At 47.4% G+C, this 57,671-nt stretch carries 50 protein-coding genes and 1 pseudogene (1 of these 51 running past the window's edge); 18 read left to right on the plus strand and 33 right to left on the minus strand.

Annotated elements, in window-relative coordinates:
* Positions 1–233, plus strand: a 233-nt coding sequence (locus B0181_RS02775; RefSeq protein ID WP_143821565.1) for a transposase, incomplete at its 5' end; no start/stop codon positions are given.
* Between the two features lie 189 nt (positions 234–422).
* On the opposite strand, the gene B0181_RS02780 is transcribed toward B0181_RS02775, so the two are convergent.
* Entirely contained in the window at positions 423–638 is a 216-nt protein-coding gene (locus B0181_RS02780) for a SlyX family protein (RefSeq protein ID WP_078275968.1), read from the minus strand.
* 444 nt (positions 639–1,082) lie between these two features.
* On the opposite strand from B0181_RS02780, the gene B0181_RS02785 reads away from it, so the two are divergent.
* Together B0181_RS02785 and B0181_RS02790 are read left to right on the plus strand one after the other, a co-directional pair.
* A complete protein-coding gene (locus B0181_RS02785) occupies positions 1,083–3,038 on the plus strand; it encodes an ATP-binding cassette domain-containing protein (RefSeq protein ID WP_078275969.1) in 1,956 nt (651 codons plus the stop codon).
* A 26-nt stretch (positions 3,039–3,064) separates the two neighbouring features.
* Positions 3,065–4,147 carry an LpxL/LpxP family acyltransferase gene (locus B0181_RS02790; protein WP_078276023.1) on the plus strand — a complete coding sequence of 361 codons (1,083 nt, stop codon included), beginning with the start codon at positions 3,065–3,067 and terminating at the stop codon, positions 4,145–4,147.
* Positions 4,148–4,289: 142 nt separating this feature from the next.
* Here the strand turns inward: B0181_RS02790 and leuB are convergent, their stop codons facing one another.
* The 6 genes from leuB to leuA form a co-directional block, all read right to left on the minus strand.
* The gene (gene leuB / locus B0181_RS02795; protein WP_078275970.1) at positions 4,290–5,360 is read right to left on the minus strand and encodes a 3-isopropylmalate dehydrogenase; all 1,071 of its coding nucleotides are present in this window, start codon (positions 5,358–5,360) and stop codon (positions 4,290–4,292) included.
* A gap of 42 nt (positions 5,361–5,402) precedes the next feature.
* On the minus strand, positions 5,403–6,053 hold the full coding sequence (leuD, locus tag B0181_RS02800) for a 3-isopropylmalate dehydratase small subunit (RefSeq protein ID WP_078275971.1): 651 nt from the start codon (positions 6,051–6,053) through the stop codon (positions 5,403–5,405).
* Positions 6,054–6,067: 14 nt separating this feature from the next.
* Positions 6,068–6,496, minus strand: coding sequence for a PIN domain-containing protein (locus B0181_RS02805; protein ID WP_211276064.1), 429 nt, complete (start codon positions 6,494–6,496; stop codon positions 6,068–6,070).
* A complete protein-coding gene (locus B0181_RS02810) occupies positions 6,477–6,851 on the minus strand; it encodes a hypothetical protein (protein WP_078275973.1) in 375 nt (124 codons plus the stop codon). The genes B0181_RS02805 and B0181_RS02810 overlap by 20 nt, the downstream gene beginning before the upstream one ends.
* A gap of 82 nt (positions 6,852–6,933) precedes the next feature.
* Entirely contained in the window at positions 6,934–8,352 is a 1,419-nt protein-coding gene (leuC, locus tag B0181_RS02815; protein WP_078275974.1) for a 3-isopropylmalate dehydratase large subunit, read from the minus strand.
* A 343-nt stretch (positions 8,353–8,695) separates the two neighbouring features.
* Complete coding sequence (leuA, locus tag B0181_RS02820; RefSeq protein WP_078275975.1) at positions 8,696–10,426, minus strand: 2-isopropylmalate synthase; 1,731 nt, start codon at positions 10,424–10,426, stop codon at positions 8,696–8,698.
* A 327-nt stretch (positions 10,427–10,753) separates the two neighbouring features.
* On the opposite strand from leuA, the gene B0181_RS02825 reads away from it, so the two are divergent.
* Positions 10,754–11,308 carry an Lrp/AsnC family transcriptional regulator gene (locus tag B0181_RS02825; protein WP_078275976.1) on the plus strand — a complete coding sequence of 185 codons (555 nt, stop codon included), beginning with the start codon at positions 10,754–10,756 and terminating at the stop codon, positions 11,306–11,308.
* 42 nt (positions 11,309–11,350) lie between these two features.
* On the opposite strand, the gene glnE is transcribed toward B0181_RS02825, so the two are convergent.
* The gene (gene glnE / locus B0181_RS02830) at positions 11,351–14,326 is read right to left on the minus strand and encodes a bifunctional [glutamate--ammonia ligase]-adenylyl-L-tyrosine phosphorylase/[glutamate--ammonia-ligase] adenylyltransferase (RefSeq protein ID WP_242620089.1); all 2,976 of its coding nucleotides are present in this window, start codon (positions 14,324–14,326) and stop codon (positions 11,351–11,353) included.
* A gap of 290 nt (positions 14,327–14,616) precedes the next feature.
* On the opposite strand from glnE, the gene tusD reads away from it, so the two are divergent.
* The 3 genes from tusD to B0181_RS02850 all read left to right on the plus strand — a co-directional run bounded on the left by tusD (position 14,617) and on the right by B0181_RS02850 (position 15,878).
* Positions 14,617–14,997 carry a sulfurtransferase complex subunit TusD gene (gene tusD, locus B0181_RS02840; protein WP_078275978.1) on the plus strand — a complete coding sequence of 127 codons (381 nt, stop codon included), beginning with the start codon at positions 14,617–14,619 and terminating at the stop codon, positions 14,995–14,997.
* A 48-nt stretch (positions 14,998–15,045) separates the two neighbouring features.
* A complete protein-coding gene (locus tag B0181_RS02845; RefSeq protein ID WP_242620090.1) occupies positions 15,046–15,375 on the plus strand; it encodes a hypothetical protein in 330 nt (109 codons plus the stop codon).
* A 176-nt stretch (positions 15,376–15,551) separates the two neighbouring features.
* Positions 15,552–15,878, plus strand: a complete 327-nt coding sequence (locus tag B0181_RS02850) for a TusE/DsrC/DsvC family sulfur relay protein (protein ID WP_078275979.1) — start codon at positions 15,552–15,554, stop codon at positions 15,876–15,878.
* A 50-nt stretch (positions 15,879–15,928) separates the two neighbouring features.
* Here the strand turns inward: B0181_RS02850 and B0181_RS02855 are convergent, their stop codons facing one another.
* The 5 genes and pseudogenes from B0181_RS02855 to B0181_RS02875 all read right to left on the minus strand — a co-directional run bounded on the left by B0181_RS02855 (position 15,929) and on the right by B0181_RS02875 (position 20,141).
* Positions 15,929–16,462: a tRNA (cytidine(34)-2'-O)-methyltransferase gene (locus B0181_RS02855; protein WP_078276025.1), complete on the minus strand. Its 534-nt coding sequence runs from the start codon at positions 16,460–16,462 to the stop codon at positions 15,929–15,931.
* A 126-nt stretch (positions 16,463–16,588) separates the two neighbouring features.
* The gene (hemW, locus tag B0181_RS02860) at positions 16,589–17,839 is read right to left on the minus strand and encodes a radical SAM family heme chaperone HemW (protein WP_078275980.1); all 1,251 of its coding nucleotides are present in this window, start codon (positions 17,837–17,839) and stop codon (positions 16,589–16,591) included.
* 89 nt (positions 17,840–17,928) lie between these two features.
* Positions 17,929–19,089, minus strand: a pseudogene (locus B0181_RS02865) (DEAD/DEAH box helicase); the annotation flags it as partial.
* Positions 19,090–19,224: 135 nt separating this feature from the next.
* Positions 19,225–19,647 carry a hypothetical protein gene (locus tag B0181_RS02870; RefSeq protein ID WP_078275982.1) on the minus strand — a complete coding sequence of 141 codons (423 nt, stop codon included), beginning with the start codon at positions 19,645–19,647 and terminating at the stop codon, positions 19,225–19,227.
* A gap of 284 nt (positions 19,648–19,931) precedes the next feature.
* Positions 19,932–20,141: a cold-shock protein gene (locus B0181_RS02875; RefSeq protein ID WP_078275983.1), complete on the minus strand. Its 210-nt coding sequence runs from the start codon at positions 20,139–20,141 to the stop codon at positions 19,932–19,934.
* 827 nt (positions 20,142–20,968) lie between these two features.
* Here B0181_RS02875 and aroQ point away from each other — a divergent pair.
* Entirely contained in the window at positions 20,969–21,451 is a 483-nt protein-coding gene (gene aroQ / locus B0181_RS02885; protein ID WP_078275985.1) for a type II 3-dehydroquinate dehydratase, read from the plus strand.
* Between the two features lie 102 nt (positions 21,452–21,553).
* Here the strand turns inward: aroQ and ttcA are convergent, their stop codons facing one another.
* From ttcA to B0181_RS02905, 4 genes are all read right to left on the minus strand, one after another.
* Positions 21,554–22,660 (minus strand): tRNA 2-thiocytidine(32) synthetase TtcA, encoded by a 1,107-nt coding sequence (gene ttcA / locus B0181_RS02890; RefSeq protein WP_078275986.1) that lies wholly within the window; start codon positions 22,658–22,660, stop codon positions 21,554–21,556.
* A 61-nt stretch (positions 22,661–22,721) separates the two neighbouring features.
* Positions 22,722–25,751 (minus strand): bifunctional 23S rRNA (guanine(2069)-N(7))-methyltransferase RlmK/23S rRNA (guanine(2445)-N(2))-methyltransferase RlmL, encoded by a 3,030-nt coding sequence (gene rlmKL / locus B0181_RS02895; protein WP_078276026.1) that lies wholly within the window; start codon positions 25,749–25,751, stop codon positions 22,722–22,724.
* A gap of 328 nt (positions 25,752–26,079) precedes the next feature.
* The gene (locus B0181_RS02900) at positions 26,080–26,265 is read right to left on the minus strand and encodes a hypothetical protein (protein ID WP_078275987.1); all 186 of its coding nucleotides are present in this window, start codon (positions 26,263–26,265) and stop codon (positions 26,080–26,082) included.
* 10 nt (positions 26,266–26,275) lie between these two features.
* Positions 26,276–26,950, minus strand: a complete 675-nt coding sequence (locus tag B0181_RS02905; RefSeq protein ID WP_078275988.1) for a glutathione S-transferase family protein — start codon at positions 26,948–26,950, stop codon at positions 26,276–26,278.
* Between the two features lie 557 nt (positions 26,951–27,507).
* Here B0181_RS02905 and B0181_RS02915 point away from each other — a divergent pair.
* The 4 genes from B0181_RS02915 to B0181_RS02930 all read left to right on the plus strand — a co-directional run bounded on the left by B0181_RS02915 (position 27,508) and on the right by B0181_RS02930 (position 32,190).
* The gene (locus B0181_RS02915; RefSeq protein WP_078275990.1) at positions 27,508–28,590 is read left to right on the plus strand and encodes an outer membrane protein assembly factor BamD; all 1,083 of its coding nucleotides are present in this window, start codon (positions 27,508–27,510) and stop codon (positions 28,588–28,590) included.
* 199 nt (positions 28,591–28,789) lie between these two features.
* Complete coding sequence (locus tag B0181_RS02920) at positions 28,790–30,949, plus strand: DNA primase (RefSeq protein ID WP_078275991.1); 2,160 nt, start codon at positions 28,790–28,792, stop codon at positions 30,947–30,949.
* Positions 30,939–31,589 carry a 5-formyltetrahydrofolate cyclo-ligase gene (locus B0181_RS02925; protein ID WP_242620091.1) on the plus strand — a complete coding sequence of 217 codons (651 nt, stop codon included), beginning with the start codon at positions 30,939–30,941 and terminating at the stop codon, positions 31,587–31,589. The genes B0181_RS02920 and B0181_RS02925 overlap by 11 nt, the downstream gene beginning before the upstream one ends.
* A 214-nt stretch (positions 31,590–31,803) precedes the next feature.
* Positions 31,804–32,190 carry a DUF488 domain-containing protein gene (locus B0181_RS02930; RefSeq protein ID WP_207384335.1) on the plus strand — a complete coding sequence of 129 codons (387 nt, stop codon included), beginning with the start codon at positions 31,804–31,806 and terminating at the stop codon, positions 32,188–32,190.
* 164 nt (positions 32,191–32,354) lie between these two features.
* Here B0181_RS02930 and queC read toward each other — a convergent pair whose 3' ends face one another.
* A complete protein-coding gene (queC, locus tag B0181_RS02935) occupies positions 32,355–33,077 on the minus strand; it encodes a 7-cyano-7-deazaguanine synthase QueC (RefSeq protein WP_078275992.1) in 723 nt (240 codons plus the stop codon).
* A gap of 412 nt (positions 33,078–33,489) precedes the next feature.
* On the opposite strand from queC, the gene B0181_RS02945 reads away from it, so the two are divergent.
* Both B0181_RS02945 and B0181_RS02950 read left to right on the plus strand, forming a co-directional pair.
* Positions 33,490–34,119: a MarC family protein gene (locus B0181_RS02945; protein WP_078275994.1), complete on the plus strand. Its 630-nt coding sequence runs from the start codon at positions 33,490–33,492 to the stop codon at positions 34,117–34,119.
* A gap of 261 nt (positions 34,120–34,380) precedes the next feature.
* Positions 34,381–35,148, plus strand: a complete 768-nt coding sequence (locus B0181_RS02950; protein WP_078275995.1) for a TerD family protein — start codon at positions 34,381–34,383, stop codon at positions 35,146–35,148.
* A 148-nt stretch (positions 35,149–35,296) separates the two neighbouring features.
* On the opposite strand, the gene purF is transcribed toward B0181_RS02950, so the two are convergent.
* The 11 genes from purF to B0181_RS03015 form a co-directional block, all read right to left on the minus strand.
* Complete coding sequence (gene purF / locus B0181_RS02955) at positions 35,297–36,817, minus strand: amidophosphoribosyltransferase (protein WP_078275996.1); 1,521 nt, start codon at positions 36,815–36,817, stop codon at positions 35,297–35,299.
* Between the two features lie 93 nt (positions 36,818–36,910).
* The gene (locus B0181_RS02960) at positions 36,911–37,414 is read right to left on the minus strand and encodes a CvpA family protein (protein WP_133141430.1); all 504 of its coding nucleotides are present in this window, start codon (positions 37,412–37,414) and stop codon (positions 36,911–36,913) included.
* Positions 37,415–37,509: 95 nt separating this feature from the next.
* Positions 37,510–38,547: a quinone-dependent dihydroorotate dehydrogenase gene (locus B0181_RS02965; RefSeq protein ID WP_078275998.1), complete on the minus strand. Its 1,038-nt coding sequence runs from the start codon at positions 38,545–38,547 to the stop codon at positions 37,510–37,512.
* Positions 38,548–38,868: 321 nt separating this feature from the next.
* On the minus strand, positions 38,869–39,474 hold the full coding sequence (locus B0181_RS02975; protein ID WP_078276000.1) for a methylated-DNA--[protein]-cysteine S-methyltransferase: 606 nt from the start codon (positions 39,472–39,474) through the stop codon (positions 38,869–38,871).
* Positions 39,475–39,479: 5 nt separating this feature from the next.
* Positions 39,480–40,424, minus strand: a complete 945-nt coding sequence (ftsY, locus tag B0181_RS02980; RefSeq protein WP_078276001.1) for a signal recognition particle-docking protein FtsY — start codon at positions 40,422–40,424, stop codon at positions 39,480–39,482.
* A gap of 116 nt (positions 40,425–40,540) precedes the next feature.
* Positions 40,541–40,780: a hypothetical protein gene (locus B0181_RS02985; protein ID WP_078276002.1), complete on the minus strand. Its 240-nt coding sequence runs from the start codon at positions 40,778–40,780 to the stop codon at positions 40,541–40,543.
* A gap of 419 nt (positions 40,781–41,199) precedes the next feature.
* The gene (locus B0181_RS02990) at positions 41,200–41,664 is read right to left on the minus strand and encodes a hypothetical protein (RefSeq protein WP_143821566.1); all 465 of its coding nucleotides are present in this window, start codon (positions 41,662–41,664) and stop codon (positions 41,200–41,202) included.
* A gap of 435 nt (positions 41,665–42,099) precedes the next feature.
* Positions 42,100–42,489 (minus strand): hypothetical protein, encoded by a 390-nt coding sequence (locus tag B0181_RS03000; RefSeq protein ID WP_078276005.1) that lies wholly within the window; start codon positions 42,487–42,489, stop codon positions 42,100–42,102.
* 63 nt (positions 42,490–42,552) lie between these two features.
* Positions 42,553–43,023, minus strand: a complete 471-nt coding sequence (gene ybaK / locus B0181_RS03005; protein ID WP_078276006.1) for a Cys-tRNA(Pro) deacylase — start codon at positions 43,021–43,023, stop codon at positions 42,553–42,555.
* Positions 43,024–43,029: 6 nt separating this feature from the next.
* Complete coding sequence (gene aroC, locus B0181_RS03010; RefSeq protein WP_078276007.1) at positions 43,030–44,118, minus strand: chorismate synthase; 1,089 nt, start codon at positions 44,116–44,118, stop codon at positions 43,030–43,032.
* 25 nt (positions 44,119–44,143) lie between these two features.
* Positions 44,144–45,010, minus strand: coding sequence for a hypothetical protein (locus B0181_RS03015; protein ID WP_078276008.1), 867 nt, complete (start codon positions 45,008–45,010; stop codon positions 44,144–44,146).
* Between the two features lie 501 nt (positions 45,011–45,511).
* Here B0181_RS03015 and rpoD point away from each other — a divergent pair.
* The 4 genes from rpoD (at position 45,512) to B0181_RS03040 (ending at position 53,661) form a co-directional block, all read left to right on the plus strand.
* Positions 45,512–47,377, plus strand: coding sequence for an RNA polymerase sigma factor RpoD (gene rpoD, locus B0181_RS03025; RefSeq protein ID WP_078276010.1), 1,866 nt, complete (start codon positions 45,512–45,514; stop codon positions 47,375–47,377).
* A 266-nt stretch (positions 47,378–47,643) separates the two neighbouring features.
* Positions 47,644–47,967: a YbeD family protein gene (locus B0181_RS03030; protein WP_078276011.1), complete on the plus strand. Its 324-nt coding sequence runs from the start codon at positions 47,644–47,646 to the stop codon at positions 47,965–47,967.
* A gap of 174 nt (positions 47,968–48,141) precedes the next feature.
* Positions 48,142–49,488, plus strand: coding sequence for an exonuclease SbcCD subunit D C-terminal domain-containing protein (locus B0181_RS03035; protein ID WP_078276012.1), 1,347 nt, complete (start codon positions 48,142–48,144; stop codon positions 49,486–49,488).
* A 72-nt stretch (positions 49,489–49,560) separates the two neighbouring features.
* The gene (locus B0181_RS03040) at positions 49,561–53,661 is read left to right on the plus strand and encodes an AAA family ATPase (protein WP_078276013.1); all 4,101 of its coding nucleotides are present in this window, start codon (positions 49,561–49,563) and stop codon (positions 53,659–53,661) included.
* A gap of 250 nt (positions 53,662–53,911) precedes the next feature.
* Here B0181_RS03040 and B0181_RS03045 read toward each other — a convergent pair whose 3' ends face one another.
* The 4 genes from B0181_RS03045 to B0181_RS03060 form a co-directional block, all read right to left on the minus strand.
* Positions 53,912–54,730 (minus strand): tetratricopeptide repeat protein, encoded by an 819-nt coding sequence (locus B0181_RS03045; RefSeq protein ID WP_078276014.1) that lies wholly within the window; start codon positions 54,728–54,730, stop codon positions 53,912–53,914.
* 88 nt (positions 54,731–54,818) lie between these two features.
* On the minus strand, positions 54,819–55,583 hold the full coding sequence (locus tag B0181_RS03050) for a hypothetical protein (protein ID WP_078276015.1): 765 nt from the start codon (positions 55,581–55,583) through the stop codon (positions 54,819–54,821).
* Positions 55,584–55,592: 9 nt separating this feature from the next.
* On the minus strand, positions 55,593–57,116 hold the full coding sequence (locus tag B0181_RS03055; RefSeq protein ID WP_078276016.1) for a helicase HerA-like domain-containing protein: 1,524 nt from the start codon (positions 57,114–57,116) through the stop codon (positions 55,593–55,595).
* A gap of 303 nt (positions 57,117–57,419) precedes the next feature.
* A protein-coding gene (locus B0181_RS03060) for a gamma-glutamylcyclotransferase family protein (protein WP_242620141.1) crosses the window boundary here: on the minus strand, positions 57,420–57,671 show its 3' portion. 138 nt of this gene lie beyond the right edge of the window; the window shows 252 of its 390 coding nt (coding positions 139–390); its start codon lies off the right edge, out of view; its stop codon occupies positions 57,420–57,422.

The raw sequence follows: 57,671 nt of genomic DNA on the forward strand, positions 1-57,671 counted from the left end.
ATTTTAAGCATTTTAGAATAAATCACTCAAAAGAATTTGTTCACAAAAATGATGTTAAAAACCACATCAACGGAATTGAAAACTTTTGGAACCAGTCCAAACGCATTCTTAGAAAATATAATGGCATTGACAAGAAAAACTTCCATCTTTTTATCAAAGAATGCGAGTTTAGATTTAACTATGGTACACCATCACAAAAGCTAAAAACTTTAAGAAAATGGTGTGGGATTTAGGGCTAATCTAGTACAGCCCCATAAATTTTGCAAAAAATGGCGTAAATTTTCGTAAGAATCACGACACATTCACCGCCAAACGCAAAAATTCGCCTTTTGTTTTATCATAAACGTCTTTATTTACGCCTTTATTATGGGTGTTTTTAGCGTTGGTTTTTGACAATTTTAAGCCAACGTAAAAATCCGTCTTTAATAATGCGGCGGCTTATCGGCAAGCAAGTCAAACGGTGCAATGTCACTGCCGTCTTTGTTTTTTAAAAATCCGTACATCAGTTTGAGCTGGTCTTGCAAATCACCAATGGTGCGGTCTTGGCGCGCGACAATGTCATTGAGCGTGTCCACCGTATGCTCAAGGTAGGAAATTTTGGTTTGTAAATCAATGAGTTGCTCGGTAATGTCGGTCATGGTGTCAGCTTTTAATTTTGATATTGATAATTATTTGAAAAATTTGCTCGATTGAAAAACGTTTGTGGCAGCTTGTCAAATCATGATGGTTTTTTGGCAAAATCCAGTCGTCATTCAAACGCAGTTTTACAGACAAATACAAAAAGTTTGGGCAAAAGTTGCGATAAACCTTGTGATATTTGTTATAATTGGCGGAGTTGCAAGCGTATAATTTGTGTTATTGTAGCAAATTTTTGGGCAGCTTGGCGTGTTTTTGCGTGCGTTTGGCGTGTTTTTCACGGCTTAAAAAATAGTTCACTACACCGCCAAGCAAACATTTTGCCCAAAACCTTACAAAACAAAAACAGTACACCCATTGCAAGTTATTTTCACCTTTATTTATTATTCAAATTTTAGCCATTGGTCTTTGGCGCATTCGCCACAAACACTCAACACGGAACCATTATGTCGCTTATCACCTTAAAAAACATTCATTTAGCCTTTGGCGTTGCGCCGATTTTGGACGGTGTGGATTTTAGCTTGGCGGCTGGCGAACGTGTGTGCTTGATTGGGCGCAATGGCGAAGGCAAATCCACGCTGATGAAGCTGATTGCTGGCACAGCGGTGGCGGATTCTGGCGAAGTGCTGATTGCTGGCAGCACCAAAGTTGCCATGCTCGCCCAAGACGTACCCAGCGATGACGGCACGCTGCTTGATGTGGTGATGGCAGGCGGCGGCGATACTGCCGAACTTTTGCGCCAGTATTACACCCTGTCTGAGCGCTGCGGTGCTGGCGATATGGCGGCGTGCGATGACATGGCGGCGCTGCAGCATGAGATTGACGCGCGGCACGGCTGGGGCTTAGAGCGTAAAGCGCGCGCCTTGCTTGATAACATGGGCTTAGACCCTGAAGCGAAACTTGCCGAGCTGTCTGGCGGCCGTAAGCGTCGTGCGCTCTTGGCTCGTGCGCTGGTGGCCGACCCTGACGTGCTGCTTTTGGACGAACCGACCAACCATTTAGACGTAGAAAGCATTGACTGGCTGGAAAATTACCTTTTAAATCAAAATCTTAGCTTGCTATTCATCACCCACGACAGACAATTTGTGGATAATTTGGCAACGCGCATTGTGGAGCTTGACCGTGGCAAACTCTCAAGCTACGATGTCTCACAAGGCACTGGCGGCTATGCACGCTACCAAGAATTAAAAGCGCAAGAGCTTGCCGCTGAAGCCAAGGCGTTTGCCGATTTTGATAAAAAACTCGCCCAAGAAGAAGTGTGGATTCGCCAAGGCATCAAGGCACGCCGCACTCGCAACGAAGGGCGTGTGCGTGCGCTTAAGGCACTGCGTGAAGAGCGCAAGGCGCGCCGTGATGTGGTGGGCAATGTGTCGCTCACCCAGCAAGCGGCTGAAAAATCTGGGAAAATTGTCTGTGAAGTCAATCACTTGACACTAAAATACGCAGGCAAAACGCTGGTGAAAGATTTTTCTACGCTGCTGCTGCGTGGCGATAAAGTTGGCATCATTGGGCAAAATGGCGTGGGCAAGACCACCTTGATTCGCACCATTTTGGGGCTGGACGATGGCGCAAAAACGGACGGTACGGTGCGCCTTGGCACGTCCATCAATGTGGCGTTTTTTGATCAGCTCAAAGATCAGCTGGACGGTGAAAAATCGGTGGCGGATAACGTCTCTGAAGGCTCGGACTATGTGGAAGTCAATGGCCGCAAAACGCACATTTTGGGCTATTTACAAGATTTTTTATTCACGCCAAACCGCGCTCGCACGCCCATCAAGGCGCTTTCTGGCGGTGAAAAGGCGCGCGTACTTTTGGCAAGATTGCTGCTGCAGCCTGCCAACGTGCTGGTGCTGGACGAACCGACCAACGACCTTGATATGGCAACGCTTGAGCTGTTAGAAGAATATGTGGTGAATTTTGATGGCACGGTGCTACTCATCAGCCACGACCGCACCTTTATGGATAACGTGGTTACGCAAACGTGGGTGTTTGACACCGATAAAAACGGCGATGGCGTGGTGCAAGAATATGTGGGCGGCTATCAAGATTACTTGGTGCAAAAATCTCGCCAAACGCCTGCGCCCAAGCCCAAAGCTGAAAAAACCGAAAAAGCGGACAAAGCGCAAAAAGCGGACGACACCAAAAATGCCACAAACGATAAACCAAAACCTGAAAAACGCAAACTTTCTTATAAAGAACAACGTGAACTAGAAGCCTTGCCTGACGAAATCAGCGCCCTAGAAACCGAGCAAGCCGAGCTGAGTGAAGCCTTGGCGGACGGTTCGCTGTTTGTCAGTGATTTGGCGCTTGCCACCCAGCACAGCGAACGCCTAGCGCAGATTGACGAGCTGCTGCTTGAAAAGCTGGAGCGTTGGGATTGGCTAGAAAGCCAAGGGAAGTGATTTTAATTTTTACAACAAACCATCTTATGACAAAAAATTCCTGCTGCGGTGGTGATTGCGCCACCCAAAATACCCAAAATCCACACCCTGCCAATGCGCAAAAAGTGGACATCAAAGCCATGCCAGACTTGAGTGCCACGCACAAGCAAACCGAGCTTGCGGATAAAAAGCCTTTTGAATGGCGGTTTTTGCACCCACGCTTTTGGGGGATTTGGCTGGGCATGGCGCTGATTTTGCCGTTGATGTTTTTGCCGCTGCGTGCGCAATTTGCCATCGGACGACAAATCGGCAAACTTGCCTATCGCCTTGCCAAAACTCGTGTGTCGGACACGCTCACCAACTTACGCCTTGCCTTTCCTGACAAAAGCGATGATGAGCGTGTGCTGATTGCCAAGCAAGTTTTCGTCAATCAAGGCGTGGGTATTTTTGAGACGCTGTGCGCATGGTTTCGCCCCAATGTGTATAAGCGCACCTTCAGCATTTCAGGACTGCAACACCTGATTAACGCCCAAAAAGACGGTAAAGCGGTGATTTTGCTGGGCGGTCATTACACCACGCTGGACTTGGGCGGCAGACTGTGTACGCAATTTTTCGCCGCTGACTGCGTGTACCGTGTGCAAAATAATCCGCTTTTGGAGTGGTTCATTTATAACGGCAGACGGCATATTTTTGATGCGCAAATCCCCAATCGTGATATGAAAAAACTCATCACACGCATTAAAGGCGGCAAAGTGGTGTGGTACAGCCCAGATCAAGATTTTGGGCTGGAGCATGGCGTGATGGCGCCGTTTTTTGGCGTGCCTGCTGCTACCATCACCGCTCAGCGCCGCCTTGCCAAATTGGGCGATAAAACCAATCCGCCTGCCATCATCGTCATGCACCTAGAACGCCAAACGCCTGACCACATCTTAAAAGGCAAGCGTCCGCATTATCACATTCATTTATCGCCTGCGCTGGATAATTACCCCAGCGATGACGAAGTGGCGGACGCAACTCGCATCAACGCCATGTTTGAAGCGAATATTCGCCAAAACATTGCGCAGTGGATGTGGTTTCACCGCCGTTTTAAAACGCAAGCGGACGGCACACAATATTATTCTAAACGATAAGTTGGTTGAGTTTGCTTGATTATCAATGAGTGATTTAATTATCAATGAACAATAAACCACAACTTACAAACCCAATCAGCAAACCACAAAAAACCACCCGAAATTAAAATCTTGGGTGGTTTTGTTTTGGCTTATCAATAAATCAAAGCGCAGCCACGACCGCCTTGCCCATTTCGCTGCATGACACCAAAGTCGCACCATCTTGGTAAATGTCTGCCGTGCGATAACCGTCCGACAGCACTTTTTGTACCGCACGCTCAATCTGTACTGCACGCGCTTCATCGCCTAGGCTGTAGCGCACCAGCATCGCCAAAGACAAAATGGTCGCCAAAGGATTCGCCTTATTTTGCCCTGCAATGTCAGGCGCTGAACCGTGGCTTGGCTCGTACAAGCCCTTGCCCGTCTCGTTCAGGCTTGCTGATGGCAACATACCGATAGAGCCCGTCAGCATACTTGCTTGGTCGGACAAAATATCGCCAAAAATATTACCTGTGGCAATCACGTCAAACTGCTTGGGCGCACGCACCAGCTGCATGGCAGCATTATCCACATACATGTGGCTAAGCTCAACATCTGGATAATCTTTGGCAACTTCACTAAAAATCTCTTTCCAAAGCTCAGTGGCTTCCAGCACGTTTGCCTTATCCACGCTGCACAGTTTTTTACCACGTTTTTGCGCCGCTTCAAACGACACCTTGGCAATGCGGCGAATCTCACTTTCGCTATAACGCATGGTGTTAAAGCCTTCACGCTCGCCATTGTCAAGCGTGCGAATACCGCGCGGCTCACCAAAATAAATATCGCCCGTCAGCTCACGCACAATCAAAATATCAAGCCCTGCCACCACGTCTGCTTTGAGCGTAGACGCATGGGCAAGCTCATCGTACAAAATCGCAGGGCGTAAATTGGCGAACAAATTCAAATCCTTACGAATTGCCAAAAGCCCACGCTCAGGGCGCAAATGACGCTCCAAAGTATCGTACTGCGGCGAACCCACCGCCCCAAGCAATACTGCGTCTGCCTTTTGGCAAACAGCTTGGGTCTCGGCAGGATACGGCTCACCGTATTTATCATAAGCCGAGCCACCCAAATAGGCGTATTCATACGATGCGTCCAAGCCCTGCTCGATGAGCTTATCTAAAACTTTAACGGCTTCGGCAATAATCTCAGGGCCGATACCGTCCCCTTCTAGGATTGCGATGTGTTTGGTCATGTCAAATTTCCTTTTTAAAATCAAATGATTATAAATTCACCATTAAGCGTTTAACTCTTGAAATACCCAAGGTCTCGCCGCTTTTGCTTTTTCTTCAAACGCACGGATGTCGTCAGCGTTTTGTAAAGTCAAACCAATGTCGTCCAAGCCATTTAGCAGGCAGTGCTTGCGAAATGCGTCAATTTCAAAGGCGTATTCTTTACCAGTTGGTGAGATGACTTTTTGGTTTGCCAAATCAATGGTCAGCTGATAGCCTTCGTTGGCAAAGCATTCTTGGAACAATTCATCAACATCGCCTTCGGATAAAACCACAGGCAGCATGCCGTTTTTAAAGCAGTTGTTATAAAAAATATCAGCAAAACTGGGCGCAATCACCGTTCTTAGCCCAAATTCATTCAACGCCCACGGCGCGTGTTCACGGCTAGACCCACAGCCAAAATTAGCACGCGCCAGCAAAATGCTCGCCCCAGCATAGCGCTCTTGGTTTAGCACAAAATCAGGGTTTTTTGGGCGTTTACTGATGTCTTGCCCCAAATAACCTTCGTCCAAATAGCGCAATTCGTCAAACAAATTATCGCCAAAGCCTGTGCGTTTAATGGATTTTAAAAACTGCTTAGGGATAATCAAATCGGTGTCTACGTTAGCACGGTCAAGCGGCGCAACGATGCCAGTTTCGGTGGTGTAGGTTTTCATGAGAGTTCCTTGGTTTAATTTTCTTTAAAAGGGTTTAAAATACGAATGCCTTGAATGATTTGTCCGTGTGTCAAATCTTCAGAATACATGATTTTGCAATCAGCTCTAACTCCTGCGACAATCATCAAAGCATCCCACAATCTTAATTTATGATGAATGCTAACTCGGATGCCTTGTTCAATCAGCGAAACATCAGTTAATACTGTTGGTAGCTGACTAAATTTAGCAACCATGCCTTGCATATCAACAGGGTCCAGTTTTAGCTTATGAGTTGTAACGTTATAAAACTCTTGCAAAACTTGCGTAGAAATCACCAATTGATGGTTGGCTTGCAAACCTGCAATTAAGTCCAAGGCGATTTGGCGCTTTTGTGCAAAACGCCCATCAACTGTATAAACCAAAATATTAGTATCAATAAACGCCTTATCGCTCATAAAGCTCATCTCTTGTCCAGCCACGCTCATCTAATGGCAAATCAGCCGCAATTGATTTTGATGCCTTATCGCTCATTTTCATGATGGCGTTTAGCCAATCTTCATCGGTCCTATCTTCGCTGACAGACAAATAATCCAGTGAATTATATACATCAATGTCTTTTTGTAGCAACAAATCACTAGGAGAATCTTGGGTGCTTTGTGACAGTTCGTCAGAATTTTCACCATTTGTCCAGCGGGCAAATGACGGCATGACATTTAATGAATTCTCCAAAACTTTAACATCATTTTTAGGCAAACTTACCAAAAAATTGATAAGTTTTGCCAAGTGATTTTCATGGATAGATAATGTGATGGTTTGCATAATTTATCCTTTGTGTCAAAAAACGACCATAAGCCGCAAAATTCACCAGTCAGTCAAGCAGCCAACAATCTAAGACTGCAAATCAAAACGTCCGTACGTCCACAAATCGCCCTGCAATCGCTGCCGCTGCTGCCATCGCTGGCGACACAAGGTGTGTGCGTCCGCCATTGCCTTGGCGACCTTCAAAGTTGCGGTTTGACGTACTGGCACAATGCTCGCCTGCTTGCAGTTTATCGGCATTCATCGCAAGACACATTGAGCAGCCCGGCTCACGCCATTCAAAGCCTGCGTCCGTGAAAATTTTATCAAGCCCTTCATCTTCGGCTTGCTTTTTCACCAGTCCAGAGCCTGCCACTACCATCGCTTGCTTGATGCTATTCGCCACTTTTTTACCCTTGACCACGTCTGCCGCCGCACGAATGTCTTCAATGCGTGAGTTGGTGCAAGAGCCGATAAACACACGGTCAAGCACGATGTCAGAAAGCGCCTGCCCTGCTGTCAGCCCCATGTATTCATAAGCGCGCGTCCAGTCATTTTTTTGTACGTCGTCTTTTGCCATGTCAAGCGTTGGTACATTTTGGCTGATACCCACCACCATTTCAGGCGACGTTCCCCACGACACTTGCGGCTCAATCTCTTCGCCTTGCAAGACCACCACGGTGTCAAACTTAGCATCGTCATCAGAGCGCAAAGTGTTCCAATACGCCACTGCACGCTCCCAGTTCTCGCCAGTTGGTGCATAAGGGCGACCCTTGACATATTCAATGGTCTTATCGTCTACCGCCACAAGACCAACGCGCGCACCGCCTTCAATCGCCATGTTGCACACCGTCATGCGCCCTTCAATAGACATATCACGGAATACTTGCCCGCCAAATTCAATGGCATAACCCGTGCCACCTGCCGTGCCAATTTTACCGATGATGGCAAGCACCACATCTTTTGGTGTTACGCCTTTGCCAAGTTTACCGTCCACACGCACCAGCATATTTTTCATTTTCTTGGCAACCAAACACTGCGTGGCAAGCACATGCTCCACTTCAGACGTGCCAATGCCATGCGCCAGACAGCCAAGCGCACCATGCGTTGCCGTATGACTGTCGCCGCACACCACCGTCATACCCGGCAAAGTCAAGCCTTGCTCAGGGCCAACGACGTGAACAATGCCTTGGCGAATATCGTTAATGCCAAACTTGGCGATATTAAAGGTGTTGCAGTTGTCATCAAGCGTCTGCACCTGAATGCGAGACGTGTTATCACTGATACCGCTGATGCCTTGCGAGCGTTCGGCTGTCGATGTAGGAACGTTATGGTCAGGCGTGGCGATGTTTGCCGACAAACGCCAAGGCTTGCGGTTCGCCAGCGTCAAGCCTTCAAACGCCTGCGGACTGGTTACTTCGTGCAAAAGCTGACGGTCAATATAAATCAGCGCCGAACCGTCATCACGCTGCTTAACCAAATGATCGTCCCAAAGTTTGTCATAAAGGGTTTTGCCTGCCATTTTATGCTCCAAAGTTAAATTTTTAGTCAAATTTTAATGCTTTTCATCTCAAACGCTGCTTGATGTGCGCCAATCAATCATCGCACCACTGGCTTAGTGTTGAGTTTATATTTCAATATTGATGATTGCCAGTATACCACAGCTTGCCCAAAAAACTGATGGAAATCTTTTTATACAAAACATTCCAAAATGTTTTATAAAATTTATTAAGACAAACTATTTATTATAAAATCAACTGCGATTTTTGTCTTTATTTTGGCTACTCACCGCACAATCTCATCGCAACTTCAAACCCTAAAGAAAACACCCCAATCGGGGCATTTTCTTATTTGGTTTATGACAATCACCACGCCTGCGACAATGCCGACAGCGCGCCTTTTAGCATGGCGGACACCGTACTGCTGCAAGTGCCAATGCCTGAGTAAATCTGCCCGTCCACCGCAAGCTGCACATACGCCGCTGCCGCCGTGTGCGTCTGATCGCCCAACGAATCGTCCAGCGTGGATTCAGTGGCTTTGACGTTGATGGCATGTTCGGCATAATTGGTAACGTGAATTTGCTTGCCTGTGGCTTTCACCAAACCATCAATGAATGCCGATAGCGCACCGTTGCCTTGTCCGATGACTTCAATCACTTTATTTGGTGCAGCCACTTGTCCTTGGAAGCTGACATCGCCGCCTTTATTGCTGATGTTATAATCGCTTAGGCGGAAAGTGTCTTGCGCCAAATAGGTCTTGGTGAAAATCTCCAAAAGCTCGTCCGTTTTTAGCTCGCGCGCCAACGTCTCGGCTTCATTTTGTACCACACGCGCAAAGTCAATCTGCGTCCAACGTGGCAAATCAAAGCCATAATGACGCTGCAAGATGTACGCCGCGCCGCCTTTACCAGACTGACTGTTAATGCGCACCACGTCTTGATAGCCGCGGCCGATGTGCATTGGGTCAATCGGCAAATACGCCACGTCCCAATGATTTTCGGTCTCGCTGTGTTTTTCATTATAATCCAGCGACTTTTTAATCGCATCTTGGTGCGAACCACTAAAGGCGGTGAACACCAGCTCGCCCACATAAGGGTGGCGTGGGTGTACAGGCAGATTATTGCACTCAGTTACCACCTGCACAATCTCGCTCACCTGCGAAAAATCCAATTCAGGATCAACGCCTTGGGTGTACATATTCATCGCCATGGTCAAAATATCCATATTGCCCGTGCGCTCGCCATTACCCAAAAGCGTACCTTCAATGCGGTCAGCCCCTGCCATCAAGCCAAGCTCGCTTGCCGCTACGCCACAGCCACGGTCATTATGCGTGTGCAAGCTCACCAGCACATCTTTACGGCAAGACAAATTGCGGCAAAAATACTCCACTTGGTCGGCATAGATGTTTGGCGTGCTGGCTTCCACCGTGGCTGGCAAGTTCAAAATCACCTTTTGCCCTTTGGCAGGCTGCCACACTTCACACACCGCTTCGCACACTTCTACGGCAAACTCAGGCTCAGTTTGGCTAAAACTTTCTGGCGAATACTGGAAAATCCACTCAGTGTCTGGATATTCTTTGGCAATATCACGCAGCAAAGTCGCGCCCTGAACCGCAATCGCCTTAATGCCTTCTTTGTCAAGCTGATACACCTTATCACGCTGCACTTTTGACGTAGAATTGTACACATGCACGATGGCACGTTTGGCGCCTTGAAGGCTTTCAAAGGTGCGCTTAATCAAATGCTCACGCGCTTGCACCAAAACTTGCAAAGTTACATCATCAGGCACATGCCCTTCTTCAATCAAGCGACGTGTAAAATCAAATTCCACTTGTGCAGCAGACGGAAAACCAATCTCAATTTCCTTAAAACCTACGTCCACTAGCAACTTAAAAAAGCGCAATTTTTGCTCGATGTTCATTGGGTCAATCAAGGCTTGGTTGCCATCTCGCAAATCCACGCTCGCCCAAATTGGCGCTTTGGTGATGGTTTTGTCTGGCCAAGTGCGGTCGGTAAGTTTTGGCGCAAAGGCGAAAGGACGATATTTGGTAAAATCAAATGCAGGATTTTTTGGGGTGATTTTAGGGGTTGCGCTCATAACTTTCTCCAAAACGCCAACAGGCGATGATTTTCTTGTGATTTTTAACTAAAACGAACTTTAAAATGCTTGATGGTTTGGCAAATGTTTGCAGTCATTGTTTTAAAAGCACCGCTTTAACATTACAACTTATAATAACGCCAAATACCAATTTTTATGCTTAATTTATGCCAACTATAATAACAAAAACTTTGAGTGGTTTTTTACTTATTTTTGGTAAATTTTCATCAAAAATATCATATTTTCACCAAAAATTTGTGATTTTATAGTAAAATTCACTCAAAACACCAACTTTTTAAAAATACCGACTTTACTTGGCAGCACTTTATGAGTTTTAATGCAAATTTATCCGCCAGCGTCATTGGCAATCACCACACAAGCTCAACTAAGCAATCCGCTCAAGATAGCCAAAATCAGCGTCAAGCCATAAGCCTAGATCACACCGACCGCGCCATCTTGCGCCTACTGTCCGCCAATGCACGCCTAAGCGTAGCAGAAATCAGCGAAGCGGTGCATTTATCTGCCACGCCTACCGTGCGCCGCATTAAGCGCCTAGAAGACGCAGGCATCATCACAGGCTATCACGCCCACACCGCGCCAGCAGGGCTTGGCTACACGCTGTCAGTCTTTGTGGCGGTGAGTATGGATCGCCACACTGCCGAGCGTTTTAGCGAATTTGAACGGCAAATTGCCGAATTTGACGAAGTGGTCAGCTGCAGCGTGGTTACAGGCCGCTCAGAAGATTATTTGCTAAAAGTTGTGGTCAAAGACATGCGCCATTACGAAGAGTTTTTACTCAGCCGTCTAAGTAAAATTGATGGCGTGGCGCAGCTACACACCAGCTTTGAGCTAAGAGAAGTGTTTAATCGCTCGGCTGTTTAGGTTGTTATTCGTTGTGCATTGATTTGCGTGTTGATTGGCTGATCAACTTACGCCATCACCCAGTACGTCCGTCCACACACCACGCACAAACTCACGCAAATTTTGCCACGCTTCATCGTCCACCACCACTTGTTTTTCGGACAATGCCAGCTCGTGTGTGGCTTTGCGCAAATCCAAATACGCATTGGTCAAGGCTTCACAGCGCGCCTGTTGCCACAGCCCTGCTTTCGCCACTTCTTCAAAAATGCGCACATTATCAGGCCAAATCGCCAAATTTGGATAAGCGTGCGCATAGCTTAGCACCATAAACTGCGCCAAAAACTCAATATCCACCAAGCCACCAAAATCTTGCTTGATGTGAAATTGGTGCGTTTCTTTGTCGGCGCTGTCTTTTGTGCCTAAATGCGTCTGCATTTTGCGGCGCATCTCGATGACATCGCTGCGCACCTGCGACTCGTCTCTTGGCTTAGTCAAAACGGCTTGGCGAATGCGGTCAAACTCCGCCAGCACCGCCTGATCGCCACAAATCCCACGAGAGCGCACCAATGCCTGATGTTCCCACGCCCATGCTTTGTCGTTTTGGTACATCTCAAAAGCGTGCGTTGATACCACCATCACGCCTGCATTGCCCGATGGACGCAGGCGCATATCCAGCTCATACACTCGCCCATCACGGGTTTGCGTGCTTAGGTAAGTCAAGATTTTTTGTACCAAACGCGCGGCAAATTTCATGCCGCTGACAGGTTTTGCGCCATCGGTTTCGGCTTGCTCGTCAATTTGGTGCAAAAACACCACGTCCAAATCAGACGAATACGACATTTCAAGTCCGCCCAATTTGCCATAACCGACAATCGCAAAGCCCATATTTTGCGCACTGGCACGCTCGCCAGACTGTAGGCGCACAAAGCCGTGCTTGGCAGACAGCTCGTCAAAAGCACGCACCAAAGCCGACTGCAGCACCACCGCAGCGATGAAAGTTAGGCTGTCCGACACTTTCATGATGTGGCGAATGCCTAAAATATCCGCCGTTGCCACCGCCAAAACTTGCGATTTTTTAAACAAACGAATGGCAGCAAGATAACTTTCATCATCAAACGCTTCCACACGCAGCAAACTTTGGCGCAAAATGTCGGTCAATTCCGCCTTGTCTGGCAAATGCAAATAACGCTTTTGTAAGAAATTATCCAAAAGCATTGGATAGTGCGCAAGCTCTTTGGCAATCCAAGGACTTGCCGACAGCATAGGAATTAAGCCCACCGTAGCGTTCGGGTTTTCAGCAATCATCACCAAATAAATAGAACGGCGACAAATCGCTTCAAGCAGCGCAATCAAGCGCGGCACTGCCAAATCCGCACGCGCGCTGCCGTCTTGCTTGGCGTGCTCTAAAAGTGCGTGTAAAATGATGGGATACGCTGCTTCTAGGCGAGATTTGGCTTCGCTTTCAAGCCCTTTGACGAGCTTAGATTGCCAAAATTCTTGTAAATTATCTAGGCTGTTTTGGCTAAGCAGCGTCTTAAGCTCAGCTTGGGTTTGCGCCATATCCACGCCTGCTTGCGCTGGGCTTTGGCGGTCAGTAACCATGCGCTCAAACGGCAGGCAAACGTTTTGGCGATGCATGGCAAGCGTCTGACGAAACTGCGCCACATCGTCAAAGCCAAGCGTTTTAGCGATGGCGAAAAGCTCATTTTCATCTTGGGGCAATCTTTGGGTTTGTTGGTCGTGGCGTGCTTGAATGGCGTGCTCTAGCCGCCTTAAAAACCGATACGCCGCCGCAAGATTGTCGCTTTCGTCCTTATCCAAATAGCCAAGTTTGGCAAGCTCTGCCATGCCGTCCAAGCAAGCACGCTTCTCGCCAAGCGTGATGTGATGTCCGCCATAAATCAGCGCAAATGCCTGCACGATAAACTCAATATCACGGATGCCGCCCACGCCAAGTTTGACGTTATCCAAATCCTGACGCTGCGCCTGCTGGCTCATAATCATAGATTTCATTTCTCTAAGCGCCCCAAATGCGCTGTAATCAATGTAATATCTATGAACAAAGTTTTTAGTAATATTTGATAAATTATCCGAAAAAGGCGCAGGCACGGCATTCACCACACGCGCTTTTAGCCACGCAAAACGCTCCCAAGTGCGCCCATGCTGATTAAAATATTTCTCCAGTGCCTTAATCGTCATCACCAAAGGCGAGCCATCACCCCACGGACGCAGGCGCATATCCACACGAAACACAAAACCATCAGCGGTTACATCGTCCAAAAGTTTGATGATGCCACGTCCCAAATTCAGCATAAACTTTTGATTATCCACGCTTTTTTTGCCAATGTGCGAAATGTCGGTTTCGCCATCGCCACGGTGGATAAAAACCAAATCAATGTCGCTGGACAAATTAAGCTCCATCGCCCCAAGTTTGCCCATGGCAATCACCGCAAGCGCGTCAGGCTCACGCTTGCCATCACGCACTATCATTGGCACGCCAAAACGCTGCGCCAAACGCGCAAAAGTTACACGGTGCGCCAAACGAATGCAGCTATTGGCAAAGGCGGACAGCTCAAAGGTCAGCGCTTCAAGGCTAATCACGCCCAATGCGTCTTGCCAAATCCATTTGAGCATCAGCATGGCACGCAATTTACGCAAACCCTTCATAATAACTGCTTCATCAGCCGCTATGCCTGCCGTCAAATCAGTCAAATCATCGCTTGCCCAATCACCGCTCAAATCCGCTGCCAGCGCATTTAAAGTGTGCGCATTTTCATGGGTATTTTTTGCACGGCTGTCTTTGATGTTTTGAGCGATTGCCATCAGAGCAGGCATATCATCAAGCACCGCTGCGCCAGAATATGCCGAGCGTGCCACCAACGCATCAAACTGCACTTCATCAAGCGTGCGCTCAAAACCAAAACACGCCAAAAACCCGTCCGCCATGCCTTGGTGCTTGGCGTAAATCTGCGCAGCAAACGGACTGGCAAGCTGCAAAACCTGCAATTCGTGCGCACTTGGCGTAAAAGCTGTAGTCATAGCAATCCTTAATCCTTGGTTTGGGCTTAGTTGATGAAGCGATTGACGGTTTATGAAGTGTTTTTAATGCCGTTTTTGTCAATTTTTGTGAAAATTTTTCACGAAAAATTCACCCGCCAATCCCATCAATTTTACCACAATTTACACCGCTGCGTTTGCCAAATTCGCACACTTAACCCTGTATTTTTGGCGCATTTTCGGTATAATGTATAAAATTTCCCAGTTTTACCAATTTTTATCAAGCACAGCTCAAAATCCCCATCAAAAACAACGCATTTTAAGCACATACCATGTCCACATTATTACTCATCAGCGCACCGCCGCACAGCCGAAAAGCAGCACAAGCCATTGATTTTGCGAAAGAAAAATTAGCCAAGCATGAGAAAATCTTAGTATTTTTTTATGGCGATGGCGCATACACCGCAAACCGCCTGCAATGGCAAACCGCTGACGTGCCAAGCATTACAGACGCTTGGGCAGCACTTGCGCGCGAATATTCTTTGGAGTTGCCTGTGTGCGTCAGCACCGCTTTGGCGCGCGGCATCACCGACAGCGATAACGCCGCACGCCACGGTCTTGATGGTGAAAACTTGCGCACGCCTTTTCGCTTGGCGGGGCTGTCTGAGCTTGCCATGCAGCTGGATATGTGCGATGACGTAGTTCAATTTTAAAATTGCACAAACCATCAAGCCAACACACCCACAAGAGAAAATTCTTCTATGAAATTATTAGTAAAACTAAACAATGACAGCGAATTGATTGGTTATGAAACGCTGGCTTTGGCGTTCACTTTGGCAAGTTTTGATCACGAAGTTCAGCTGTATTTTACAGGCGATACGCTTGCCACGCTCCAAGATTCGCACAGCCGCTTATGCGGCATGGTGCAGTCTTTGGATTTGTACGATTTGCCAAAAGCATGGGCAGATTTTAGTGATGAAGCGCTTGCCACACTAGATACCGCGGTGCAAGAAGCACTCAATAAAGACTTTGATAGAAATGCAATCACCGACAAGCAAGCGGCAGATTTTGATGGCGTGCTGAGTTTTTGATGCTAAGGTTTTAATATTGGGGATTTTGATATTAGGATTTTGATATTAGGTTTAATAGTAAAGTTTGCTAAATTTTAACAAAGGCAAGCAATTTCTTCAAGTCAAACTTTTGCCAAGCCAAGCGTTTTTTAAAGACAAAATACTCGGACAATTATTAAGAAAAACTAATTAAAAATATGAACGATACAAGCCTACCCGAACTTGACCAAGACGGACATCTGTGCGATCACACTTTATGGACGCCAGCCATCGCCCAGACGCTTGCTGATACGCTGGACGTACAGCTTGAAGCGGTGCATTATCGTGTGCTAAAAGCGGTGCGTGCGTTTTTTGAGCAGTATCATCACAGCCCAAGCACACGCCCTTTGATTAAGCATTTGGCGCAAACTTTGCCAGATGATGAGATTAATAACGCCAAATTACAGCAGCTTTTTAATACTGGCTTGGTTGCTCGCCATGTGAACCGCTTGGCTGGACTGCCCAAGCCGCCAAATTGCCTATGACTTTTGGTTGTGCCTTTTGGTTGTGCGCTGTTAGTCTGCTTGTCAAATTACTATTCATCTGGACGACTGGACAAGCGATGATAGCCCACGCTTTCGCCCACATCGCCTTCAAAGCCAAACTGCCGCCACACTTCGTACAGACAAATGGACGCTGAATTGGCAAGATTTAGACTGCGTGATTGCGGCAACATCGGCAAACGCAGCCAGTTTTGCTCGCCAATGTCGTCTCGCACATCGCTTGGCAAGCCGTCCGTCTCCGAACCAAAAACCAAAGCCACGTCTCCACCAGCAGCTTGCTTGACAAAATCATACTCATAAAATGGACGGCTAAACTTAGTCGTCATTGCCGCCACGACCGCCACACCAAGCTCGCCCAATGCCGCACGGCACGCCTGCCAATCGTCATGCACTTGCAAATCGGCATATTCATGATAATCAAGCCCAGCACGCTTTAGCTTGGTGTCATCAAGCTCAAATCCCAGCGGTCGCACCAAATGCAAACGCGCACCCGTATTGGCGCACAGGCGGATAATACTGCCTGTGTTATTAGGAATTTTTGGCGAAAAAAGCACGATATGAATCACATTCACCCCGATTATAAATTTTGATTTTTATGGCGGTACGGCATTTGGTGTGGCGTTTTGGTGTGGCATTTTTGGGTCAAATTAACTTGGCAAAACCGCTCAATTTTATCACCAATCAGCACACTTTTAAGGCAAAAACGCACTGACCAAATGATTGACGAAACGAAAGCCCATCGGCGTTGGGCAAAGGCGTGTGGGGTCATGCACCATAAAACCTTGGTGCTGTAGCGGCAAAAGCTCGTTATCAATACTGCTCACAAAAAGCCCTGTGCGCTCTTCAAACAGCTGCGTACTCACGCCATGCTTAAGTCTAAGCGCATTCATCATAAATTCAAAAGGCAGCTGAGCTTCGTCAATCGCGGCAAATTGCACCATTTTTGGCGCAGCGTGGGCGATGTTTTCATGCAAAACACCAATCTTGTCCTGCTGTGAATTTGGCGATACGTCCGTAAAATTTACATAATCTTTTGGCAAGCGTGATTTATAAAAACGGTAAATGCCATCTGCGTGCTGAGCGTGGTTTTTTAGGGTGATTTTACCGTGCGCGCCTGCGCCAATCGCCAAATAATCGCCAAATTGCCAATAATTGACGTTGTGCGCACAAGGTTTGTCATTGCTACTCACCCAAGCGGATACTTCATAATCATCAAAACCATGCTCATACAGGCAAGCACGCCCTGCCGTTTCAATGGCTTCAAGCGTGCTTTCGTCTGGTAAATCTGGCGGCTTACGATAAAAGGCGGTGTTTGGCTCAATCGTCAGCTGATACCAAGATAAGTGCGTTGCGCCTGCGTCAATGGCAGTTTTGATGTCATGCACTGCAAGCTCTGGCGTCTGCGCTGGCAAGCCGTGCATTAAATCTACATTGACACGCTTAAATCCTGCTGCACGCGCCGCTTTGATGGCGGTGAGTGCGTTATCAGGCGAATGAATCCGCCCCAAAGCGTGCAAGGCTTTCTCATCAAAACTTTGCACACCCAAAGACAAGCGATTGATACCCATCGCCAAATACTCGGCAAATGGCACATGCTCAAGCGTGCCGGGATTGGCTTCCAGTGTGATTTCACAATCGGGCGTAAACGCAAACAGCGCACGCAAACCATCAAGCAGCCTTGCCATCTGCGCCGTTGGCAATAAAGATGGCGTACCACCACCAAAAAACACCGAACTGATGGCACGATTTGTCGCCAAATCCTGCTGGGATTGTGCGTCTTTTAGCAGTGCGTCCACATACTGCGCAAACATCTCGTCCACACCATCGCTTGCCAAGGCGTGCGAATTAAAATCACAATACGGGCATTTTTTCACACACCAAGGCACATGAATATAAAGCGCCAGCGGAATGTTGGCAGGGTCAAGCGCAAGCACTGGCTGCATTAGGCACTCTCTTGTGGATTGGTTTGGCTGTTTGCGCTGCTTAATGCGCCATCTTTTGGCGTGTCGTCTTTTTGAACAAAGATGAACGGCTCAAGTTTAAACTTCATCTCTACATGGCGCTCAAGGTCAGGGACGTTAAATGCGTCATTTTCGCTCACAAAACTGATGGACGTGCCAGTATGTCCCGCGCGCCCTGTGCGCCCAATGCGATGCACATAATCGTCAGGCAAATCAGGCAAAGTGAAATTAATGACGTGCGTTACATCATCAACGTGAATGCCACGCCCTGCCACGTCTGTCGCCACCAGCACCGACACTTCGCCATCTTTAAAACGCTGCAAATAGCGCTCACGTTTTTGTTGTGCCACATCGCCTGACAGCATGGTGATGTCGTGATGGCGACGCAAATTGTCGTACAGTCTTTTGACTTGGTCTTTGCGGTTGGCAAATACGATGGCTTTTTTAACGTCATCTTGCGATAAAATCTGGCGCAATGCCGACATTTTTTCACGCTCGGTCAAAAGATAAAAACGCTGCTCAATATCTTTATTGGTCTTGCTTTCTGGTGCGATTTCCACAAAAGCTGGGTGGTGCAGCCAACGATACGCCAAATTCATCACGTCTTGGTTAAACGTTGCCGAAAACAGCAGGCTTTGGCGGTCGGTGTTGGCAGGCATATGGCGCACAATGCGCTTAATGTCAGGAATAAAGCCCATGTCCAGCATGCGGTCGGCTTCATCAAGCACGAACACTTCCACACGATCCAAAAACAGCTCGCCACGCTGCACCCAGTCAATGATACGCCCCGGCGTGCCAATCAAAATATCCAGCGGTCTTTTGGAAAGCTGCGCGGCTTGCTTATCAAAATCCGCACCGCCTGTTACACACACGCTGTGCAAATCAGCAAAGCGCACAAGCTCACGGCAATCAGCAAAAATCTGCTGCGCCAGCTCTCTGGTTGGTGCCAGCACCAGCGCACGCGGCTCACCCAAAAAACGCTCTTCGCTCGCCTTAAAAGGACGTGCCAAAAGCGCTTCAATGATGGTGATTAAAAACGTGGCAGTCTTGCCTGTGCCTGTTTGCGCCTGCCCAATGGCATCTTGGTGCGCCAATGTGTGCGGCAAAATCTGCGCCTGAATGGGCGTCAGCTGCTCAAAGCCCAGCGCCTTCACCGCCTTGAGTGTGGCTTGCGACAGTGGCAAATCAGCAAAGGTTTGAAAACTTGGCAAGGCAGAATCTGATTGGTGCATGAAAGATGGCTTCCTAATTTGACAAATGCGCAAATGGCACTGCACTTCGCCATTTGCGGTACATGATTTTGCTGTAGTTTTGCTTAAACAAGGCAAGCCAAGCTGCAAATTTTACCGCCCAGCCTGCCCAAGCGATTATTTATCCAGCTGACTGCTCAGCTCATTTAGGCAGCCGTGCATGGTTTGATCGGCAATGCTGGCAATGAACGCGGCTTTTTTGTCGTCCGTTTTTTCTACGTCCAGCTTGTAAATTTGCGCCAAAGCGTCTTTCCAAGCGTCATGCACAGATTTTGACAAGCCGTTATCGCCAAAATGCTGTTTTAGCTCTTTGCCTGACAGCTCCACTTGTTTTTTAGCGTCAGCGTAGCTTACGTTGGTTTGGCGCAAATGTGCGATAGAAGCCGCACCAATCGTAGTGATTTCGCACACGTTTAGCATGGCTTGCTCTTTTTCGCTCAGTGTTGGCGTTTTGTCTTTGGCGGCCGCTGGCGCAGCAAGGCTTAGGCAAGCCAATGCAGCCGCTGTAAATGCAGTGATTTTTGTTGTCATGGTTGTCATAATTACTTCTCTTTTGGGTTTGTGATTGTGTAAATCCTTTACGATACCGCATTTACCGTGAAATTACAACCCATTTTTCACCCATTCACCAAAGCCAAACAAACCAACAACATTCGCCACACCATCTTGATGTCATTGCGTCAATCTTTTTAAATCCAGCCATTTAAAAACAAAATCCCACCAAAAATGGCAGGATTTCATCGTCTTTTGGCGATTGTCTTTTAATCCGTGCGCTCAAATTTCACCTAAAAATTTAAACCAACGGACAAGCTCACGCCTAAGACTTACAGCTTGGTTACTTCTTCAGCTTGCAAGCCTTTGTCGCCTTCGGTTACGGTAAATTCAACCGCTTGACCTTCTTTTAGTGAGCGATAACCTTCACCTTGAATGGCACGAAAATGCACAAACACATCTTCGCCAGTGGCGCGCTGAATGAAGCCAAAGCCTTTAGAATCATTGAACCACTTTACGGTACCTTGTTCACGAGCTGACATAAAACTTTCCCATATTGTTGCTTGTGCCAACTTTATGTCTTTGCAAAGAACAGATAACGCAAAGTCATCGCAAATACACTACTCATCAGCTATTTATTACAAGCGGATTTTAAAACCAGTTTGGCAACCACTCCCAAACTCTTACAAAATTGATACAAATATTGCAGCAACGCTTTTTTGCCAAGTCTTCGCAAAGGTTTGCAAATCCGCCAGCAATCAATCACCCCAATAATTGATGGTGGCACAGTACACCAATCATACAAAGCAGAAAAAATCTTACGCAATTATCTTAGCGCGTGCGCCAAGTGGTATCATACCACGTTCGCCAACAAATACAAGCGTTTACTGTCAGTTTTTCATCTAAAACGTCAAATTTATGCCGCCTTCTTTAAATCACGCACAAAGGCGGCAAATAAACACCCGTCAAAGTACGGCAAACATACACATACTTTATATTTTTACTTTATAATGCTAACAAAATCTAAATCAAAAACCGTTCTTGACAAGCTCTTCTTACCAAATCCTTTAAGCTACGCCAAAAACAGCCTTGTAAAACCTTGCAAGCAGTATGGCAAATCCGCCACCGCTTTACAAATGCCAATTTGGCACATATTCAGTCCAAAAACACCAACTTGAAAAACTAATTCAAAAGCCAATTTACAAAACCGACTGAACACCTGCCATGCACGTCATCGCTTACGTTTGTAAGTTTGCGCTTTATCCTTTATAATGCACGATAAAAGCCGACAGTCATCTGAGCCGACTTTGGCTTATAGCACAACCAACGCTTTACAATCAACGCTCACAAAACCAAATTTTACAAAACTATGACCAATTCAACCCCACCAAACCGCCACTTGCTGCTATTAAATGGTGCAAATCTAAATCTGCTTGGCAAGCGCGAACCGCACTTATACGGCACGACCACGCTTGCCGATATTGAAGCGCGCCTACAAAACACCGCCGCCAAGCACGGCATTCGCCTAACCTGTGTACAATCCAATCACGAAGGCGTGCTGGTGGATACGCTTGGCGAATTGGGGCTTTTGGCAGACGAAAACGCACGTTTTGATGGCGTCATCATCAATCCTGCAGCATTCACGCACACTTCGGTGGCGCTGCGTGATGCGCTGATGGCGGCAGGCAAGCCCTTTATTGAAGTGCATTTATCAAACGTACACGCGCGCGAACCATTTCGCAGCCACTCGTATTTTTCTGATAAGGCAGTGGGCGTGATTTGCGGGTTGGGCGATTTGGGTTATGATATGGCGCTGTCGTGGTTTTTACGCCATGTGTATGATGAAGTTTGATGATAAAAGCGAATTTAAAAATATCACGCTTTCGTCCTTGGGTTAAACCCCTATAAACAAAACCGCACTATCAAAGTGCGGTTTTTTATTGATAAGTGCTTGTCAGTCCAGCACAGGGTTAATGACAGGAATTTTATTCGTCTTATTTGCTGCGCCTTTTTCGGCAGTTTGGGCAAATTTTGGATTGAAGGTTTGCACCGCAGGCGCAGTCGGCAAGCCCATTTGCTCAAGCTCGTCCGCCACGCCCACTTGAATGTGATCGCCTTCAAATAAGCGCAGTTCATCGTCTCGCTCGGTTGCCAGACTTTCAAAATCAAACAACTCACGGTCAGCAAGCTGACTTGGCGCAACGTTTTGCAACGCCTTAAACATACTTGCCAAGCGTTTTGGGTGCGCCTGATCCCACTCACGCAGCATGTCGTTAATCATGGCACGCTGCAGGTTTTCTTGGCTGCCGCACAGATTGCACGGAATGATGGGGAAGTTTTTATAACGTGCATAAGTAATGATGTCTTTTTCAGCAACGTAAGCCAGCGGACGGATTAAGATGTTTTGCTTATCATCACTCAAAAGCTTTGGCGGCATGGCTTTTAGGCTGCCACCGTGGAACAGATTTAGGAAAAACGTCGCCAAAATGTCATCACGGTGATGTCCCAGCGCCACTTTGGTTGCGCCAATTTGCTTGGCAAAACCATACAGCGAACCACGGCGCAGGCGTGAACACGCCGAGCAATACGTTTTACCTTCTGGCACGACAGATTTTACAATGCTGTAAGTGTCTTTTTCCAAAATATAGTGCGCAATGCCTTGTTCGGATAAGTATTTTGGCAGCACTTCTTCAGGAAAACCCGGCTGTTTTTGGTCAAGATTGACCGCCACCACATCAAAATGAATCGGCGCAATTTTCTTTAAAAACAGCAAAATATCCAGCAGCGTAAAGCTGTCCTTGCCGCCAGAAATGCACACCATCACCACGTCGCCATCTTCAATCATATTGAAATCACGAATCGCCCATGACACTTCTTTGCGCAGCTTTTTTTGCAATTTTTTAAAGCGTGCTGACTTGATACCATCGTCAAAATCGTGCGGCGCATCGTCCGCTTCTTCAGCTTGGCGATTGTCCAAATCCATCGTCAAGGCTTCGATAATCTCTTGGTGATTGTCTTGCTCGCTGGTGCGGTCGGTGTTTTCGTGGGTTGCTTGTTGCATGGCGTACCTAATTTGTTTGTGTTTTATACTCTATTTATATTTGTTAAAATCCCAAGCGCCATCACTTGGTATCACGGCGTTTGATTTGATATTTTTTGCTTGGCGTGTCGCTTGTGTTGCTTGTGTTATCGTTCACAGGCGTTGCCACCATGCGTCCATCCACCACATCATAGCGCACTTTTTGGCTGGCTGGACGTTCTGATTTTTCAAAACGGCTGTTTTTATCAAATCGTCCATCCTTGCCAAAACGCTCATTACCAAGACGCTCATTTTTGCCAAAGCGTCTATCTGCGCCTGTACGTTGGTCTTTATCAAAAGGCGTGCGTTTATCAAAGGATTTATTTTCGGCAAAAGATTTTTCACCAAACGGTTTTTTGTCAAACCGCTTCTCACCAAACGACTTTTTACCAAAGGATTTATCTTTGTCAAAACCGCTGTCCGCTCGTTTGTCCGTTGGTTTATCAAAGCGACGTGAATATGCCGTGCGCTCATGACTGCGTTTTGCGCCATCTTTTGGGGCGAATTTATCCGTTTTTGATTTGTCAAAACCGCTGTCAATGTGGCGTTTTTCACGCACGTTTTGATTGGCATGATTTGCGCTCATCGCATCATCTTGTGCAACATCAGACGCCGTCTCGCTTGGCGCAAACACCCCTTGACGATGGCGGATTTCATAACTGCGGTGAATCGGTTTTTTCACATCAAAATCAAAACCGATGGTGCGCTCGGTAATCTCCGTGATGTCATAGCGGGCAAACAGACTTTCGTCCAGCGCAAAGCGTGTGTAGTTATTACTAAAATACAGCACGCCACCAGCCGACAGACGGTTCATCGCGCGGTTAATCAAGGCGGCATGGTCGCGCTGCACATCAAAAGTGCCTTTGAATTTTTTGGAATTAGAAAAAGTTGGCGGATCGATAAAAATCACATCAAAACTTTGGGTGTTATCCTTAATCCACTCAAACACATCAGAAGCGATGAACTCATATTTTGGCTGTCCGTCCAGCACCGCATCCAGCGCCAAACCATTGAGCGCAAAATTCTGCTTACCCCAATCCAAATAATTTGCCGACAAATCCACGCTTGTTACCGATTTTGCGCCGTGCAATGCCGCATGAACGCTGGCACTGCAAGTATAAGCAAACAAATTCAGCACACGTTTATTACGGCTTGCTTTTGCCACAAGTCCACGCATATTACGATGGTCAATGAATAGCCCTGTGTCCAGATAATCGGTGAAATTGACGTAAAAATACGCCCCTGCTTCGCGCGCGACCCACAGTTTACGGCGTTTTTCGCTGCTGGCTGGGTTTTTAGTGTATTGCTCGTTACCCGATTGGCGTGCGCGGGTCTTGATGAACACATCTTCGCGCGCCACGTCCAGCACTTCTCGCACGCCTGCCAGCACTAAATTAAAGCGTGCCTTGGCGACATCGGCAGCGATTTGCTTGGGCGGTGCGTACTCTTGAACGTGCACTTTATCGCCATACACGTCAATCGCCACGTTAAAATTCGGCAAATCGGCATCGTACAGGCGCAAATTACTCACGTCTTGTTGTTTGGCTTGTTTTTTTAGATGAGCGGTGTTTTTTTGCAAGCGATTGATGAAATCTTGCGCTTGCGGCTCGGTGATGGATTTTTTCTCAAAACGCTCCACGATACCGACAGGCTTAGCAAAATTTAGCTGCCCATGGCGAAAATACACCGTCAGCGCGCCGTTATGACAACGCACAGTTTTTGGCTCAAGCAGCGGCAAAGTGTCAGCGTGCTCAATATGACTTGCCAGCACCGCAAGCGCAGCATTTGGCACGCCTACCGCTGCCAAGCCGTCCACCACAGCCAAGCCCAAGCCTTGATACAAAGGCTTGATAAAATCAGCTTCACCAAGTCGCTCGCCATACGGTGGATTGGTGATGATAAGCGGATTTTTTGGCAAATTTTTTAATGAATTGGTTGATAAGCTTGTCGGTGAATTTGTCGGTAAAGCCGCACCACCATCGCCCAGCACTTGCGCCAAAACGCCTTTAAGCTGGCTGAGCGGTCGTTGTTGAAGTGTCATGTGCGGCAAGAAATTGACAAGTCCAGCCGCCAGCAAGTTTTGATGGCAAGCGTGAACTGCGTGTGCGTCAGCGTCCAGCGCAATCACCACAGGCGGTTTGTCGCACAGCGTTGCCAAATTGTCGTGGAATTGATTTAGGGCTTGCTCCACCATCTGCTCCCACAACGCTTCATCGTGGTGCTGCCAATGATAAAAGCCAAAAGCGTGCGTGCGATGTTCCACGCCCACAGGGTAATCGGTGCGCATCAGCATGGCTTCTGCCACGAACGTACCAGAGCCGCACATCAGATCGATGAGTGCATCAAATTTATAATCGCCCTTATCGGTGCGCTTATGCCAGCCGCTTTCGTACAGCAGCGCCGCCGCCAAGTTTTCCTTCAGCGGTGCTGCGGTATTTGCCACACGATAACCACGGCGGTGCAAGCTGACGCCTGATAAATCCACGAAAAGCTCGGCAAATTTGGCATTCGCCGCCGCAAAAATCTGCACTTGTGGCGATTTTGCGTCCACGTCAGGGCGGCTGCCCAGCGCACGATTAAAACTGTCCGCGATGGCGTCTTTGATACGCAGCGTGGCGAATTGCTGGTTGATACTTAGGCGTTTATCGGTCGTCAGGCGCACTGCAAAGGTTTGCGACACATCAAAAATACTCGCCCAATCATAACGACTGGCAAAGGCGTACAACGCTTGTGGCACGTCTTCATCAAGCACGTCCGCCTCCAGCGTGCGGCTGATTTTTTTGCCTTGTCTGTCGGTGGTGATTTGCGTGCTGGTTTCACGTTTTTGTTTGAAATGATACTCGCCAATCGGCAAAAGCACACGGCTTGCCACACGGCTGTACAGACAAATGCGGTACAAATCTGCAAGCGCCGCCTGCACCTGCACCCTGCCTGCACGCAGCACATCGCCTGTCAAGCCAAAACTGTCAAGCTCAATCAGCAAGGCGTTTTCAAGTCCATCAGCACAAGTGATGACTAGCGTGAATTGCTGCGGATTAAAATTCGCAAAAGGATTGGCTGGCGTGTGGCTCATGGCGCTCTCAAACAAAATCAAACAAGGGGATAAACTTGCCATTATAGCATAAATTTAGCGAAGGTTTGTGAAATGATTTTGGTGAGAGTTGGCTGCTTGATTAAAAAACGTGGGATTTGTGAGTTGATTGATTGGCTGGTTTGTATGGCGTGTGGCTTTTGAGTGTTTAACGCTTGGCGCATGACAATACACCTGCAATTTATCATGCGCACACTGACCGACAAAAGCAAAGTTTTTGGCTGCGCTATCACATTTATAAAGCCTCACAGCCAAACCGTGAGCGGTTAAAACTTGCGTAAACCTACTTATGAAAACTACTCATTCACCTTTAATTATTACCGCTCACACAAACCACTACATTGCCCTGCTGCACCACTTGCGCGCCCATTGCTTGGCAGGCGTTCGTTTGGCGTACTTTATGCGCATAAAATCCAGCGATAAAACTCACCGTGCATAAAAGCGCCACCAGCATTTTTACGCCCAATGTCTGCGCCATGCTACTTTGTGATTGCATAAATCCCCCGTTAGGCAAATTGCGCTTGGTCAATCGCAAAAGCCGACTTATACGCAGTGCGACTTTCACAGCGTTTTAGCCAATTATGAATGGCGGCAAATTGCTCGTCCAGCGAGCCATTATCACGCATGGCAGCCAGTGCAAAATGCGCATGAATGTCCGCTGCGCCAAAACGTGCGCCTGTGATGTATTGATGGTTGTTTAGTGTTTCTTCAAGTAAATTTAACGATTTTTTGATATTTTCCTGCAAAAACAGCGTTTCTACTTTCTTATGAATGCCTTTTGCCACAGGACGCACCAAAAATGGCGATTTGGCGGCAATATTCCCAAACACCAAACGCATAACCAAATTTGGCATCAGCGAACCTTCCACATGGTGCAGCCAAAAATTATGCGCTTCCCATTCGCTCTCGGTATCACTTGGCGAAAACACGCGCGCCTTATCATAATGGCGCAGCAAATATTCAATGATAAAAGCCGACTCCACAAGCGCACGTCCGTCCACTTGCAAGGTTGGCGATTTGCCCATCGGGTGAATGTCCGCCAATGCCGATGGCGCAAGATAGCTTCTGGAGCGCGGATAGCTGACAAGCTGGTATTGCGTTTGGTACTCGGCTTTTAGCTCTTCTAGCAGCCACAAAATACGAAATGAGCGAGATTTTTGTAAATGATGTAAAATTAACATGGCGCGCCTTTATTACTGATTTTATTACGATTTTTAAAAAATTTTTGCCAAAATAACACTTTAGCCAACAAACCAAAGCATAAAATCTGGCATCAATCCGAGTAAAAATTGGGTGAGAGTTTATAAAAAGTTTATAAAAATCACTTTAAATTCATCATCAATCAGTCTAGCAAGTTTTAACAGTAAATACAACTTTTTACCCATTGCACTCACTCAAATCCACCAAATCCACACCTTTTTATCAACACTCAATCCAGCACCGAAAACCTTGCCAAATTTTAACAAATACAACGTAAATCACACGCAATTTTTAAAAATCCCACCAATTCACAGCAAACGTCATTTAGGGCTAGGTTTTTTGGGGTTAGTTGTGGTAAACTGATAGCCATTCTTGGCGCATTTGGCGATAGGCGTGTTTGTACGGCTTGCAAGTCCAGCTTTTCATTGGTGATTTGCTTGCTTGATTTGCCTGCTTCATGCCACAAAACAGCCGCCGCCAAAGCACAGCTTATTTGACAAATTAAATTTGCACACATTCTTATAAAAAAGGTTATTTTATGAAATCTTTCACTACGGCAAAAACAGCAACCGCATTATTGATTGCTGGCAGCTTGGCATTGACGGGCTGTTCTACGCTAAAAAATGTCGTCAAAAAAGACGATGACGTCATCACCACCGCCGAAAAACCAGAAGCAGGCTACTATCAAGACGCCCAAAACGCCCTAGAAAAAGAGCGCTATCGTGAAGCCATCATGGCACTGTCAAACGTGCGCACCTTTTACCCAACTGGCGCATACGCTCAGCAGGCATTGCTTGATTTGATTTATGCGCAATTTCAAGCAAACGATTTTGAAGCGGTAACGCACAGCACCAGCGAATTTATCCGCTTGTACCCAACCAGTCCACACCTTGACTATGCTTTGTATGTACAAGGTGTAACCAATATGGGCGGCTCACCAAAGGCTTCTCGCCTGATTCGCCTTGACCAATCACAACGTGATACCGCTTGGCTGCGCTTGGCGTTCAGCGATTTTCAAACGCTGGTGAATAACTTTCCAAACAGCCCGTATGCGCCAGACGCAGCACAGCGCATGGTGGCAATTTATAACGACTTTGCTGAGCATGAATTGACAGCGGCGCGTTGGTACATCAAGCGTGATGCTTATTTGGCGGCTGCCAATCGTGCGCGCTGGGTGTTTCAATACTATCCGCAGTCGCAAAGCGTTGGCGAAGCGATTGCCATCATGGCGTACAGCTACGAACAACTTGGCATGACCGACACCGCCAATCAATACAAAACTTTGCTGCAAATCAACCACCCAAATTATCTGCGCAGCGATGGCACGGTACGCTTGCCAAATCAAGGTGCAACATCATGGGGCAAACGCGCCCTATCTGCTGCTACCTTTGGCAAATTTGGGCGTGCTACTGACGACACCGCAAGCTACACTGGCAACTACCAAGGCGCAACCAAGCCACAAGTCATTCGCCAAGCAGGACAGCTCAATCTTGCACCTGCAGCTGCTCAAAAAGACGGTGAAAAAACCAGCGCACCAGCTCGTGAAAGCAGCCGCCGCATTTTGGGCTTGGGTTTGCCAGCTCAAGAAGCAGAAGCAGGTCATATCAACGACACGCCATAAATGCCATAAAAAGAAAGTTGTGCGTCATCGCCTGATGGCGCATGATTTGTGGTGTGATTAGCAAATGGCGAGTATCAAACCGCTTATCAATTATTAAGAAAAACTAAAAATTTGACAGCCGATTAACCTGCCGTCAATCATCACAAATAATCACCACAAACTGCCAAAACAATCTAGCAAATATCCATCAAATACCATCATGCGCATTCCTGAATCCGTCCTTGAACAGCTCAACAGCCAAGCCGATTTGGTCAGCATGATTCGTAAGCACACCACGCTTAAGCCCGCTGGACGTGAGTTTAAAGGCTGCTGCCCTTTTCATGGCGAAAAAACGCCGTCTTTTTTTGTCAATCCCCAAACCAACCTTTATTACTGCTTTGGCTGCGGCGCAAAAGGCAATCCGTTCACTTTTTTAAAAGAATTTGAACGCATGACCTTTATGGAAGCGGCAAAAACCTTGTCAGAGCAGACAGGCATTGAGTTGCCAAAAGATGATGAATTTGCCAAAAAAATTCAATACAAACGCAAAAGCACCAAACCTACTGCGCCAAACAGTCAACTAAAAAGCCTATCTGTCAATAAAACAAACACACAACCGCAACCACAAACCCAATCTCAACCACAGTCAAAACCACAAGAAGCCAACACCGCACCGCATTCAAACAATACACCAATAAATTCTGATTTATCAAATACTTATCCAGTAGATACGGCATTTTATGATGACGATAAAACTTATGACTTTGGCGAATACGATGTCAATGCGCCAGCAGCATTTGGCGACTGGCAACAAAATCCAGCCGACACGACAGATGAGTCGCACGGTGATTTATACAGCTTGCTTGACAACCTAAAACGCTATTATCAAGCCATGCTTAATAATCACCCAGCAGCCAAGGCATATTTTTTATCTCGTGGCTTAAGCGAAGAAACTATCACCGAATTTGAATTAGGCTATGCGCCAAGCGGCTGGCAACACCTAGAAGAAGCCTTTCCCCAAGACATTGACGGACTAAAAATGCTGGGACTGGTACGCCAATCACAAAAAGGCCGTGAGTTTAATTTGCTGCGTGATCGGGTGATTTTTCCCATCAAAGACAGACAAGGACGCACGGTTGGCTTTGCTGGGCGTTCGCTGGGCGATGATTTGCCAAAATACATCAACTCGCCCGAATCACCCGTGTTTCAAAAGCAGCACATTTTATATGGCTTATACGAAGCACGCCAAGCTCGTGCGGCGGATTTTTTGATGGTGGAAGGCTACATGGACGTGATTGCGCTACACCAAGCAGGGATTTATGGAGCGGTTGCGCCTATGGGGACGGCGGCAAACGAGCGGCAAATCGCAAGTCTGCTTAAATATAACGACACACTGACGCTGTGCTTTGATGGCGATGGCGCAGGTCAAAGGGCGGCATGGCGCACGCTTGAAGTGGCTGCGCCTGTACTGCCTGACGGCAAGCAGCTGCGCTTTTTGACCCTGCCAGATAACCACGACCCTGACACTTACATCAAAGAGCATGGGCGTGATGCCATGCGTGCGCAAATGACGAATGCGGTGAGCTTGTCTGACTATGTGTTTGGCGTGCTGACGGCACGTTTTGACTTGTCGCAACCTGAATACAAAGCGGCGGCGATGGCGCATTTAAAAGAGCTGACCGGCAAATTCCCCAAAGGCTCAACGTTTAAGCATTGGCTTAATAACGAAATTTATAAAAAACTCAGCGGCAGAGACAGGCGTTTTACTAGCGCTGCCGACAAAGCCAATTATAAAGGACAGCTTAACGCCAGTGTACAGCTTTGTCTGTGTATTTTATACGCACCAAGCCTGCTTGATGACGACCCCATTCATCAAATCTTGGTGCAGTCTGGCGTGGTTGATGTACACGCGCCTTTTGTTGAGCGACTCGAAGCGTCTGAACTGCACTTGCCCGCCCTGCCAACTTGGCAAACGCTGGGTGATGAGATGATTGCTGCTTTGGTGCGTACGCTTGATAATTTAGAAAAACTTAAAAAAATGGGCGTGATGAGCGATTTTGACACTCAAGCAAACACTGCCGAAGCCATCAATGGGCGTGCGCACACCATCATGGCAAGCCTGCCGAATGGCGCGCTAAAATCCACCTTAGCAGACGAATGGCAAGACTTTTTTGTACAAATGCAAACGCACAGCTTGGAAAATTTTAGCTTATTATTCAAAGAGTTATTAAGCCAAATCTTACAAGACAGCACCAAACGTCAGCACGAACAGAGCAAAAATTTACTGCTGTCTGAAATCCACAAACGCCGCCTGCAAGCCCTAATCGCTTGGGATAATAAACACATCAAAACCCAAGCTGCTGCCTTGCTTGACAGATGATGCGTTTATCAAAATTGACAAAACCAGAACCAACAACACCAAAGCCATGCAGCACGCAGATTTACACCGACAAACACGCCGACAAATCCGCAAACACATTCAAAAACAGCGTCGCCAATTAACCACGCACGCACGCCAATATTCGGCATTTTTGGTGAGTTTACAGCTGCGAAAACTGCTGCCATTATTACCCAAGCACGCCAAAATCGGCATTTATCTGGACAGTTTTGGTGAGCTGCCCACCGCACCACTCGTGCAGTTTTGCTTGCGGCACGGATTTACGCCCTTTTTGCCCATCACCACCGCGCATAAGCCCTTGCGCTTTGCGCCCATGCGCTTTGCGCACGGCAAAACACCGCTGCGCACGCACGCACTAGGCATGAAAGAACCTACCACCAAACCCATCGTCAGCGCCGATATGCTGGACGCCATCATTTGCCCTTTGGTGGCGGCAGATACGCTCGGCAATCGGCTAGGCATGGGCGGTGGCTTTTATGATCGCACCTTTAGCAGCGCAAAAACCGTGCTGAAAATCGGTTATTGCTATGATTTTCAAGTCATGGAGCGCTTACCTGTCACCAACTGGGATCAAAAACTTAATCTACTACTCACACCAAGCAAAGTGCGGTATTTTGGATAAAATTTTTAATGATTTTAGCTTAATGCTTTGATTGAGTGGCACAATTTGACAATAATTTGACAGCTTGATTAAGCACAATCATTCGTAGCAACTGTGCTTTTTGATTTTTAAGATTTGGTTTTAACTGCTTGATTTTACGACTGAATTTTAAAAGTTTGGCTTTAGGCGTTTGTTTGAATGGCGATGTTTTAAGGGGATTTTGGTGGGAATTTATGTGCAGCGCATTTATGATTTTATCAAAATGCCAACGGATGAAAAACCTGCTGTTTTCATAGACAGACTGTATCCGCGCGGTGTACAAAAAGCGCATTTCGCTCGCCTGCTGTGGCTAAAATCCGCTGCGCCAAGCCATGAACTGCGCCAGTGGTTTCATCGCAGCACCGATGAACACGCTTTCGCCACGTTTTCCAAGCTCTACACCCAAGAGCTGACCGCACCAGAAGCCTTGCAAGCACTCGCACACATCAAAAAACTGCACAAAACGCATGGCGACATATGGCTTATTACCGCCGTCAAAGACGTGGCACGCAGCCACATTCCTGTTTTACTGGCTGTGCTGGGCGAAAAATCTAGCGAAAAATCTGCCAAAAACCCGTCATAACAACTTATTTTCGTTTTCGCCACTGCGCTCACTTGCAAGTCTGTATCGCAAGTCTATATCACAAACCCATATTAAAAGTCCGTTTTTACAATCAATCTGTTTAGCGCAGTTTATCAATGCTCGCAGCACACCATTGCCAACAGCATATCATTGTTGATAACGCATCAATTCTGATAACGTGTTGGGTCTGGCACGCCTGCGCCCAAAAACCCCTGCCGTCTTAGCGTGCAGCTATCGCACACACCGCACGCACGCCCTTCGCTATCCGCTTGATAACACGACACCGTTGCCGCATAATCCACACCCAAAGACAAGCCCAGCTGCAGCGTTTCAGCCTTTGACAAATGCTGCAAAGGCGCAGTGATGGACAGCCGATTGCCCGCTCGCCCTGCCACAGTCGCCAAATTCGCCATCGTCTCAAAAGCGGCGATGAAATCTGGTCGGCAATCAGGGTAGCCAGAAAAATCCACCGAACTTACACCAATCACGATATAAGTCGCACCTGTAACTTCCGCAGCCGCCAGCGCATAAGACAAAAAAATCGTATTGCGTGCAGGCACATAAGTAATCGGCACGCCATCTTGGGCGGTGTCGGCAGGCGGCACATCAATGGACAAATCCGTCAGCGCACTGCCGCCAAGCTGAGCAATGTCGATATCAATCACACGGTGCGCCACACCCAAAGATTTGGCAATGCGCCCAGCTGCATCAAGCTCGCTGGAGTGTCGCTGCCCATAACGAAAACTGATGGCAGTTACGTCTGCAAAATTGGCGCGCGCCCAATACAGGCAAGTCGTGGAGTCCAAGCCGCCTGAAAATAGCACCACCGCACGCGCGTTTTTGGTGTCGGTTGGTTGATTGGTAGAGTGAATTTGAGATGTTGTCATTGTAATGATTGATTTATAGATAATGAATAAATTTTAAAATATGGCAAATGAGCGATGATAAAACAACGATAAACTTGGCGGCTTGGTGTTATAAGCATAAGCGGTTTTGGAATTGCACAACTTTATCAACGTTAAAACAATTCGTATTAAAACAATTCGCAAATTTATTTTACGCCTGCCAAATGTGCGTTTACAAGCGGTTTTACCACCAAATATCTTACCGCGTCTTTTATCATTAAACATGAAAAATCGCACAAAAATATCGTGAGAATTGTAGCATAAAATCTTGATTTGATGTTAAAATGCGTGCAATTTGCCAAGCGTTTTGTCGTGATTTGTGAAGATTTTATGATAAATCCTGATTTATGACAACAGCGCGCGCCCATTCATCAGCCAACCAAAGCCATCAATTATGAACACCGAATTGGTCAAAATCATTCTTGCTTTTGTGGTGCTAATCAACCCCTTTAGCGCTCTAAGCCTATTTTTAGATCTCACCAAAGGCTACTCGCCAGCCAATCGCCGAAAAGTAGCGCAAATCGCTTGTTTTACCATTTTTTCCACGATAGCGATTTTCACTTTGCTGGGCGAAGGCTTGCTAAAAGTCTTGGGAATTTCGGTCGGCTCGTTTCAGGTGGCAGGCGGTCTTTTGGTATTTTTAATCGCCATCAACATGATGAACGGCGGCGGCAATCCCGTCAAGCCAAATAACGAAGACATTGAAGTCAACTCATCATTGGTGGCGTCTGCGGTCGTGCCGCTTGCCATTCCAATGATGATTGGGCCGGGCGGTATTTCAGCGGTCATCATCTACTCAAGCCGAGTCAGTGGGCTGTGGGAAGTGGGCATCATCATCGCCGCAGGATTGCTCATCAGCTTGTTTTGTTATGCAACATTGATGGCGGCTGGACGTGTGAGCCGCTTTGTGGGCGACACGGGACTTAATATCCTAAGCCGCGTGATGGGTATGCTGCTTGCGGCGGTGGCGGTGGAAATCACCCTGAGCGGCATTAAGGCGATTTTACCAAGTCTGATGAGTTGATTAAATTTGACAAATTGCGCCAATTCTTATAAAAGCCCGTTACTCAGACGGGCTTTGTTTCGCTTTTTACCGCACCGCTTGTTTCGCTTTTTGCCCATCGTTTTAACTGTGGCTGTGCGCATCTTTGATTTGACCTAGCCCTGATGCTAAAATTTTGCTACAATGCCGATAAGTTTTATCGTCTTGGCAGGATTAAAATTTTCAAGACTTTATCAAATTTCATCAAAATTTTAGTAAAAATATCAATATTATCAATAATTTATGACTTCATCAGTAAATGCACACACCCAAACTCACACGCCTTCATCAAATATTCCAAAAAACGAAGCGCTCAAAGTCTTATTTCAGCCGCGCACCCTTGGTGGGCTGGGTCTGCTTGGCACGCACACGGTGGCGGGCGTTAAGTACGAACACACCACATTGCCAAGACGTGGTAAAGACGCGTGGCTTGCCAAACTGCCAAAGGTGAAAAATACGCCCATCAGCATGGACATTGATTTGGCGTGCGTGCTGTTTGACCACACCAAAACGCCCATAGACGCACTGTGGTATGGCAAACTGCGCACGGCTGATGACACCATTCGCCACGCTGGCGATTCGCTCGTTGGCTGGGAGCAATTTGAAGAATCGCTCATCAACCAAGAAGAAATTCGCCTGCGCACCGCTGCTTTAGACGCACGCATTCATCACATCGTTTTTGTGATTTCAAGCCATCACAATCAGCCGCTCAACAAAGCAAATAAAGGCGTGGCAACGCTTGCGGACAACGAAACGTCCATCGCTCATAGTTTTGAGCTGTCCATCTTGCCCAAAAATTGCCAAGCGCTGATTGCGTGGCATTTACAAAAAATCAATCGTGCTGCACAGTTTTCGTCCAGCGGCGCACCAGCAGAATTTGACAGCAATGACGAATGGCTGCTGCACGCCCCACTCTCCCCAATCACCGCCAAAAGCAGCAAGGATAAGCACATTGACGCACTCACCCATGCGGCAAGCGAGTATATTCAAGCCTTTGGTGTAAGATTTTAGCGCAGGCTTAGTCAAGGTTTTAGCCAAAGATTGCAACCCAGTATTTTAAAAAACTTGCCCAGCTTGTATCTTTTTGGCAAACCAGCCAATAAAAAACCAACCACAAATTGCGGTTGGTTTTTGTTTTTGTGATTGCTTAAAGCAAACATCACACGCCAGTTATACCTGTCATGTCTACAGGCGTATCCACAGCGGTGATTTTGTTTTTGGCAGCGTCATTGCGCTTGTTTTGCAAAGCAGTCAAATACGCATCATCGATGCCGCCTGCCACATACTTACCGTCAAATACTGAGCAGTCAAAATCATCAACACGGCTGTATTTGGTGTTATTCACCGCTTCAATCAAATCGTTCAAATCTTGGAAAATCAAGCGATCTGCGCCGATGATTTCACGCACTTCTTCCACGCTGCGACCTGATGAAATCAGCTCCGCGCGCGATGGCATATCAATGCCGTACACATTTGGGAATTTCACTTCTGGCGCCGCCGAAGCAAAGAACACATTTTTTGCGCCTGCGTCTCGTGCCATTTGAATGATTTCATGGCAAGTTGTACCACGCACGATAGAATCGTCTACCAGCAGTACGTTGCGGTTTTTAAATTCTTGGGGAATGGCATTTAGTTTTTGGCGCACAGATTTTTTACGCTGACCTTGCCCCGGCATGATGAAAGTGCGACCAATGTAGCGGTTTTTGGTGAAACCTTCACGGTATTTCACGCCCAAATGCAGCGCCAATTCAAGTGCAGAGTTACGAGACGTATCAGGAATTGGAATCACCACGTCAATATTATGGTCTTCACCCCACTCTTTGATGATGCGGTGCGCCAATTTCTCGCCCATGCGCATACGCGCCTTATGCACTGAAATGTTATCAATGATAGAATCTGGGCGCGCAAAATACACATATTCAAAAATACAAGGCGTGTGCTTGACGTTTTCCACGCATTGCTTGGCGTGCAGATTATAATCCAAATCAATGAAAACCGCTTCACCCGGTGCGATGTCTCGTACAATCTCAAAACCAAGCGCCGTCAATGCCACCGACTCAGACGCCACCATGTATTCAATGCCATTTGGCGTAAGACGGCGACCATACACCAAAGGACGAATGCCATTTGGATCACGAAACGCCAAAAGTCCATGCCCTGCAATGATTGCCACCACGCCGTACGCACCTTCACAGCGGCGATACACCGCTTTTAGTGCTTCAAAAATATCATCTGGCGTCAGCGTGCTTTTGGTGAAATTTTGTAGTTCGTTAGCAAAAACATTCAGCAAAACTTCAGAATCCGAATCGGTATTTAGATGACGGCGATTGTTTTCGTACAGCTCTTTTGCCAAGGTTTCAGCATTGGTCAAGTTGCCATTATGCGCCAGTGCAATCCCGTAAGGTGAGTTCACATACAAAGGCTGTGCTTCTGCCGTGCTTGACGTGCCAGCGGTCGGATAGCGCACATGCCCAATGCCAAAATTACCCACCAAGCGCACCATGTGCTGATTTAAAAACACATCACGCACCATGCCGTTGTCTTTTCTTAGATACAAACGGTCGTCTTTTAGGGTAACAATGCCTGCTGCATCTTGCCCGCGATGCTGCAACATGGTCAAGCCATCGTACAACATCTGATTTACAGGTTCATGCGCCGCAACGCCAATCACACCACACATAATCGCTCCAAAGGGTTGAGTGGATAAAAATGCCTAAATAAAGCAAATAAAATCAATAAGATAAGTAAATTCTTCAGCTTGCGCTCTTTGCGCTTAAGCATAAGGGTTTTCAATGTGTTGCCATGCTTCGCCAAAGGCTTCTTGCAATAGCGTCTTAGCAACAGGCGCATAAGGCAGCAAACTTTGGGCAAGCATGGATTCTTGCCACACAGGCAATGACACAAGCAAAGGCGATGCAATGCTCAGCACAATCAACACCTTAAACACGCCAACCAGCGCACCGAGCGCACCGCCTGCCAAGCGATTAATAAATCCTAATTTCATCGCCTTTAAGGTGCTGGCAATGAATGCCGTAGCCAAATGCACCACTGCCACCACGCCTACCGCCACCAATAAAAATGCCGCTGCCGTCTGCAACACTGGATTATCCAGCACGCCCACAAAAAATACCGACAAGTCTTTTGCCGTCTTTGATGCAATAATAAGCGCCAGCACCCACGCCACAAGTCTTGCAGCGGTTTTTAGTGCGCCAGCTTGAAAGCCGCGCCACAAACCCACAAGCACCATCGCACTGATGGCAATGTCTAATAAACTCACGTCAAATCACCGCAAAATTTCAAGCCAGTATTTTAACATCGCATTGGCAAAGTATTTCAAATCTGTGCAAATTATGTTTGAAACCGTCTTTAAAATCAAAGACTTGCCTGCTTATCCAAAAATCCTGCGATGGACTGTACGCAGTCGCTCACAAGTGCTGGGCCTTTATAAATCAAGCCAGAATACACTTGCACTGCTTTTGCGCCTGCTTCTAGTTTTTTGACCGCCGCTGCGCCATCGTCAATGCCGCCCACGCCAATCAAATCCACGCCACTGCCCGCCAAACGCTCGGCAAACTGCGATAAAACTTTGGTGCTTTGCTGGCGCACAGGACGACCAGACAGTCCGCCTGCTTCATCGCCGTGCGGCAAATCTTCCACGCCTGCGCGTGATAGCGTGGTGTTTGTCGCAATCAAGCCGTCAATATCAAATTGTGCAACGGTGCGTGCGATTTCATCAATCTGCTCATCGTCCAAATCAGGCGCAATTTTTAGCGCCAGCGGCACATAAAATCCGTAATCATTGGCAAGTCTGCTGTGGCAAGTCTTAATGCCGTCAAGCAGTACAGACAAAGCGTCCGCCGACTGCAAACTGCGCAAATTTTTGGTATTTGGACTTGAAATATTGACCGTGATGTAGCTGGCATAAGGATACACACGCTCAAGGCAGTACACATAATCGTCCAGCGCATTTTCCACAGGTGTGATGGCGTTTTTGCCGATGTTAATGCCCAGCACGCCTTTGTATTTGGCACGCTCAATGTTGGCAATCATTTGCTCCACGCCATCATTATTAAAACCCATGCGGTTGATGATGGCGCGCGCTTCTTTTAGGCGAAACAGGCGCGGCTTGTCATTACCTGCCTGCGGGCGTGGCGTTACCGTGCCAACTTCCAAAAAGCCAAAACCAAGCTCTGATAGTGCGTCAATGTGCGCACCGTTTTTATCCAAGCCTGCCGCCAAGCCCACAGGGTTTGGCAAATGAATGCCCATGCAAGTCGTACCCAATGCCTGCTTAGAATACGCAAAACCCAGCAAACCTGCCGAATGCGCCTTGTCAAGCATGGACAGCGTGAACTCGTGCGCACGCTCAGGTTCCATGCTAAATAAAAACGGACGAAGTAACGAATACATGAACACACCCAATCAACGGCAAAAACCAAAAAGAAAATCAAAAACGAACGTTCATTATACCACATCAGCACCAAATTTAGCACCAGCAAATTTGACACCAAACAGGCGCATACTGATGAATTTTATCAATGGGTTTTTTGATAAGTTTTATAAAAACACCATCAAACAACCTTTAATAATTTTATCACACATTCATCATAAAAAATCAATCATCAAAGCGTGCGTCCACATTGTCTAGGTAAGTCATTTGAGCAAGTTATCTAAGCAAATCAGCTGGACAAATCAGCTGGATAAATCAGCTGGATAAATCAGCTGGATAAATCACACTTTGGCAAAGCGTTTTTCTAATGCCAAAAGCGCACGCTTGATTTCCACGCCGCCTGTATAACCACCCAATCCGCCATCCGCCGCAATCACACGGTGGCACGGCACGATGAGCGAAATCAGATTTCTACCATTGGCGTTGGCGCAGGCACGAAACGCACTCGGCTTGCCAATGCGCTCGGCAAGCATCTTATAACTGATGGTCTGCCCATATTCAATACAGCAAAGCTCTTGCCATACACACATTTGAAATGGCGTACCGTGCAATAAATCAAGCGGTACATCAAACGTGGTGCGCTCGCCACAAAAATACTCGTCCAGCTCATGACACACCTGCAGGGCAATAGCTTGATTGCTTGGTGCGCACGATTTTTGCTCAATCACCGCTTTTTGCGCTTCCTGTTCTAGCGTTTCTCGAGCGATAAATTCTGCGTTTTCATTGATTTTGGCAAGCAGTTTTTCGGTTTTGTCGTTATGCCAATCCAACGCCAACAGCTTGCCATCTTTGACGGTCAAGCTAATAGGCGGCAAACTGGATAAATCTACGCCAATCTGCACATTTTTCGGCACGGTATAGCGCGTGGTGATGGCGCGCTGCGTCATGCTTATCACTTATCGCCATCAAACAAAGCGTCCACAAATTCATGCGGATCAAAGGCTTGCAAATCATCAATGCGCTCGCCCACACCAATAAAGCGAATTGGAATGTCGGTATTTTGTGCCACGTTAAACACCACGCCGCCTTTGGCTGTGCCGTCCAGCTTGGTGATGGTAATGCCAGAAAGTCCAGTTACTTCGCTGAAAATCTGCACTTGATTGATGGCGTTTTGCCCTGTGCCAGCGTCCAGCACAATCATGGTTTCGTGTGGCGCACTTGGGTCGGCTTTACGCATGACACGCACCACTTTTTCAAGCTCGTTCATCAAATGCGTTTTATTTTGCAAGCGGCCAGCGGTATCAGCAATCAGCACGTCAATGCCCTTGGCGCGTGCCGATTGCATGGCATCAAAAATCACCGAAGCACTGTCTGAGCCGTGTCCTTGCGCCACCACAGGAATGCCATTGCGCTCGCCCCACACTTGCAGCTGCTCGGTCGCCGCCGCACGAAACGTATCGCCTGCCGCCAGCATGACAGACTTGCCTTCGCCTTGCAAGCGCTTGGCAAGTTTACCGATGGTCGTAGTCTTACCCACGCCATTAACGCCCACCACCAAAATCACGAACGGCTTTTTGCTCGTGTCAATCACCAAGGGCGCAACTTTCGGTGCCAAAATCTCCACCAGCTCTTTTTTAAGCGCCTTATACAAAGAATGCGAATAAATCAAATCGCCGCGCGCGGTCTGCTCGGTCAGACTTTTGATGATGCGATTGGTTGCGTCCACGCCAATGTCCGCCACCAAAAGCTGGTCTTCCACTTCTTCTAGTAGCTCATCGTCAATCTCTTTGCCGCCCACCAAAATATTCATTACGCCTTCAGAAAGCTGCTTGCGTGATTTGGTGAGTCCTGCCTTCATGCGCCCAAACCAGCCTTGGTTTACGTTGTCATCGCTCATAATCGTACTCTTTTATTTAAGATTTAAGGTTGCTAAATGGTTTCAAATACTTACTAAATTTACTAAAAACCGCTGAAAATTTCTCGTTACATCATCATTAAAACACACCAAACCCATCACAAAAGCGGCATGACAGGCACAACCACTTCTTTTTTCGGTGCGTCTTGTTCCTGCTCGGCTGGCGCTTTTTCATCTGCGGTGCGCCCAATGTCCGCACTGTTTTCGTCCGCAATGCAGTTTACATTGTCGCCTTGCGCTGGGATTTCGGTATAAGATTGCGTGCCATTGGGGCTGATGTGTTGTAGGTTTTCGTTGCTGTTGTCGGTTTGATTATTAGAATTATGATGAGTTGTCATTATGATAAGTTCCGCACGTTTATTTAAATTTATTTTAAGATATTTGTGATTGTAGTTAAAATGTCAATTTTTAGTGATGATAAAATGGCTGTTTTTGGTATTGTACCATCATTTTTATCATTGCGCCTAAGTTTCTATGTTTAGGTTTCTGTGTTTAAGTCTCTGCACCGAAGTTTTTGCGCTTAAGTTTTTACACCCAACTTTCTATATCCAAGTTTCATTGTCGGTTTTTACCGAATTTTTCACAAATAAACATTCTGTGATGATTTCGCTTGCGCTGGCAATCTTTCATCTGCCAATCTTTCACCCTTTAATAAAGCCAAGCCCTAAAAATTCAAGCGCACAAACCACACGCAAACACATTGCAAAACACCAATCCATCAAAAAACCTTCTCACCATTTGGCAAGAAGGCTTAAATTTATTGAGCTGGGCGAATGTCCACACGAATGGTATAATCCATCGTATCAGGCTTATGCTCAATGGCATCGTATTTTAGGCGAATGACGTGCCGCCCATTTGCCACCACCTTATAGCTGCCATTGGCAAAATCATGATAATAAGGGATTTCCAAATAAGGACGCATACGATCGTCCGACACCTGCACGTCCACCACATCGCCCACGTCAGGGTAGATGTAATAATCGCACGTCTTGCCAATCATGCTGTCGCGGCGCGAAACTTGCGTGCTGTCCACACGTTTTTGCACCAAGCGTGGGCAATCCGCCGAAACATTCACTCGGTGCTTCACCAAGCTATCGCCCTTTGCGCTCTGCGTCTTGACTGGGGATTGTATCGGTTCAGGCTGTACAGGCGCTGCGTGCGTATTGTCAAAATCCTCATGACAAGCCGCCAAAAAAATACCCGCCACAGCCACTGCTATCATGCTCAATTTTAAGTGGCGAAATCCTGCGTGATAGTTTGTTTGTTTTATTTGATAGCCAAAAAACCATTTCATTAAGCTCACCCCCCCCCCGCGATCCACGGAGTTCTTATAAGTAGTGCGCCGCACCGTGTGGTAAATAGTACCAACTTGCCTTCATTTGACATCATCACCGATAAGATGACACGCCAAGAAAGCCAAACTTTATTATCGATTGTACTTTTGATTGCCCTTTGTGATTTGCTGACTTTACATCAACCAATCACAAAGCCTAACTATACCACGAAATTTACAAAAATAAAACAAAAAATTACAATGGGACAGCGTTTTAGCCGCCCATTTTCGTGATTTACTTTGGGTTTTGCGTAGTTTTTATCAGCTCAATACCGCTTAAAGCAAGAAAAATCAGCGATTATTCAGTGATATGAAAAGACACACTCAAGAAACCCACTGCGCCACACAGGCTTGCAATGTGTTACTCACCGCTTTACCAACGATTTGCGTGCGTGCATTGCTGTCAAGCGCCGCCTGCGCCACTTCGTTTAGGCTTACGCTTTGTGGTGCTTTTTCGCTCACACAGCCGCACACTTCGCTTTCTAGCTTGGCTTTGCTTTCGCTGCCCATAAAGCTGGTAACGACTTTATAAGTCTGATTGGCGTTGAGCTGCGAGCGGCATTGATGATCTACCGCTTGCTTAAAAATGCTGGCAGCAATGCCTGATGCGCCTTCATTGCCTGTGGTGCTGGCACAGCCTGCCAAAAGCGTGCTTGCCAATGCACCTACCGCCAAGGTTTTTAGCGCAGTTTTGCGTGAAAATTTCTGAAACATAATACCTACCTTAAAGTGAGTTTAAAAATTGATAAAAAATAATAAAATTGGTGAAAAATGCGCTCAATCAGCGTCCACCACATCAGCAAACACCGCTGATAACACGCCTGCCAAATCATCAGGATTTAGCCCAATATCCAGCCCACGCCTACCGCCGCTGACGTACATTTTATCCAGCGTTTTGGCGTTGTCGTGAATGACTGTTTTTAGGCGTTTTTTCTGCGCGAGCGGACTGATGCCGCCCACGATGTAGCCTGTGATACGCTCAGCATCGGCAGGATTTGCCATTTGCAATTTTTTCACGCCCATCGCTGCCGCCAGCTTTTTTAGATTCAGCCGGCAATCCACAGGCAAAATCGCCACAAAATACGCACGCCCATCGGTGGCAAGCAAGGTTTTAAACACTTCATGCGCAAACAAACCCAACTTTTCCACCGCTTCTTGCCCAAAATTGGTGTTAGCAGGGTCGTGGTCGTATTCATGCACCGTATGGGCGATTTTTTGCTTTTGTAATAATTTAATGGCTGGGGTCATGGTTGGTTACTCAATCGCTGTCAGCGGCTGCACCACATCGGCATTTTGGGCGCGGTGGCGCAAATAATGGTCAAGCAGCACGATGGCAAGCATGGCTTCAGCAATCGGTGTGGCACGCACGCCCACACATGGGTCGTGGCGACCTTTGGTGATGACATCGGTGGCGTTGCCATGAATATCAATGGTTTTGCCTGCGGTGGTGATACTGGCGGTCGGTTTTAGGGCGATTGCCACACGAATGGTTTGTCCGCTACTGATTCCACCCAAAATTCCGCCTGCGTGATTGGCGCTAAAGCCATCAGGGGTCAGCTCGTCTCGGCTTTCATGCCCAAATTGCTCAGCCACCGCAAAGCCATCGCCAATCTCCACGCCCTTCACCGCATTGATGCTCATCATCGCATGGGCAATGTCGGCATCAAGACGGTCAAACACAGGCTCGCCCAAGCCCACAGGGACATTTTCGGCAAAAATTTCTAATTTTGCCCCACAGCTTGTGCCTTGCTCACGCAAAGACGTAACTAATTTTTCAAAGCGCGGCACAGCGTCTACATCACCACAAAAAAACGGGTTGTTATTGACGGTATTCCAGTCTAATTTTTCCGCCTTTTCGGTGCCGATTTGGGTAACGTGTCCACGAATGATGATGCCCAATTTTTCAGACAGATATTTTTTGGCAATCGCCCCTGCCGCCACACGCATGGCGGTCTCACGCGCGGACGAACGCCCACCGCCACGATAATCTCTAAACCCATACTTCATCGTGTAAGTGTAGTCAGCGTGATTGGGACGAAAAGTTGTGGCGATGTTGCCGTAATCTTTGGATTTTTGGTCGGTGTTACGGATAAGTAGCCCAATCGGTGTGCCTGTGGTGCGCCCTTCAAACACCCCAGAGATAATCTCCACCACGTCATCTTCTTTGCGCTGAGTGGCAAATTTAGACGTGCCGGGCTTTCTGCGGTCAAGCTCGACTTGCAAATCTTCCGCTGAAAGCTCTAAATTAGGCGGTACACCGTCCACAATCGCCATCAAACCCACGCCGTGCGACTCGCCACAGGTGGTTACGGTGAATAATTGTCCTATTGTATTGCCTGCCATGATATACACCTTTAATAAATGAAAATTATTTTTTACTTTGTTCTGTGATTTTGCCAGCAACACGCACTGCAATACCAGCACCGGGCACCAACTCGCTGGCAATGTCCGCACCCAGCTCAACAAGCATATCTCTTGTTATCAAACCACCCAACTTCTCTTTATACCATTGACCATCTTCTGTAACTTCACCTGTCAATCCATTAACTTCGATGACGCCAACTTTATCCCCAGCCGACCATATAAATTCAAAAGCAAAAACTGGCACAAAAAATAAGTGTATTTTTTCAAATACAATCTCGTCATGTAAAATCTCATGGGCGTTGATTTTTTCACCGTTTAATGTTGAACACGCTCTTTGAACAGCAATCTGCTGCGTAAGCAACGGCTTTAGCACCGTGTCATTTTCAAACGACTTCATTTCAGAAAAACGGTATTTTTGCATCAAATGCTCGAAATGCCCACGCTTTACATCTCTATCCAAACCGTCCCAATATTCATTTAAAACTATCTTACGATGACAAAACTCTTGGGCAGCTATGTCAATTCTCGCCCTGTCTCTTTGATGAGATACTTCATAATCCACACCATTGATACCGACAGATTGCACAAATGGGTTATTCATAGGCACTTGATAAATAATTTGGCTAGAATAATCAATGGATTTTACCGCCTCAATCAGCCAAAAAGGCTCATAACGACTCTCTTTTCTAGTCAAATGCACCGTATCGTCTTTTGGCCTGTTTAAGAAATTTAATTTAGCCATCATGCCAAAAGCATTTAGTTTTTTCTTTTCAGCCTGTGCCTGCGCAGCACGAAATGAATAAACTTCATCAAATACAAATAGCTTTACAGCTTCTTCTTTTATTGAAATTTCTTGATTTGTCGCCGTCATTGCTTCATCCAGTCCTCAAATTCTATAAGCCAAATACTGCCCAAAACATCAATTATCATATTGTCAATGCGATGAATGCATGTGATATGGCGTTTAATGTTCGCATTTATCAAGACCTACCAAACACCCAAAACACCGCACATCACAAATGCGCTGCCAATATAACAAAACTTTAAATTCACCTATCATACCAAACTTTCCACCTTTTGGCATGATTTTTACGTTTTAAAGGCAGATTTATCCATTTAATTTTAACAATGCGTTTAAAATTTCGCCCAAAGTTACATTAAAATCTGCCAAAAGTTGTCTAAAGTTGCATTTGAAAAATCCAGCACAAATCCCCATAAATAAACCAACATTAAAATTCCCCACAGCTTGTGGCAAATTCGCACTCTCTTTCGTGCGCTTGGGCAAGTTGTGTGGTATAATGTAAAATTTGCGCATTGCCAGTGAAGGCAGTGAGCTATCACATCATCTTTAACGTTTGCAAGCGAGTCTTTAATGAGTGAACAACAACCCATTTCGCAGTTAGCCACCCTAATCCAGCTCGGCAAAGAGCAAGGCTACCTAACCTATGCCGAAGTGAACGATCAGCTGCCCGACTCTGTTACCGAAAGCGATCAGATCGAAGACATCGTGCAAATGCTGACAGACGTAGGCATTCCGATTTTTGAAGTTGCGCCTGATGATGACGAAATTCTGCTTAACGGCAGCGGCAACGATGACGAAATGGCAGCCGATGAAGCCGCTGCCGTGCTTGCCAGCGTGGAGACTGAGCCGGGGCGCACCACCGACCCTGTGCGTATGTATATGCGTGAAATGGGTACGGTGGATTTGCTGACTCGTGAAGGCGAGATTGGTATTGCCAAGCGCATTGAAGAAGGCACTCGTGAAGTGCAGTACATCATGGCGTACTGGCCGGGTACGGTGAAATTTGTGCTGGACGAATATGCGCAAGTTCACACAGGCGAGAAGAAAATTTCTGACATCGTGTCAGGATTTTTGACGCTAGAAGATGATGAATTTGACCTAAATGACGATGACGAAATCAATCTAAATCTTAAGGACGATTCGCCAAACACGCTGGATGACGACAGCGACGATGACGAAGATGATGGCGATTTGGACGCAGCTGGCGGTGATGACGATGGTGATCTTGACCCTGAAGAAGTGGCTGCACGCTTTGAAGAAATTGAAAAACTGTTTGACAAAGCACGCGCCACTCTTAAAAAACACGGTCGTGAGAGCGCCAAAACCAAGGCGGCTTATGATGAGCTTGCCACGAAGTTTATGCTGATTAAGCTAAATAACCGCTTGTCCGATCAAATCATGGCGCTCATGCGTGATGTGTATGACGATGTGCGCACCACCGAACGCAAAATCATGCGCCTTGTGATTCGTAAAGGCAAAATGCCGATTGAAGAGTTCAAAAAAACCTTCCCAAGTAACGAAACCAACGTGGAATGGCTGCCACTGCGCATCAGCGGCAAGCCAGCCTTTGCCGAAACGCTAGAAGCCGTGCTGCCTGACGTGATTCGCCTACAAGAAAAAATTCTGGCACACGAAGAAACGCTGCAAATGGACGTAAAAAGCATGAAAGCGGTGGCTCGCCAAATGGCAATCGGTGAAGCCAAAGCACGCCGTGCCAAAAAAGACATGGTAGAAGCCAACTTGCGTTTGGTAATTTCTATCGCCAAAAAATACACCAACCGCGGCTTGCAATTTTTGGATTTAATCCAAGAAGGTAACATTGGCTTGATGAAAGCGGTAGATAAATTTGAATACCGCCGTGGTTATAAGTTCTCAACCTACGCCACATGGTGGATTCGCCAAGCCATCACCCGCTCAATCGCCGACCAAGCACGCACCATTCGTATTCCTGTGCATATGATTGAGACGATTAACAAAATCAATCGTGTCAGCCGCCAGCTTTTACAAGAAATGGGACGTGAGCCAACGCCAGAAGAATTGGGCGAACGCTTAGACATGGACGAAGCCAAAGTGCGTAAAGTCCTAAAAATCGCCAAAGAACCGATTTCTATGGAAACACCGATTGGCGATGATGAAGATAGCCACTTGGGTGATTTCATTGAAGACAGCACCATCTCAAGCCCTGTGGATTCTGCCACGGCTGAAGGCTTGCGTGAAGCCACGCGCGAAGTGCTGGATAATCTCACCGAACGAGAAGCCAAAGTACTAAAAATGCGTTTTGGTATTGATATGGCGTCCGACCACACGCTTGAAGAAGTGGGCAAGCAATTTGACGTAACACGTGAGCGTATTCGCCAAATAGAAGCCAAGGCGTTGCGCAAACTTCGCCACCCAAGCCGCTCAGAGCATTTGCGCTCATTCCTTGAGAATGATTAATAAACTAAAATCATCATTGACAAACACACAAAACAGCTCGCTTTGGGCTGTTTTGTTTTTTAATAATTAACTCAGCCAGCTTTAATGCAGTAAATTGCTTAAAAGGCAGCTTAAAAGGCAACTTGAAAACAGTTCGCCTAACAATGCGCCACTTGAAAACAGCAAGTTTTACCCCATTATGAATTTTATCAAAGCGGGTTTGCCAAATGTTTTTATCAGCACAACCACGCCAAACAACCCATTAAAACCAACCATCAGGAACCTTCATGAAACTCACCAACCTAAACCGCGCGCCCACCGTCAATGCCAAACGCACCGAAATTCAAAACCCAGAATTGTGGCAATTTCCGATGGATTATCCCATCAGCATCATCGGTCACGAAGGCGAACACGACAGCCTGCGCCACGAAGTTACTCTGATTTTGGCGGAGATTTTCCCAGAATTTGATGCCGCCAGCATTCAAGTGCAGCCGTCTCGCACAGGGCGTTTTCACTCGCTGCGCCTAAAGCTGTATTTGACGCACGCAGAGCAAGTGAACCGCCTTTACACCGCCCTTGATAAAGCAAAAACCGTGCGCACTGTGGTGTGATTGCACGCAGTTTTTAAATGATGGTCTTCTAATAACCGCACCTTAAAAAATACAGCCGCTGGCTATTGCGCCAAGCGGTTGTTTTTTATAAAATTTATCAAACGATTTGCCAAGCACGCACGGTAAATCCCGCTGCTCATTTTAAACCATCACCAACTTTCAAACCTTAAAACCATGCCAACCAAATCAGCCAATCCAAAAAGCAACACCACACACCAAGCTGAAAATCTGCCGCCCAAGCCAGCTGACGCCTTGCGTGTGCTGCACACTTCTGATTGGCACATTGGCAAGCGTCTGTACCAGCAGCCGCGCTATGATGAATTTGCGCAATTTTTGACATGGCTGATTGACAGCATCAATGAACACGCGGTGGACGTGCTGATTGTGGCAGGTGATGTGTTTGACACCGCCACACCAAGCAACAAAGCCCAAGAGCTGTACTATCAATTTTTGGGCAATGTCGCCAAAAGCTGCTGCCAGCACGTCATCATCACCGCAGGCAATCACGACAGCCCAACGTTTTTAGACGCACCCAAAGACATTTTGCGCGCGCTAAACGTGCAAGTCATCGGGCAAGCGGCGGACGATATTTTTGATGAAATTTTGGTCTTGCGCGCCCCCACAAAAGCACGCACACCCCAAGCCATCGTGCTTGCCGTGCCGTATTTGCGTGATAAAGACGTACGAAAAAGCGCACGCTTTGAGCGCATTGGCGAAAAAGAAAACGAAGCCGCCCAAGGCATTTACGAGCATTATCACACGCTTGCCGCCAAAGCGGACGAACTGCGCCGCGCCTTACAAGCCGAGCACGGCAATGAAATCCCCATCATTGCCACAGGGCATTTATTCGCCGCTGGTGCCAGCATTTCTGCCAAAGATGACGGCATGCGCCAAGAAACTTATGTAGGGACGCTTGGGCAAATCAGCGCAGGCGTGTTTGCTGAATGCTTAGACTATGTGGCGCTTGGGCATATCCACGCACCGCAAAAAGTTGCAGGTCAGGAACGTATTCGCTACTGCGGCTCACCGATGGCGATGGGCTTTGGTGAAGCCAAAAAACCAAAGCAAGTGCTGCTTGTGGATTTTATCGCACGCACGCCACACGTTCACGCCCTGCCCGTGCCAGTTTTTCAAAAACTGGCGAGTATCAGCGGTGATTTGCCACACATTCACGCCGAACTTGACGCACTCATCACAGCAGGCGAGCGCATTTATGCCGAAATCATCTACACGGGCGAGACGCTTTGCCCTGAGCTGGTTAAGCTCATTCACGAACAGCTGGACGGCAGTAATGTACTGGCTTTGAGTATCAATAATCGCACACAATACCGCCACGTTTTGGGCAATCATGCCTTAAGCGATGGCACGCCCATGCAAAACTTACAAAGTCTGACACCCACAGACGCTTTTGCACGGCTTTTAACGCAAAAAAACATCAGCGATGGCGAAACCAGTGAGCTCACCACCGCTTATCAAGCCGTGCTAAACGCTCTACAAGAAGCGGACGAACAAGCCGAATAATCACAATCAAACCAAGCGCACGCCACTTTGCCGCCAAACACCGCACAACCAAAAAACCGCACAGCAAAACCCATGAAAATCCTTAGCCTAAAATTCACCAATATTCATTCGCTCAAAGGCAGCTGGCACATTGATTTTAGCGACCCTGAATTTACCACGAACGGCATTTTTGCCATCACAGGGCAAACTGGCGCAGGCAAAACCACAATTTTAGACGCCATCTGCCTTGCCATTTACGGACAAACGCCACGCATCAAATCCATCAGCAACGCCCAAAATGACGTGATGAGCCTAGACACAGGCGAATGCGCCAGCGAAGTGGAAGTGGCGATTGGCGATAAATTGTACCGTTTTGGCTGGGAGCAACGCCGTGCTGGCAAAAAATCGGACGGCAATTTACAGCCCATCAAACGTGAAATCAGTGAAATTGAGTGCTTGGGCGATGACAGCGGCAATATTTTAGAAGAAAAAGCCAGCCGCTGTGATAAACTTACCGAGCAGCTCATGCGCATGAATTTTGAGCAATTCACCCGCTCGGTCATGCTGGCACAGGGCAATTTTGCGGCGTTTTTAAAGGCGGACGCACAAGAAAAAGGGGAGATTTTAGAGCAAATCACAGGCACGGACATCTACGGCAAAATCAGCATTAAAACCCACGAAATCACGCGCGAAAAAAAGGACGCACTGACTTTATTGGAAAGTAAAATCAGCGAACAAGTGGTGATGAGCGATGATGAATTTGCCGCACTCAGCCAAGAAATCACGGATAACGAAACAAGCATAAAGCACGCCCAAAAAACGCTTGCCGCACTTGATGAAAAACTGACGGCGCACGCAAATTGGCAACGTGCCACAAACGAAATCAACAAGCACCAAGCCGACATTCACCACCACCAAAGTGCGCTTGATGAGTTTGCGGTAGATGGCGAAATTTTAGCGCAAGCTGAGCGTGCTGCTTTGATTGAGCCTAGTTATCAAGAGTGCCTACAAAAGCAAAACGAGCAGGCGCACAGCCAAAATGAAGTCAATGAGTTAAGCACTGCTTTACCAGAATTGCAGGCGAATTTTGATGCGGCAATCACTCAAAAACAGCACGCCGATGACACGCTAAAAACCGAGCAACACGCCCTACAAACCGCCCTGCCCATCATCAAAAATGCACGCACGCTGGATAATCGCTTGGCGCAGCTGCACGATAAAATCAGCCACAGCCAAGACACGATAAACCGCCAGCAAAACACCATCAACACCGCCAAAAATGCGCTTGCTGCCGCCATATCCGAGCAAAACGAGCAGCAAAATTTACTGGCGCAAATCCAAAATGAGCTTGCCAGTCTGCCTGCGCACGCAAACGCCCATCAGGATTTGGGCGTGCTGACAGGATTAAAACAAAAACTTGCGCTGCACCAAAGCCAGCTGGAAAAATCACACGCTACAATCCAAGATTTCGCGCAAGAATTACGCCAGCAAACTTACGCCATCAACGAAAAACGTGAAACGCTCAAACAGCACAAAAATCTGCGCCAAACGCTGGAAAATGATTACCACACCCTGCGCCAAGACACGCTTTCACTGCTGCAATCATTGCGCCTTGATGTCGCCTTTAATGGTGCGCATTTGGATAAACATTCGGACAATTCTTTAGATAATTTGGCAAATATCAGCCAAGCCATCACGCCTGCGCTAAAATCTTTGCACGAGCGCATGAACGCCTTGGGACGCTTGTATGACTTATCGCACCTGCTAAGCCAGCACAGCGAACGCCTGCGCACTTTGGCGGCAGAACACACCCAGCTAAACGCCCAGAAACTTACGCTCAGCACTGCACTCACCCAGCACGAACAAGATAAAGACAACATCAACGCACAAATCCTAGCGCAAAATGACACGCTGGCAGCACTTGAGCAAACGCAAACCCTGCGTCAAGAACTAGACGTGCTGCGTGCGCAATTTGCCAAATTGACACCCAATTCGCCCTGTGCGCTGTGTGGTTCGCTGACGCACCCTTATAAAGAAAATAACCATAATCCTTTTAGTCAAGCTAATGATAATGACAGCGAACAAACACAAAACGCCATTGCCCACGCCAAGCGCACACTGGATGAGCTGACAGAAAACTTACGCCATACGGACGCACAAATCATCGCCAAGCGCACCAAACTTGAGCTTTTAAACGATGAGTTTGATAAACTGCAAACGCAATTTGCCCACACGCACCAAGAAATGCGCACCACTCATCACACGCTGACCGAGCTTGCGCAAAAACAGCAGTTGCCAGAGCCTGATTTTTCGTCCGTTTCGGTGGAATTTGGCTTGAATGGTGATTTTGATTTACAAGATGGCTTTGGTTTGCAAGACAGTTTAACAGCCAATCCAGCGCACACCAAAACACCAACCGTACAAAATTTAAGCCCAGCGGATTTTGAGCAGTTGTCAGCTTGTCATATGGCGTATCAAAATGAACTTAGCGCATACGGCACGCTTGGCAATGAGATTGGCAAACTTGAAACCTTGCAAGAACAGCTTGCCAATACCGAGCGCGCACTTGAGCAAAAACACACCCAAATCACACTCACCACCCAAGAAGGCATCGCACTAAAAGAGCGCATCGCCACGCTGGAGCGCAATATTCACGGAGCTTTTGCGGACACTCGCCACATTTATGCCGAGCTGCACACGCTGTTTGGCGAGACGACTGCGCTGATTGGTGCGCACACGCCTACAGACGTCCTGCCTGCGCTGATGAACGAGCTGCAAATCGCCATGCGCACACTTGAAGCGGACACGAAGTTCACGCAGCCAGAAGACTTTGCAAAGCTGCACCAAGCATTGATTACGCCAGCAAGTCTAAACCAAGCGGCAAACACCTTGCAAAATGCGCACCAGCACATCACGAATCTTGCCAAGCACACCGACACCCTGCAACAAAAACAGCACGCACTGACGCAAACGCTTGCCAGCATTGGTGCGCACATCACGCACAGCGAAGCGCAAATCCAAGAACAAACGCTTGCCTTTAACGATGAAAAGGCTACCCTTGCCAAGCTGCAAAACGAATTTAGTGCAGTCAAGCAAGAACGCCAAGCGTTATTTGCCGAGACCGCCGATGAATTTGAACAGCGGCTGTACACCGCACAAACTTTCGCCCAAAACAAGCTGGCGCAGGCGAATGAAAAAGCGCACTTTGCCGAGCGGCAACTGCTTAGCACTAAAGAGCGGCTGGATTATGTCAAAGCGCAGCTTGCCGCCCAAAGCGCACAGCTTATAACACTGAACGACGCTTTCACCGAACAGTTGCGTACGCAAAATTTTGATGACGAAGCGCAGTTTTTATCGGCACGCCTACCCCAAAATGAGCGTGCTGCTTTGCAAACCAAACAGCAAACGCTCACGCAAAATCTTGCTCACGCCAAAGCCTTGCTTGCCACTTGGCAGACAAATATTGATGAAATTTTAGCGCAAAATCCTGAGCTAAAAACACAAAATTTTGATGAATTAAACAAACAAAAACAAGAACTTACCGCCAGTCATTACGCCCTACTTGAGCGGCAAGGCGAAGCCAAAGAACGCCATCAAAAGGCAAAAAATGAACGCGCACAAAATCAAGCCAACCTTAAATTACTTGCCGATAAAAAGCAAGATTTCACCGTGTGGGCAAAATTAAACGAACTTATCGGCTCAGCAAACGGCAAAAAATACCGCAACTTTGCGCAGGGCTTGACGCTAGAATTTATGCTGCACCACGCCAATCGCGTGCTGGCGCAAATGAGCGAGCGCTACGTTTTGACGCACAGCCGTGATGACGACAAGGGGCAGCTGGACATCAGCGTCATTGACACCGCCCAAGGCAGTGAGCTGCGCAGCACCAAAAATCTGTCTGGCGGGGAGAGTTTTGTCATTTCTTTGGCACTGGCAATGGGATTATCGCAGCTCAACAGCGAGCATACCACCATCAATTCGCTGTTTTTGGACGAAGGATTTGGCACGCTGGACGATGAGATTTTGGACACGGCGCTGTCTGTGCTGGCGTCGTTTAAGGACGAAGGCAAGATGATTGGTGTGATTTCGCACGTCGCCGCACTCAAAGAGCGCATTCCCACCCAAATTCACGTCAAAAAAAGCGTAGGCGGACGCAGCACTTTGCACGGTGCTGGCGTGGTGAATTGTGGTTAGATTGGTGGAGTGGTGTGGGTTGGTGATAATCCGTAAATTGGGCTAGGCGTAGGCTGGGTTTACGCTCGTGGTTTTAAGTTGGTTCGGAGTGAATCGTAAGTTGGGTTAGCGACAGCGTAACCCAACATTCTACGGATAAATCTCACTCTGATTGTTGGGTTTTTACTCCGCTCAACCTACCGCCCACAAACCACGCCCACCAAAAACAAAACCCATCATCACGATGGGTTTTATCTTGTGCAAAAGTATATCAGCGCCCACGCTGATTGAGCTTACGATATTCATCACAGCCTTTTTGAAAACCATTATCACACGCCTTGCCATACCATTCTTTGGCGGTGCGATAATCTTGGCGCACACCTTCGCCATTATAATACAGTGAACCCAAATTATAATGCGCCTGCGCATGATTTTGCGCCGCGGCTTTTAAATACCATTCACGCGCTTTGGCATAGTCTTGGCGTACGCCTTTGCCTTGATCATACATCACGCCAAGATTAGATTGCGCAGCTGCATCGCCTTGATTGGCGGCTTTGGTAAACCATTCTACAGCTTTTTGATAATCTTGGCGTACACCTTGACCGCTGTCATACATCAAACCAAGATTATATTGCGCAGCTGCATAACCTTGATTAGCAGCTTTGGTATACCATTCTATGGCTTTTTGATAGTCTTGGTGCACGCCTTCGCCGTTAAAATACATCAAGCCAAGATTATATTGTGCAACTGCCAAGCCTTGATTGACGGCTTTGGTATACCATTCACGCGCCTTAGTATAGTCTTGGCGTACGCCTTGCCCCTCGTCATACATCAATCCAAGATTGTATTGTGCAGCCGCATAACCTTGATTAGCGGCTTTGGTATACCATACTATAGCTTTATCATAATCCCGGTTAACACCCAAGCCGTCAGCATACATCTGACCAATAGCAGCTTGAGCTATAGCATCACCACTTTGTGCCAGCTGATAAACCGTTTGAAAATCTGGTACAAAATCTGAAGTATCATCCGCCACCGCAGGCATAGCTACTACAGCGGATAATAGCACAGCGGATAAAATACGTTTCATAAGATTTTCCTTGATTGATGATGAAATTTTAAAATGATTGGGTTTTTATTTTGCTCAATACACGCTGCAATTCAGTCTGATTTTACCATCACCCCACCACCCTTTGCCACAGCTGTTTTTTGGCATTTGGGTTTTGGCTGAGTGTCTGAATGTCAGGCAGCGTCTGCATTTCACCAAAATAGTCCACGCCATCGGCAATCTGGCTTAAAAACGCCACCGACTGCGCAATCTGCGGCGCACCGCCTGCCATCAGCTGCGCCATAAACCCCATAAAACAGCTCTGCGCCAATGCCGCACTCGTCTCGCCATGCTGCGTCAAAGGATAGCGCACATCGTGGCGCAAAAAGGCTTGGTTGGTTTTTTGGGCGTGCTTTTCCAGCGCATTCGTCAGCGCCTGCCAAGTGGGCAAATGCCCGCCCAAATGCGCCAAATCCACAATCAGCACCCACTCACCATAACGCACGCCTTGCATGGTGTAGCGAATTTTTGCTGTGTCGGATTGGTCGGTTTTTTCAGAGTTTTCAGACGCATTGGACGGCTCGGCAGATGGTTTATCGGACGCTTTGTCGGACAAACCATCAAGCGCACTTTTGGCAACCTTACCATCTTGCACCGCTTGAACGACAGGCGCACTTGGCGCAGTCGTTGCTTCGGCATTTGGCGTGGCGGTGTTATCAGTATTGTCATCGGTGATATTTGGCAAAGCAACCGAATCCATCTGCATACGGTCAAAATTACCGCACGCCATCTCTGCCAATTTCGCATCACGACTCACCCACAGCGGCACGCCAAGACTGGATAAAATATGCCGCTGCTGCAAATAGCGTTCAACACCTTTATTTGCCACGCTCATCACACTTCATCACTTAAACAAGTTTTTAATCACGCCCATCAGTCCGCGGCTAATCGCCTTGCTCGCTTGTTTATTGAGCTGGCTGCCGATGGCATCTGCCACGTTGTACGCTGCGCTCTGTCCTGATTTTTTACGTCCGCCAGTCAAGCCGCCCAAAAAGCCTTCAAGCGCGCCTGCTGGCTGTTTTTCGCTGCTTTTTGCGCTTGATGTTTGGGCTTTTGCTTGCTCGGCGGCGGCAGTTTCGGCTTCGGTTTGCGCCTCCAAGGCTTCTAGTGCTTCATAAGCTGAAAAATTATCCACCGTCTTTTCATAATGCGCAAACAGCACATCGCCACGGCACGCCGCCAGACGCTCCGCCTCGCTCAAAGGCGGCAAACGTGATGATGGCGGTGCGATATACGCACGCTCCACCATGCTGGGCGCGCCTTTGTCATCAAGAAACGACACCAAAGCCTCGCCCACGCCAAGCTCGCCAATCACCGCCGCCACATCAAGCGCAGGGTTGGCTCTAAAGGTCTGCGCTGCCGCTTTCACCGCCTTTTGGTCTCGTGGCGTAAAGGCGCGCAGGGCGTGCTGAATGCGGTTGCCCAGTTGCCCAAGAATGCTGTCTGGCAAATCCAGCGGATTTTGGGTAACGAAATACACGCCCACGCCTTTTGAGCGAATCAGCCGCACCACTTGCTCAATCTGCTCAATCAGCGCAGGCGGTGCGTTGTCAAACAGCAAATGCGCTTCATCAAAAAACAGCACGAATTTTGGGCGGTCTAAGTCGCCCACTTCTGGAAATGTGGTGAAAATCTGCGCCAAAAACCACAGCAAAAACGCACCGTACAACCGTGGCGAACGCATCAATTTTTCTGCCGCCAGCACGTTAATCACGCCTTTGCCGTCTTCGGTTTGCAGCCAGTCGTTCAAATCCAGCGCAGGCTCGCCAAAAAACTCGTTCGCCCCTTCGCTTTCTAGCTTAAGCAGCTGTCTTTGGATTGCACCAATACTCGCTGCCGACACATTGCCATAAGTGGCGCGGTATTCTTTGGCATTGTCCGCCACATGGGTGAGCAGCGCACGCAAATCTTTAAAATCAATCACCTGCCAGCCGTTGTCGTCTGCCACTTTAAAAGCAAGCGTCAAAAGCCCTTCTTGGGTGTCGTTTAAGTTTAAAAGTCTTGCCAAAAGCATTGCGCCCATTTGGCTGACGGTTACTCGCACACGAATGCCTAGCTCGCCATACACGTCCCAAAAACGCACAGGAAACCCTGACAAATAAGACGAATCCAGCCCAAACTGCGCCATACGCTCGCCCACTTTACCACCGCCATCGCCTGCCTGCAAAAGCCCTGACAAATCACCCTTCACGTCCGCCAAAAACACTGGCACGCCAGCACTGCTAAAACTCTCCGCCATTTTGCGCAGGCTGACGGTCTTGCCCGTACCTGTCGCCCCTGCAATCAGTCCGTGTCGGTTCGCCATCTTGCCAATCAGCTCAAGCGGTGTGTTATTTTCGGCGGTGTACGCCAGTGTCCATGTACTCATCGGTTACTCTCTTATGTTGTATGTTTGCTTAAAAATAAAATTAGCTGTTTTAAAAGTATGCCGAAATAAAATTATGCCAGCCTACTTTTTAGACCATCTCTCACAATAAAAATGTGCTGTGTTTTAAATAAGCTGCTTTTAAATAAGCTACTTTTGAATAAATTGCGGTTTTGGTAAGTTGTGGTTTAAAACTGCATTTTAAAAACCGTACTTTAAAAACCATGCTTTTAACAAGCTGCACCGTTAAAAGCTCGAACCAATTATACATAAATAATTGATAATCAAGGAAAATTTACCCAAAAATCAATCCAGCTCGCCTGCCAAAAGTTTGGCGCGGCGCTCATCATCAACACGCAGCGCATACACCCACGCTTCATCAAGTGTGCCATCGTCCAAGCGCACACGCACCTTGATGCGCTCATAGCCTTCGCCTTCAAAATCATCAAGCGCACGCCAATGCGCTGGCAACTCATCAGACGCAAACACCACGCCTGCCACCGCTTCGCCCACGCCACTGTCAGGCTCGCACGGTAAAATCGCAGGATAGCCTTGCGC

Source organism: Moraxella caviae (assembly GCF_002014985.1).
Classification (GTDB): Bacteria; Pseudomonadota; Gammaproteobacteria; order Pseudomonadales; family Moraxellaceae; genus Moraxella; species Moraxella caviae.

What these genes read in the sequence shown, in the direction of transcription:
- B0181_RS02780 (WP_078275968.1), bottom strand. Translation starts at nt 638, where the DNA reads ATGACCGACATTACCGAGCAACTCATTGATTTACAAACCAAAATTTCC.
- B0181_RS02785 (WP_078275969.1), top strand. Translation starts at nt 1,083, where the DNA reads ATGTCGCTTATCACCTTAAAAAACATTCATTTAGCCTTTGGCGTTGCG.
- B0181_RS02790 (WP_078276023.1), top strand. Translation starts at nt 3,065, where the DNA reads ATGACAAAAAATTCCTGCTGCGGTGGTGATTGCGCCACCCAAAATACC.
- leuB (WP_078275970.1), bottom strand. Translation starts at nt 5,360, where the DNA reads ATGACCAAACACATCGCAATCCTAGAAGGGGACGGTATCGGCCCTGAG.
- leuD (WP_078275971.1), bottom strand. Translation starts at nt 6,053, where the DNA reads ATGAAAACCTACACCACCGAAACTGGCATCGTTGCGCCGCTTGACCGT.
- B0181_RS02805 (WP_211276064.1), bottom strand. Translation starts at nt 6,496, where the DNA reads ATGAGCTTTATGAGCGATAAGGCGTTTATTGATACTAATATTTTGGTT.
- B0181_RS02810 (WP_078275973.1), bottom strand. Translation starts at nt 6,851, where the DNA reads ATGCAAACCATCACATTATCTATCCATGAAAATCACTTGGCAAAACTT.
- leuC (WP_078275974.1), bottom strand. Translation starts at nt 8,352, where the DNA reads ATGGCAGGCAAAACCCTTTATGACAAACTTTGGGACGATCATTTGGTT.
- leuA (WP_078275975.1), bottom strand. Translation starts at nt 10,426, where the DNA reads ATGAGCGCAACCCCTAAAATCACCCCAAAAAATCCTGCATTTGATTTT.
- B0181_RS02825 (WP_078275976.1), top strand. Translation starts at nt 10,754, where the DNA reads ATGAGTTTTAATGCAAATTTATCCGCCAGCGTCATTGGCAATCACCAC.
- glnE (WP_242620089.1), bottom strand. Translation starts at nt 14,326, where the DNA reads ATGACTACAGCTTTTACGCCAAGTGCGCACGAATTGCAGGTTTTGCAG.
- tusD (WP_078275978.1), top strand. Translation starts at nt 14,617, where the DNA reads ATGTCCACATTATTACTCATCAGCGCACCGCCGCACAGCCGAAAAGCA.
- B0181_RS02845 (WP_242620090.1), top strand. Translation starts at nt 15,046, where the DNA reads ATGAAATTATTAGTAAAACTAAACAATGACAGCGAATTGATTGGTTAT.
- B0181_RS02850 (WP_078275979.1), top strand. Translation starts at nt 15,552, where the DNA reads ATGAACGATACAAGCCTACCCGAACTTGACCAAGACGGACATCTGTGC.
- hemW (WP_078275980.1), bottom strand. Translation starts at nt 17,839, where the DNA reads ATGCAGCCAGTGCTTGCGCTTGACCCTGCCAACATTCCGCTGGCGCTT.
- B0181_RS02870 (WP_078275982.1), bottom strand. Translation starts at nt 19,647, where the DNA reads ATGACAACCATGACAACAAAAATCACTGCATTTACAGCGGCTGCATTG.
- B0181_RS02875 (WP_078275983.1), bottom strand. Translation starts at nt 20,141, where the DNA reads ATGTCAGCTCGTGAACAAGGTACCGTAAAGTGGTTCAATGATTCTAAA.
- aroQ (WP_078275985.1), top strand. Translation starts at nt 20,969, where the DNA reads ATGACCAATTCAACCCCACCAAACCGCCACTTGCTGCTATTAAATGGT.
- ttcA (WP_078275986.1), bottom strand. Translation starts at nt 22,660, where the DNA reads ATGCAACAAGCAACCCACGAAAACACCGACCGCACCAGCGAGCAAGAC.
- rlmKL (WP_078276026.1), bottom strand. Translation starts at nt 25,751, where the DNA reads ATGAGCCACACGCCAGCCAATCCTTTTGCGAATTTTAATCCGCAGCAA.
- B0181_RS02900 (WP_078275987.1), bottom strand. Translation starts at nt 26,265, where the DNA reads ATGCAATCACAAAGTAGCATGGCGCAGACATTGGGCGTAAAAATGCTG.
- B0181_RS02905 (WP_078275988.1), bottom strand. Translation starts at nt 26,950, where the DNA reads ATGTTAATTTTACATCATTTACAAAAATCTCGCTCATTTCGTATTTTG.
- B0181_RS02915 (WP_078275990.1), top strand. Translation starts at nt 27,508, where the DNA reads ATGAAATCTTTCACTACGGCAAAAACAGCAACCGCATTATTGATTGCT.
- B0181_RS02920 (WP_078275991.1), top strand. Translation starts at nt 28,790, where the DNA reads ATGCGCATTCCTGAATCCGTCCTTGAACAGCTCAACAGCCAAGCCGAT.
- queC (WP_078275992.1), bottom strand. Translation starts at nt 33,077, where the DNA reads ATGACAACATCTCAAATTCACTCTACCAATCAACCAACCGACACCAAA.
- B0181_RS02945 (WP_078275994.1), top strand. Translation starts at nt 33,490, where the DNA reads ATGAACACCGAATTGGTCAAAATCATTCTTGCTTTTGTGGTGCTAATC.
- B0181_RS02950 (WP_078275995.1), top strand. Translation starts at nt 34,381, where the DNA reads ATGACTTCATCAGTAAATGCACACACCCAAACTCACACGCCTTCATCA.
- purF (WP_078275996.1), bottom strand. Translation starts at nt 36,817, where the DNA reads ATGTGTGGTGTGATTGGCGTTGCGGCGCATGAACCTGTAAATCAGATG.
- B0181_RS02965 (WP_078275998.1), bottom strand. Translation starts at nt 38,547, where the DNA reads ATGTATTCGTTACTTCGTCCGTTTTTATTTAGCATGGAACCTGAGCGT.
- B0181_RS02975 (WP_078276000.1), bottom strand. Translation starts at nt 39,474, where the DNA reads ATGACGCAGCGCGCCATCACCACGCGCTATACCGTGCCGAAAAATGTG.
- ftsY (WP_078276001.1), bottom strand. Translation starts at nt 40,424, where the DNA reads ATGAGCGATGACAACGTAAACCAAGGCTGGTTTGGGCGCATGAAGGCA.
- B0181_RS02985 (WP_078276002.1), bottom strand. Translation starts at nt 40,780, where the DNA reads ATGACAACTCATCATAATTCTAATAATCAAACCGACAACAGCAACGAA.
- B0181_RS02990 (WP_143821566.1), bottom strand. Translation starts at nt 41,664, where the DNA reads ATGATAGCAGTGGCTGTGGCGGGTATTTTTTTGGCGGCTTGTCATGAG.
- B0181_RS03000 (WP_078276005.1), bottom strand. Translation starts at nt 42,489, where the DNA reads ATGTTTCAGAAATTTTCACGCAAAACTGCGCTAAAAACCTTGGCGGTA.
- ybaK (WP_078276006.1), bottom strand. Translation starts at nt 43,023, where the DNA reads ATGACCCCAGCCATTAAATTATTACAAAAGCAAAAAATCGCCCATACG.
- aroC (WP_078276007.1), bottom strand. Translation starts at nt 44,118, where the DNA reads ATGGCAGGCAATACAATAGGACAATTATTCACCGTAACCACCTGTGGC.
- B0181_RS03015 (WP_078276008.1), bottom strand. Translation starts at nt 45,010, where the DNA reads ATGACGGCGACAAATCAAGAAATTTCAATAAAAGAAGAAGCTGTAAAG.
- rpoD (WP_078276010.1), top strand. Translation starts at nt 45,512, where the DNA reads ATGAGTGAACAACAACCCATTTCGCAGTTAGCCACCCTAATCCAGCTC.
- B0181_RS03030 (WP_078276011.1), top strand. Translation starts at nt 47,644, where the DNA reads ATGAAACTCACCAACCTAAACCGCGCGCCCACCGTCAATGCCAAACGC.
- B0181_RS03035 (WP_078276012.1), top strand. Translation starts at nt 48,142, where the DNA reads ATGCCAACCAAATCAGCCAATCCAAAAAGCAACACCACACACCAAGCT.
- B0181_RS03040 (WP_078276013.1), top strand. Translation starts at nt 49,561, where the DNA reads ATGAAAATCCTTAGCCTAAAATTCACCAATATTCATTCGCTCAAAGGC.
- B0181_RS03045 (WP_078276014.1), bottom strand. Translation starts at nt 54,730, where the DNA reads ATGAAACGTATTTTATCCGCTGTGCTATTATCCGCTGTAGTAGCTATG.
- B0181_RS03050 (WP_078276015.1), bottom strand. Translation starts at nt 55,583, where the DNA reads ATGAGCGTGGCAAATAAAGGTGTTGAACGCTATTTGCAGCAGCGGCAT.
- B0181_RS03055 (WP_078276016.1), bottom strand. Translation starts at nt 57,116, where the DNA reads ATGAGTACATGGACACTGGCGTACACCGCCGAAAATAACACACCGCTT.